Raw genomic sequence first — 56,523 nt, forward strand, 5'->3', positions numbered from 1 at the left:
ACCCCGCCCGACGACCCGGAGACGATCGTGACCGTGGAGACCGGACCCGTGCCCGTCACCAGTCTGCTGGCCGACCTCGACGCGTTCCTCGGGAGCCTCGCATGATGACGACCGCCGACGGGGCGGTCGGCTCCGGCCCGGCACCGCAGCCGGCCGGGAAGGTCAAGGCGTTCCTGCGGCTGGTGATGATCGAGCACTCGGTCTTCGCGCTGCCCTTCGCCTACATCGCCTCGCTCACCGCGATGTTCGAGGCCGACGGTTCCGTCCACTGGCTGGAGCTGTTGCTGGTCACCGTCGCGATGGTGGGCCTGCGCACCTTCGCCATGGCCTGCAACCGAATCATCGACCGCGAGATCGACGCCCGCAACCCCCGCACCGCGGGCCGCGAGCTGGTCACGGGCGCCGTGTCCGTCCGCTCCGCGTGGACCGGGGCGCTGGTCGCGCTCGTGGTCTTCCTGGGCGCGGCCGCCCTGCTGAACCCGCTGTGCCTGGCGCTGGCGCCGGTGGCGGTCGTGCCGATGGTGGTCTACCCGTACGGCAAGCGGTTCACCAACTTCCCGCACGCCATCCTGGGCCTGGCCCAGGCGATGGGGCCGGTCGGGGCGTGGATCGCGGTGACCGGGGCGTGGTCGTGGGAGGCGGTGATCCTGGGCCTGGCCGTGGGCGTGTGGATCGGCGGCTTCGACCTGATCTTCGCCTGCCAGGACGTCCAGGCCGACCGCGCCCACGGGGTGAAGTCCGTCCCCGCCCGCTTCGGCATCCCGGCGGCCCTGTACGGCGCCCGCGCCTCGCACGTGGTCACCACCGGGCTGCTGGTCTGGTACGCGCTGGCCACCGGCGCGGGCGCGTTCTTCTGGGCCGGGCTGGTGATCGTGGCCGCCGCCTTCGTCTACGAGCACACGATCGTGCGCCCGCACGACCTGTCGCGGCTGAACCGGGCCTTCTTCACCACCAACGGCTTCATCGGGATCAGCCTCTTCGTGTGCGCCCTGGCCGACCTGCTGGCGCGCGGCCTCACGGTGTGAGCCCGGGCGCCCCGCGCGGGCGCCGGCGGCGGAAGACGAAGGCCGCCGCCACACCCGCCAGCAGGCCGAACAGGTGGCCCTGCCAGCTCACGCCCGACTGGGTGGGCGATATGCCGAGCAGGATCGTGCTGCCCCAGATGGCGCCGATCAGCAGGCCCACCACGATGTCCATCGGCTTGCGGTCCACGAAGCCGCGCACCAGCAGGTAGCCGAAGAGGCCGAAGATCAGGCCCGACGCGCCCGCCGTGACGCTGTACGGGGGCGCCACCAGCCACACGCCCAGCCCGTCGGCCACCACGATCAGCGCGGCCACGCCCAGGAAGCGCCGGATGCCGCCGAGCGCCGCGAGGAAGCCGAACACCAGCAGCGGCACCGTGTTCGCCGCCACGTGCCCGAAGCCGAAGTGCAGGAACGCCGCCGGGACCACGTCCCGCAGCTCGACCACCTCGCGCGGCGAGACGCCGTACGCGTCCAGGGCGTGGCCGCTCGCCAGGTCGACGGCCTCCAGCAGCCACAGCAGGGCCACCCAGGCGAGCATCAGCGCGGCGGCGGCCTTCACCCGGTCGGCGCCGGTCCGGCCGGCGGTCCCGGCCCGTGTCGTCCCTGCCATGGCGGCCCCCTGTGGTGGTGTGCGTCTCCCCCCGGAAACGTCCGGGGCGCCGCCTCCGGTTCCGTACCGGCCGGTCCGTCGCCTGTCCGGCCGGATAGGCTCAGCGGCGTGGAGCCGGTACAAGCGCAGCGTCGCCCGTGGGTCGTCGGGGTGTCCGGGGCGTCAGGGACCCCGTACGCCGCCGCCGTGCTGCGCGGGCTGCTCGCCGCGGGGGAGAGCGTCGACCTGGTGGTGTCCCGGGCGTCCCGGCTGACGCTGCTCGACGAGACGGGGATCGCGTTCCGGGACGCGCACTGGCGCGAGGACCTCGCCGAGTGGCTGTCGCGGGGCGCGGACGGGAAGCCGGGCACGTTTCCGGTGGACGTGTCGGACGTACGGCACTGGGCGGCGGGCGACCTCGCGGCCGGGCCGTCGTCGGGGTCGTACCCCGTCAAGGGGATGCTGATCGTGCCCGCGTCCACGGCCTGCGTGGCAGGGGTGGCGCTGGGCCTGTCGAAGGACCTGTTGCAGCGGGTGGCGAGCGTGACGCTGAAGGAGCGGCGGCCGCTGGTGGTGGCGGTGCGGGAGACCCCGCTGAACGGCCAGACGCTCAAGCACCTGGTGGCACTGGACGAGGCGGGCGCCGTGGTGCTGCCTGCCTCCCCGGCGTTCTACGCGGGCGCGACGCACATCCAGGACCTGGTGGACTTCGTCGCCGGGCGGGTGCTGGACGCGGCGGGCGTGCCGCACCGGCTGTACCGCCGGTGGAAGGGCGAGCTGGGTGGCGGGTCCCGTGCGGACTAGCGCGTCCCGGCGCCCTGAGCCGCCCCGGTCGTGTACAGGATGAGGGTCGTCTCCTGACGGACCACTATGTGCCTTTGTTTTTACAATCAAACGTGCTGTGTTGCTGAACAATGGAAGGCTTCAGGTATATGGACGCCGTGGATAGGCAGCTCATCCAGGCCCTTCGTGAGAACGGCCGGGCCTCGTACGCCGAGCTGGGCCGGCTCGTCGGCCTCTCCGGGCCCTCCGTCACCGACCGCATCAACCGCCTGGAGGCGGCGGGCGTCATCACCGGCTACCGCGCGACCGTCGACTCCGCGTCCCTCGGCCTCGGCGTCACGGCGCTGATCGGCATCTCGCTCTCCGACGCCGCCGACCACGAGGACGTGGCGCGCCGCCTGCGGGACCTGGCCGAGATCGAGGACTGCTGGTTCATCGCGGGCGACGACTCCTTCATGCTCAAGGTCCGCGCCAGCGACGTCGACGGCCTGGAGAAGACCATCCGCCGGCTGTCGGGGACCAAGGGCGTCTCGCGTACGCGCACGACCATCGTCCTGTCCACGAAGTGGGAGAACCGGGTCGGCGACCTGCCCGAGGAGTGATGGGGGTCCCCCCGCCCGCGAAGTGCGGGGGAGTACGGTGGTGGAGCCCGATTGACACACGTATGGGAGGCGGCCTGCCATGGACGCGGGGCTCAAGCGCGAGCTGGAAGAGAAGGTCCGGTCCGGGGAGCGGCTGACCCGCGAGGACGGCATCGCCCTCTACGAGTCGGACGACCTGGCCTGGCTCGGCGGCCTCGCCCACGAAGTGCGCACGCGCAAGAACGGCGACGTCGTGCACTTCAACGTCAACCGGCACCTCAACATGACGAACGTGTGCACCGCGTCGTGCGCGTACTGCTCCTTCCAGCGCAAGCCGGGCGAGAAGGACGCGTACACCATGCGCATCGAGGAGGCCGTCCGCCTGGCCAAGGCGATGGAGAACGAGAACCTCACCGAGCTGCACATCGTCAACGGGCTCCACCCCAACCTGCCGTGGCGCTATTACCCGCGGTCGCTGAGCGAGCTGAAGAAGGCCCTGCCGAACGTCTCGCTCAAGGCCTTCACGGCCACCGAGATCCACCACTTCGAGACGATCTCCGGGCTGTCCGCCTCCGAGATCCTCGACGAGCTGATCGAGGCGGGCCTGGAGTCGCTGACCGGCGGCGGCGCGGAGATCTTCGACTGGGAGGTCCGCCAGCACATCGTGGACCACCGCACCCACTGGGAGGACTGGTCCCGCATCCACCGCCTCGCGCACGAGAAGGGTCTGAAGACCCCGTGCACGATGCTGTACGGGCACATCGAGGAGCCCCGGCACCGCGTGGACCACGTGCTGCGGCTGCGGGAGCTCCAGGACGAGACCGGCGGCTTCCAGGTCTTCATCCCGCTGCGCTACCAGCACGACTTCGTGGACATGCAGGACGGCAAGGTCCGCAACCGCCTCCAGGCGCGGACGACCATGGCGACCGGCGCGGAGGCGCTGAAGACCTTCGCGGTCTCGCGGCTGCTGTTCGACAACGTGCCGCACGTCAAGGTCTTCTGGGTGATGCACGGCGTGCAGACGGCCCAGCTCGCGCTCCAGCACGGCGCGGACGACATGGACGGCTCGGTCGTCGAGTACAAGATCACGCACGACGCCGACAACTACGGCACGCCGAACAAGCTCACCCGCGACGACCTGCTGGAACTGATCCGGGACGCCGGTTTCCGCCCGGTGGAGCGCAACACCCGCTACGAGATCATCCGCGAGTACCCCGGCCCCGACGCCGGCCGCCGCGAGTCCCCCCAGCCGATGCGCGTCTGACCGGGGCGCCCCCGGGTACTCGGGGGCCATGGCTGGGACCCGGGCTCCCGAGGACGCGTACACGGCCGAGCCCTTCGTGCCGCAGGGCGCCGGCCTCGACGCCCTGCGCGAGGCAGCCGCCGGGTGCCGGGGCTGCCCGCTGCACCGGGAGGCGACGCAGACCGTGTTCGGCGCGGGCAACGCGCACGGGCGCGTCCTGCTGGTGGGCGAGCAGCCCGGCGACCAGGAGGACCGGCAGGGGGCGCCGTTCGTCGGGCCGGCCGGCAAGGTGCTCACCCGGGCGCTGGACGAGGCCGGGATCGAGCCGGCCGACGCGTACGTCACCAACGCCGTCAAGCACTTCAAGTTCGAGGTCGTGCCCGAGCGGGGCAAGCGCCGCATCCACAAGTCGCCGAGCCTGCGCGAGATGACCGCCTGCCGGCCGTGGCTGGAGGCCGAGCTGCGGCTCGTCGGCCCCGAGGTGATCGTCGCCCTGGGCGCCACCGCCGGGAAGGCGCTGCTCGGCCCGTCGTTCCGGGTGACCCGGCAGCGGGGGACGCTCCTGCCCTTCCCGGGGCACGAGGAGCTCGGCGAGTGCCTGATCGCGACCGTCCACCCCTCCGCCGTGCTGCGCGCCGACGACCGCGAGGCGGTCTTCGAGGGCCTGGTGTCCGACCTGCGGATAGCCGCGGAGGCCCTGCGCTGATCCGTTTATCGTCGACCGTATGCCGTTGAACTTCGTACTGGATCCGCGGATCGACTCCGCCCTCCGCGACGGCGTCCTGGCCCTGTGGACCGACGTCTCCAACGCGGGCGGCTCCGTCGGCTTCGTCCCGCCCGTCACCCCCGGCGACATCCGCCCGGAGTGGGTCAAGCACCTCACCGCCATGGCCGAGGGCCGCACCCGGCTCCTGGTCGGCCTGGACGAGGACGGCGCCGTCGCCGCCACCGCCTTCATCACGCACAACACGCACCGCCTGATGAAGCACTGGGTGTGGCTCTACACCGTGATGGTCCACCCGCGCCACCAGGGCAAGGGGTACGGGCGCGACCTGATGGCCGCCACGGAGGCGGCGGTGCGCGGCTTCGACGGCATCGAGGCGATCCGGCTCACCTGCCGGGGCGGCACGGGCGTCGACCGGTTCTACGCCTCGTGCGGCTACAAGGAGGTCGGCCGGGTCCCGGACGCGATACGCGTGGCCGACGGCGACGACCGCGACGACATCATCATGTACCTGCCGCTCACTCCCATCACCCCCTGAAGTGATCCAATCGTCACGTGCTTCACTAGACGGGCAGGAACGCCGTACGAAGGAACGAAGGAAGAAGGCCCCGCCGTGTCCGCTGCTGCCAGCACGAGCGCCACGATCCGGTACACCCTCATGCGTCTCGGCGTCTTCGCCGGCTGCTTCGTCGTCCTGTGGGCACTGGTGTACGTCGGTGCCCTGCCGCGCGGCCTCGGGAACTCCAACCTGCTGTGGGTGCTGCTCCTGTCCATCGTGATCTCGGCGCCGCTCAGCTTCGTCCTGCTGCGCAAGCAGCGCGACGCGATGTCCGCGCAGATCGTGGAGAAGGTGGACACCGCCAAGGCCCGCCTGGAGGCCAACCGGGCCCGCGAGGACCGCGCCGTCCAGTGACGTAGGTCACGCACTTCCCGCACCCCCGTGCCGAAGCAGCGCTTCGCACGGGGGTGTTGGCGTTCCGGGGGTGCCCCTCTCAAAGAAGTGCTTTGAGGGTCTCAAAGTTCAAGTGTTAACGTGTTCGGGTGAAGACAGCAGTGCGCCCCCGCGACGACGCCATGAGCACCCCGCTCGTGGCGCGCCTGCATGTCGATCTCTGCCGCTGTATGTCCGCGGTCTGTTGCCGCGAAATCTGACCCGGCATCATGCAGCGGCGCCGCCCGTAGTGCGCGTGCGCCGCACCCCCCGTCCCGTATTGCCTCGATACGTACCACTGGAGTGTGTCCGTGTCCGCGTCCGCGAGCACCGAAACCCCCGCCCAGCGCACGTCCCGCATACCCCAGGTGCCCTTCTGGGCCCAGATCGTCGCCGGCCTCGTGCTCGGTGTCGTCCTCGGCTGGATCACCCGCACCTATGACGTGCAGTGGCTGTACACCACCCTCGACAAGGTGGGCCACATCTTCGTCCAGCTCCTCAAGCTGGCCGTCGCCCCGCTCGTCTTCTTCGCGATCCTGGTGTCCATCACCAATCTGCGGAAGGTCAACAACGCCGCCCGGCTGGCCTCCCGCACCCTGCTCTGGTTCATGATCACGTCGCTGATCGCGGTCGCCATCGGCCTCGCGATCGGCCTGCTCACCAACCCGGGCTCCGGCACCGGCCTCACCCCGAAGGACGGCGAGAAGCCCGAGAACGCCGGCTCCTGGCTGGACTTCCTCACCGGGATCATCCCGACGGACGTCATCACGCCCTTCACCGAGCTGAACGTCCTCCAGATCGTCTTCATGGCCGCCGTCGCCGGCATCGCCGCCCTCAAGCTCGGCGAGAAGGCCCAGCCGATCCTCACCCTCAGCGAGTCGGTGCTGGAGCTGCTCCAGAAGGCCCTGTGGTGGGTCATCCGCCTCGCCCCGATCGGCACCGTCGGCCTCATCGGCTACGCCATCGCCGACTACGGCTGGGACCTCATCGGCAAGTACGCCACCTTCACCGCCGACGTCTACATCGGCTGCGCGCTCGTCCTGTTCGGCGTCTACCCGCTGCTGCTCGCCACGGTCGCCAAGGTCAATCCCGTCCAGTTCTTCAAGGGCGCCTGGCCCGCCATCCAGCTCGCCTTCGTCTCCCGCTCCTCCGTCGGCACCATGCCGGTCACGGTCAAGGTCACCGAGCGCCTCGGCGTGCCGAAGGAGTACACCGCCTTCGCCGTCCCGTTCGGCGCCACCACCAAGATGGACGGCTGCGCCGCGATCTACCCGGCACTCGCCGCGATCTTCATCGCGCAGATCTTCGGCGTCGAGCTCGGCGTCCAGGACTACCTGATGATCGCCTTCGTGTCGGTCGTCGGCTCCGCCGCCACCGCCGGTCTGACGGGCGCCACGGTCATGCTGACCCTGACGCTGTCCGCGCTGGGCCTGCCGCTGGAGGGCGTGGGTCTGCTGATGGCGATCGACCCGATCCTCGACATGATGCGCACGGCCACGAACGTCGCCGGCCAGGCGCTCGTCCCGGTCGTCGTCGCCGCCCGCGAGAAGATCCTGGACCACGACGCGTACAACGCCGCCTCGTCGTCCCCGGTGGACGAGGAGTACGGCGTGCGCGAGGCCGAGCAGAAGGTGACCGTGCCGGCCACCGTCTGACGCCCCCTCACGCGTGTGTGCCCCCGGTCCCCAGGGACCGGGGGCACACGCGTTCCTCAGAGCCCGCCGGTCTGGAGCAGCCGGTTGGGGGAGGACTTGGTCACGGTCAGGACGTCCTTGACCGACGCGTCGACGAGCCAGGTGTAGACCTGGGCCGGGGTCGCCGACGGGTGGCGGGCCTTGAGCAGGACCGCCACGCCCGCGACATGGGGGCTGGCCATGGACGTGCCGTTCAGGCTGACGCTGCCGCCGCCGAGCCGCGCCGAGACGATGGCGGCGCCGGGGGCGTACATGTCCAGGCAGGCCCCGTAGTTGGAGAAGTCGGTCTCCTGGTCCAGGTGATTGGTCGCCCCCACGGTGAGGACCCGCTGCGCGCTCGCGGGGGAGACGTTGCAGGCGTCGATCGCGTCGTTGCCGGCGGCGATCACGGGCAGGACGCCGCTGTCCGACAGCGCGGTGGCCGCCTGGTTGACGGCGTCGCTGCGCGGGCCGCCCAGGGAGCCGTTGAGCACCGCGGGCTGCCGGGCGTTCTTCACGACCCAGTCCATCCCGGCGATGATGCCGCCCCAGGAGCCCCTGCTGTCGCAGCCCAGGACGCGCACGCTGACCAGGCGCGACTGCCGGGCCACCCCGTAGGTCGCCCCGCCCACCGTGCCCGCGACGTGCGTGCCGTGGCCGTTGCAGTCCTGGCCGTTGCGCCCGTCGCCCATGGCGTCGAAGCCGGGCACGGCACGGCCGCCGAACTCCGGGTGCGCGTAGTCGATGCCGGTGTCGAGGACGTACGCCGTGGCGCCGGCACCCGTGCTGTTGACGTTGAACTGGCCGTTGAGCGGCAGGTACGGCTGGTCGACGCGGTCCAGGCCCCAGCTCGCGGCCACCGCCCGGGGCGCCGTCACGGGGCCGGCGGTGACGACCGCGTCCTGCTCGACGGCCGCCACGTCCGGCAGGCCGCGCACGGTGGTGAGCTGGGAGGCGTCCAGCCTGGCGGTGAAGCCGCGCAGCACGCTCGTGTACTCGTGGAGCGGGGTGATGCCGAGCCGCTGGGTGACCGCGGCCGAGGCGGCGCCGGACTTCAGGGTGACGATGTACTGGTCCGGCACGGCCGTTCCCGCGGTGGTGCGCAGGGGGGCCGGTTCGGCGACGGGTTCGGCCGCGGTGGCGGTGACCGGGGTGGCGGCGAGGGGGAGCAGGAGGAGCAGCGCGGCGCACGCGCGGCGGGCGGACAGCCTCATGCAGTTACTCCGTTCGGGAGTTGCTGACGAAGTGCGACGCATGTAGCGAAGCAGTCCGCGGCAGTTCCGGAATATCACCTACTGGAGTGACATGAACACTATCGGTAGCGAAGGGCGCATGTGCCCCTGCCCAATGCGCGGTCCGCGCTCTTCCGCGGGCCGTAGGCTTACCGACTACCGAGGAGTAGGAGGGCGGGTGCCGGTGAAGAGCACGGGTGCGAAGGCCAAGCGCATGCCGCGGGCCGTGCGCGAGCAGCAGATGCTGGACGCGGCCGTGCAGACGTTCGGGCAGCGGGGGTACCGGGCGGCGTCGATGGACGAGATCGCCGAACTGGCCGGTGTCTCCAAGCCGTTGGTGTACCTCTACCTGAACTCCAAGGAGGAGCTCTTCACCGCCTGCATCCGCCGCGAGGCCGCCGCGCTCGTCGCCGCCGTCCGCGAGGGGGTGGAGGGGGCCGCCGCCGGGCCGCGGCGGCCGGCCGACCAGCAACTGTGGGCGGGGCTCACCGCGTTCTTCACGCACACCGCCGAACACCCCGACGGCTGGGCGGTGCTGCACCAGCAGGCACGCACGCACGGCGAGCCGTTCGCCGCGGAGGTGGCGGCCATGCGGGACGAGATCGCGGCGTTCGTGACCGGCCTGATCGGCGAGGCGGCCCGGGACGCGCACCAGGACCCCGCGCTCGCCGGCCGGGACGTGTCGGGGCTCGCCCAGGCGCTGGTGGGCGCGGCCGAGTCGCTGGCGCAGTGGGCCAACGAGACGCCCGGGGTGTCCGCCAAGGAGGCCGCCGCCACGCTGATGAACTTCGCCTGGACGGGCCTGGGCGGCCTCATGGACGGACGGCGCTGGTCGCCGCCCCGGTGAGGTACGGCCGCCCGGCGCCGTCGCCGCGCAGCGCGAAACGCCCGCCGTCCGCCGCGTACGTCACCGTGGCGGGCAGCGGGACCGGCGCCATGAACTCCGCCTCCACGTGCGTGGCCTGCGGGGGGCTCAGCTCCGCCAGGCAGCGGGCGAACGTCCACATGCCGTGGGCGATGGGCCGGGGGAAGCCGAAGGGGCGGGCGGTCAGCGGGTGGAGATGGATCGGATTGCGGTCCCCGGACACGCCCGCGTAACGGCGGCCCAGGTCCGGGGCGAGGTGCCAGGTGGCGCGGGCGGGGAGCGGGGCGGGCGGCGGCGCCGGTTCCCGTGACGGCGCGCCGGCCGTGCGGTGGCGGGCCAGGTATGTGCTGCGGGACTCCCAGACCGGCTCGCCCGCCACGTGTGCCTCGGTGCTGACGGTCACCTCGGTGCCGCGCCGGTGCGGGGTCAGCGCGTCGACCCGGACGGTCAGCCGGAACCGTTCGTCGGGGAGCAGGGCGCGGTGCCGGGTGACCGCGATCCGGGTGTGGACCAGCCCGAGGAGCGGCAGCGGGAAGTCCCGGGCGGCCAACAGCCGCATGGCGAGGGGGAATCCGAGGACGTGCGGGTACGGGAGCGGAACCGGCCCCGGCACGGGGAACCCGCACACCCGGGCGTACGCCGCCAGCCGGCCGGGGTTGATGCCCGCGTCCCGCTCGACGAGCCGCCACCGTCCGGGCGTGACCGGCACGTTGCGCCCGGGGCGCCGCAGCGGTGAGCGAAGGGCGCCCAGGGCGAGGGTGAGCGGCAGGTTCACGGCCGCCCACCCGTCCGCGGCGTGCCGGGCGCTGTGACGGTGAGGTGCAGATCGGCGTCGGCCATTGTCCTGACTCCCTGCTCGGCCCTAGATTTACTCCCGAGTAAGGTTACTCATAGGTCAGGAGGAGCCGCACGTGACCGTCGCCCCGACCCAGCCGCCGCACGAAGTCTCCGTACCGCCCCTGGTCCCGCCCGTCACGAGCGGTTCCCTGGCCGACATCCCCTTCGACAACGCCCGTGAGGCGCCCGCCGATCCGGTGCTGAGCAGGAAGTCCCCGGACGGGACGTGGTCCGACGTACCGGCCGCCGACTTCGCCGCCGAGGTGCTCGCCGTGGCCAAGGGACTGGTCGCCGAGGGCCTGCGGCCCGGTGACCGGCTCGCCATCATGGCCCGGACGACCTACGAGTGGACGCTGCTCGACTTCGCCGCGTGGGCCGCGGGCCTGGTCACCGTGCCCGTCTACCCGACGTCCTCCGCCTTCCAGGCCCGCTGGATACTCCAGGATTCGGGCGCGGTCGCCTGTGCCGTCGAGAGCATGGACCAGGCCCGGCTGATCAGCGCCGAGCGCACGCGGATGCCCGGCCTGCGGCACCTGTGGGTCTTCGACAACGGCGCGGTCGGCACGCTGCGGCAGGCGGGCGCCCGGATACCCGACGAGGTGATCACCGCGCGCCGGGCCGGCCTCTCCCCGGACGCGATCGCCACCCTGATCTACACCTCCGGCACCACCGGCCGCCCCAAGGGCTGCGCCCTCACGCACGCCAACTTCTTCGCGGAGGTGGACAACGCGGTCGGACTGCTCCACCCGGTCTTCAAGAGCGTCAGCAAGGACCCCGCCTCCACCCTGCTCTTCCTGCCCCTCTCCCACGTCTTCGGCCGGATGGTCGCCATCGGCTGCCTCAGGGCCCGGGTGCGGCTCGGCCACGCGCCGTCGATCCGGACGGAGGACCTGCTCGCGGACCTGGCCGGTTTCCGGCCGACCTTCCTGCTGGCGATCCCGTACGTCCTGGAGAAGGTCTTCAACACCGGCCGCGCCACCGCCGAGAGGATGGGCCGCGCCGCCTCCTTCGACCGGGCGGCGACCGTCGCGCGCCGGTACGGCGAGGCCGTCGAGGCCGCTCAGCACGGCACCGGCCCCGGACCGTCGCTCGGGCTGCGGGCCGCCCGCGCCCTGTACGACCCGCTGGTCTACCGCCGCATCCGGGCGGCCCTGGGCGGCCGCGTCCGGTACGTCATCTGTGGCGGCTCGCCGCTGGGGCGGCGCCTGGCGGCGTTCTACGCGGGCGCGGGCATCGAGGTGTTCGAGGGGTACGGCCTGACGGAGACCACCGCCGCGTCCACCGTGACCCCGCCGCTCAGGCCCAAGCTCGGCACGGTGGGCCGGCCGCTGCCGGGCACGGCGGTACGGATCGCCGGGGACGGGGAGGTCCTGCTCCGGGGCGGCCACGTCTTCGGCGGCTACTGGGACGCGCAGGCCGGCGCCGCGGTGCCGGCGGTCGCCGGCGACGGCTGGCTCGCCACCGGTGACCTGGGCGCGCTGGACGAGGACGGCTACCTGACGATCACGGGCCGCAAGAAGGACCTCATCATCACCTCGGGCGGCAAGAACGTCACGCCCGCACCGCTGGAGGACTGGTTGCGCGCCCACCCCCTGGTCTCCCAGTGCATGGTGGTCGGGGACGACCGCCCGTACGTCACGGCCCTGATCACCCTGGAGCCGGAAGGCCTGGCCCACTGGCGCCGCATGCGGAAGAAGGAGGACGTGCCGCTGCGGGACCTCGTGACGGACGAGGAGCTCACGGCCGCCCTCCAACGCGCCGTGGACGAGGCCAACCGCCTGGTCTCGCGCGCCGAGTCCATCCGCCGCTTCCGCGTCCTGACGACCGACTTCACGGAGGAGAGCGGCCATCTGACGCCGTCCCTGAAGCTCAAGAGGGCGGCGGTCACGCGGGACTTCGCGGCGGAGATAGAGGCGCTGTACGCCGGCCCCCGGCGCTGACCTCAGTGCGAGCCCGCCCCCGCCCCGGCGGCGCCGACCGACCCGGTGACCCGCGCCGCCGTCACCCGGACGCGTGGGCCGCCTTGCCGCTCCCCCGGCCGGGCCGTCGCATGGAAGGGACAGGAGGCACCGAGTCCGGCGCGAAAGGCTGCCATGTTCGTTCGTACGACCTATGCGACAGGTGATCCGGCGAAACTCGACCCGGCCGTGCGGGCTCTGGCCACGGACGGCAAGCAGCAGCTCTTCCAGGAGCCCGGCTTCCGGGGCGCGGGGCTGTTCGTCGACCGCGAGGTCGGCAAGCTCATGACCGGCACGTGGTGGGAGGACGAGGAGGCGCTGAGGGCGAGCGCCGACCGCATGGGCGAGCTGCGCGCCCGGATGCTCACGGACTTCGCGTCGACCGTGACGGTCGACACCTGGGAGGCGGCGGTCGCCTCGCGGCCCGCGTCGGTCGGCGAGGGCGCCCGCTTCCGGCTCGTGCGGCTGTCGTTCGCCCCGGCGGAGGCCGACACCCTGGCCGGAACCTTCGAGAACGACGTCCTGCCCCGGCTCCGCGACATGGGGGGCTTCCTGGGCGGATCGCTGCTCGTCGACCGGGCCGGCGGGCGGGGCGTCGTGGGAGCCCTCTACGCCGACCGGGACAGCCTGGCGGCTTCCCGGGGCCCCGTCGCCGCCCTGCGCGGCCAGGCCACGGCCAAGGCGCGGGCGACCGTGCAGTCGGTGGAGGAGTTCGAGGTGGTCATGGTGGAGGCCGTAGCCCCGTCGTGAGGGCCGGCGAGCGCACCCCGCTCCTCCGGTTCGCCGCGTGCTGCCTGCTCGCCGGCGGCAACGCCGTCGGCGTCCGGTTCAGCAACCGCGAGCTCGACCCCCTGTGGGGCGCCGCGCTGCGCTTCGGCACGGCGGCGGTGGTGCTGCTCGCGATCGGGGCGGTGCGCCGGGCCGCCTGGCCCAGGGGCCGGGCGCTGGCCGGCGCGGCACTGTTCGGGGTGCTCAACTTCGGTGTCGCGTTCGCCCTGGCGTACTACGCGCTCGACCACATCCACGCCGGGGCGGGCCAGACGCTGCTGTCCCTGGTGCCCCTGGTGACGCTGCTGCTCGCGGTGGCACAGGGGCAGGAACGGTTCCACACCGCCGCCGTGGCGGGCACCCTCCTCGCCGTCGCGGGCGTGGCACTGGTGTCCAGGGCGCCGTTGCAGGGCTCGGTACCGGTGACGGCGCTGCTCGCGGCGCTCGGCAGCGTGGTGGCGTTCGCCCAGGCCGCCGTCCTGGTGCGGCGGCTGCCCAGGGTCGACCCGGTCGCCATGAACGCGGTCGGCATGGCGGCCGCCGCCGTCCTGCTGGCCGCCGGTTCCCGTCTCGCCGGCGACCGCTGGACGCCGCCCGACCGAGCCGCCACGTGGTGGGCGCTGGCCTACCTGGTCGTGGCGGGCTCGGTGCTGACCTTCGTCCTCTACCTGCTGGTGATCCAGAGCTGGGGCGCGTCCAGGGCGTCGTACGTCTTCGTCGTGATCCCCGCCGTCACCATCGCGCTCTCCGCCTGGCTCGACGACGAGCCGCTCACCGCGTCGCTGCTCCTCGGTACGCCGCTGATCGTCGCCGGCGTCCACCTCGGCGCCCTGCGCCGCCGGACGGCCGGGCAGGACCCGGGACGACCCGGCTCCGGCACCTGACCCTCCAATCACCCACGCGAGTGAATAAGCCTCCTCGGTGGAATTCCGGCCCTGGGCTTCGGCATATGCTCGCGGCAAGACCTGACCCGTCCAGGAAAGAGCCTTCTCCCGTGCGTCCCGCGGACAAGACGTCAAAACCACCGGGCATTCCCCCGCTCGGCGAGGGAAAGGTGTTCCGGTACGGAAAGGCGCCGGGCGGTGACGTGCTGCTTTCCGGCGGGGCGCCTCGCCGTACGGGGTCAGTCCGCGGCCGACAGGCTGTTGGCGAGCGTGCCCGGTGGAAAGTTGATCTCGCTGGCCTTCAGCAGTCTCCTGACCGAGGGGAACTCGTAGCTGCGGTAGCCGGTGACGACGATGTTGCTGCGGCGCAGCGAGGCGATGCCGGCTTCGACCGAGCCGAGACTGAGGGACAGTGCGTCGGCCAGGTCGTTCTGCGAGGGGCCCTCGACCATGAAGTCGTACTCCCTGCCGGGGACGGCGCAGTGCATCAGCAGGTGCGCCAGCAGACCGCACAGCCGCTGCTCCGGCTTGAGCGCATGACGGTTGTAGATGCGTTCGGTGGCCTCCATGCGGTCGGTGACGGACCTCCCGATCGCCTTGAGCAGCCCGGTGTGGCCGTCCGCGAGCGCCCGCATGCGGTCGAGGGGGATGCCCAGGGTCCAGGTGGTGTTGAGGCACGTGGCCGTCGAGGCCGGCGCCCGCTCGTCGAAGATCTCGGTGTCACCGAGAACCGCGCCGGCTCCGAGGAGGCGCACGGTCGAGGAACTGCCGAAGGGGGTGCGCTCGGCCACGCAGCCCTGGAGCACGATGTGGATCGTCGAACTGGTGCCGACGCCCCGGAGGACGTGCCGGCGGCCGTAGGAGCGAGAGCTCGCCATCGACTCGTGGAAGCTGCTGCGGATGTCCTTCGGTAACCGCCGCAGGAAGGGGTTGCGGTCGATGACGTGGGACGGGCGGCTGAAGGCCTCCCGGTCCAGCCGCCCCGTGACGGGGTCGATCGTGTAGAAGGCGGAGCCGATCTGTATGGGCTCGTCCGGCTTCCAGAACCCCATCACCAGACCTCCGGTCCGACCGCCCCGGGCTGCTGCCGTGCCGCGGGACCCTGCTCCTGGCCGGCCGGGAACGCGGGCGGCGGAGTCTGCGGCTGGAGGGAGTCGAAGACCCGCGGGAGGACGGCGACCAGGGCCGTGATGGCCACGAGCACCGCGACGATGCGCGCCGGGGTCGAGGCGAGGGCTTTGATGGCGAAGGCAACGGTGGCCGCCATGATCGCGACAATCAGGACGGCAGCCGTCAGAAAAGCTGACATTTCTTTATCACTCCGTACGGTACGTACGACTCGGCCGGTCTGGCTGTTCGGGAAGACGCCCTGCCGGATTGGTGGGCCGGAGGGAAAAGCTTTGCCTTCCTGTTGAGCAGAGACGATAACCCACTTGGCCGACAGGCCCGGAGAGTGAATGTCGACTTAGCGCCACCGGTGCGCTTCACCCGATTAATTCCTCAGGATTCAGGGGTTTAGGAGTTACTCTCAGGTAATGCCCAAAAATTGGGGAGTGCTCCACAAGGGGGCGCCGTTACATTCGTGGAGCTGACGTTGCACCTTGGCCGGTCTGGCGGCAGCGGTCGGGCGGGCGAAGCCCCGGGGGTGGTGCCCCGGGGGCCTGCCCGGCGCGTGCGGGCGGCCGGTGGGGGTCACGCGGAATGCCGGTGTCGTCACGCCAAGTCGCGGTGTCCCTGACAGCCTGGAGCGGTCTCGGCCGGACCCCTTATTTATGGGGCTAGTTCATGGTCGGCGCCTCACGTAAGTGGCCGTCAAGTCAAGCGGGCGTTACCGCTTCCGCTGCCCCGGGCATCCAGGGGCACATGGGGAGAGATGTGTCACACAGCGCAACTCCTCTGCCCTGAGGCGACCCTGACGAGGCATTACCGCTCAGGAGTGGCACCCGGGCGAACATTTCCCGCACCAGGTGGACCGCAAGGGATCACGGCACCGACCTGCTGCGGACCCGCCACCCCCTAGAACATCACCCGCGCCCCGGTCACCGCCGCGATGTCCGCGGGGTCGCCGTCACAGGAGATGTCGCCGACCGGCGGCCGGCCCGACAGGTGCCGCATCCACGTGACGGCGTCCGCCTGCACCACCACGGCGGGCGCGCCACGGCCAAGGCTCCAGCGGCCGCCGGCCGGTCCGGTCAGGTCCAGGAACGCCGGCGGGCCGCTCCAGTCCAGCGCCAGGTCCAGCAGCACCTGACCGACGACCTCCTTGTCGTGCTCCCGCAGCACCAGTTCCAGGCCGGTCGCGTCGCAGAGGTCGACCCGGTGCATCCAGGTGTCCCGGGTGATCAGGACGCGGGCCATGTAGTCCATGGAGTCCTCGGCCAGCCCCTTCGCCTCGGGGATCAGCGGGCTCAGCCGTATCCGCCGCCGCGCCGCGAGCGGCACCCGCTCCACCGCGTGCACCCCCAGGGGGCCGAACCGGGTCAGCGCGTCCACCAGGGCGTGCGGCGCGGCGGAGCGCCGGGCGTCGACCTGGTACTGGTTGTGCGCGGCCAGGGGCAGCAGCCCCGGGTACCGCCGCCGGCCGCGCACGGTCCGGCCCACCATCAGCCAGGGCCGCGCGAGTTCCTCGTACTGCCCCACCACGTGGGAGACCATGTCCCGCACGGTCCAGCCCGCGCAGGCCGTGCCGAGCGACCAGTCGCCCGGTGCCAGCCGGCCCAGCGCGGCGAGCATGGCGCGCACCTCGGCGGCGTTCACCGCACGCGCCCGCAGCGGGTGCGTACGCGGGATGTCGAGGGCGGAGGCCGCTGCGGTGGTCACCATGGTGTGCCTCCCCTGGGCGAGGGCGCGGGCGTCATCCCGGGACACCTTTCACGCTACGCCGGTCGTGGGAAGTTTTCGCGCCGCCCCGGGACCACCGCCGTCGGCCGCGCCGGCGGGTGCGTCCGCGTAAAACGTTTGTGCGACGGCACGGCCTCCGCGATCGTGGGGCGGTGCTGAAAGAGGAACGGGCGACGCTGAGCCGCCCGATGGTGCTGCTGCTGGCCGTGGCCTGCGGCGTGGCCGTCGGCAACATCTACTTCCCGCAGGCGGTCAGCCCGCTCGTCGCCGCCGGCCTGCACGTGGCGCCCGGCACGGCCGCCCTGATCGTGACGGCGGCACAGTTCGGGTACGCGGCCGGGATCTTCCTCCTCGTCCCCCTCGGCGACCGCATCCCCCACCGCCCGCTGCTCACCACCCTGCTGTCCGTCACCGGCCTGAGCCTCCTCGCCGCGAGCGCCGCGCCCGGGTTCCTCCCCCTCGTCGCGGCGAGCGCGCTGGCCGGTGTGACCACCGTCGTCGCGCCGCTCGTGGCCCCCATGGCCGCCGGACTGGTGCCGGACGGCCGGCGCGGGGCCGTCACCGGCACCCTGCTCGCCGGCTCCATCGGCGGCATGCTGCTGTCCCGGGCCGTCGGCGGGGCACTGGGCGAATGGCTCGGCTGGCGGGCGCCGTACGTGCTGGCCGGAGCCGTCTCGCTGGTCATGGCGGCGGTCCTCGCGCGGACGCTGCCGACGACCGTGCCGTCGTCCGCCCAGCCGTACCCGGCGCTGGTCGCCGCCTCCCTGCGCCTCCTGCGCGACGAGCCCGAACTGCGCCGCTCCTGCGCCTACCAGGCGGCGGCCTTCGGCGCGTTCACCGCCGTGTGGACGGGCGCCGCGCTGCTGCTGACCGGACCGGCGTACGGGCTCGGCTCCCAGGCGGTCGGCCTGCTCGCCCTGGTGAACGTCGCCACCATGCTCGCCACCACGGCGGCCGGCCGGGCGACCGACCGGCGCGGCCCCGACGCGGTCAACCTGGTCTGCTTCCTCGCGATCCTCGTCGCGGCCGGCGTCCTCGCGCTCGGCGGCACCGGCGGCGCGTCCGGCCTGGCCGCCCTGGCCCTCGGCACGCTGCTGCTCGACGTCGCGATGCAGTCCGGCATGGTCGCCAACCAGGTACGCATCTGGGCCCTGCGCGCCGACGTGCGCAGCCGCCTCAACACCGCCTACATGATGTGCGCCTTCCTCGGCGGCGGCCTCGGCTCCTGGGCCGCCACCCGCGCGTACGCCCACCTCGGCTGGCCGGGCGTGTGCGCCCTGGTCGCCGCCCTCGCCTCGCTGGGCCTGCTGCGCCACCTGCTGCGGCGCCAGGACACCCCGACCCGTACCTAACGGCCGGCGCGCCACTGGCGGACGAGTTCCTCCGCGTCGAGCGGCGCGAGCCGCAGCGGCGGCCCGGCCGGCGGCCGGCGGAGGGCGGCCGTGATCCGCTCGTTGACGTCCGCCACGATCCGGCGCACCTCCGCCTCGCTCGCCGCCCGCTCCACCGCCGCCCGCGCGTCCTCCGCCTCCTTGCGCAGGGCGAGCGCGGGCGGCAGGACGGGGGCGATGCCCTCGCGGTGCATCGTGCGCCTGACCCACCACAGGTCGTCGTACGGGACGGAGTCGTCCGGCAGCGGCTTGCCGAACCCCTCCAGGCTGTCGAACTCACCGCGTTCCATCGCCTCGCGGATCTGCTTGTCGACCCATGACTCGAAGGTGACGCCGGGCGGCTTGCGTTCGGTCATACGATCCAGCGTAGAACGCCGCGGCGCCCCCCTGGCAGGTGCCGGAGGGCGCCGCGGGGGCTTGGTCACGGGTTCAGCAGTCGCCGGACACCGGCTTCCCCGCGAACCGGTCCGCGAGCCAGTCGGCCGCCCTCGGGGACTCGGTGATCACGCCCGAGACGTGCTCGCCGACCACGATCGTGCGCCAGTCCACGGCGGCGCCCCCGGCGCACCAGTCGGCGCGCAGGCCGGTGCCCTGGGAGTACGGGATCAGCTCGTCGGCGAGCGCGTGGTACAGGTACACCGGGTGGCCGGGCGCCGTGCGGCCGAGGTCCGACTCCGCGAGACGGGCCCGCCATTGGGGGGTCTCCAGCGGGTTCCTGACCGTCAGGTCGGAGATCCGCTTGAACGAGCCGACCGTCGTGTCGACCGCCACGCAGTTGTTCCGGAAGAGGCCGATCAGCGCCTTGCCCGCGGCGTTCAGGTACGAGTCCAGCTCCAGTTCCGGGTACGCCGCGTCCTGCCCCGCCGCCGCCATGAACAGCAGGCCCGAGCCGTACGAACCGTCGTGCACCGGCACGAGCCCGGCCAGTCGTGCCGGTACGCCGCCGGCGGCCGTGCCCTTCACCCTCAGCTCCGGGGCGTACGAGGAGTGCAGCTCGGCCGCCCACCCGGCGGCCTGGCCGCCCTGCGAGTAGCCCATGATGCCGACCGGGGTGTCCGCGCCGAGCCCGGCCTCCGGCAGTTGGATCGCCGCCCGGGCCGCGTCGAGCATGGCGTGCCCGGCCGAGGACCCGGCCGTGTAGGTGTGCTCGCCCGGGGTGCCGAGCCCCTCGTAGTCGGTGACCACCACGGCCCAGCCGCGCCAGGTGAGCTGCTGGATCAGGCTGGCCTCCATGGTGGTGCCGCGGGGGAATCCGGCGCTCGGCGCGCACGAGTCGCCGAGGCCGACCGTGCCGACGGCGTACGTGATCAGCGGACGCGGCCCGGTGCGGCCGTCCTGCGGGACGATCACCGTGCCCGAGACGACGTTCGGGGCGCCGGTCGCCGAGGTCGAGCGGTAGTGGATCCTCCATGCCCGGGTCGCCGTCGGCTGGCCGGGCAGCGGGTGGAAGGCGGAGCGCTCGGCGCTCACCAGGTCGCCGGGGCGGCCCGCCTGGGCCGACGCGCCGGCCGCCGGTACGGCGGAGGACAGGACGAGTGCGGCCACGCAGGCCAGCACCCTCGTACGTACACGCATGTGCGGCTCTCCCTACGTCCGGTGTGGGGGTGGGGAGACCGTAGTGACCCGCGAGTAAGGACGGGGCTGACCGGAACGCTCAGCTTCACCGGCCGCGGTACGCACCCGGGGTGGTGCCCGTCCACCGCCGGAACGCCCGGTGGAACGAGGTGTCCTCCGAGAAGCCCAGCCGTACCGCCAGCTCCGTGATCGGCTCACGGCCCTCGGCCAGGCCCGCGATCGCCGCGTCCCGCCGGACGGTGTCCTTCAGCCGCTGGTACGAGGTGCCCTCCTGCTGGAGCCGGCGCCGCAGCGTCGCGGGGCTCACCGCCAGCCGCGCCGCCACCTCGCCCAGCGTCGGCAGTCGGGGCGAGGCCCGCAGGGCGCGGGCGAGCGCGCTGTGCACCTGCTCGGCCACGGTCGTGCCGTACGCCCGGCGGCTGAGCAGCTCGAAGGGGGACCGGCGCAGCATCACCCCCAGGTCGTCCTCGTCCCGCACGAGCGGCGCGGCCAGCCAGCGGACGTCGAAGGCGGCCCGGGTCGCCCCGGTCCCGAAGCTCACCGGGCAACCGAAGAGGTCGGCGTACTCGTCCCCGTGCGAAGGCGCGGGATACGCGAAACCGGCCCGCAGCAGCGGTATCCGGCGGCCCACCAGCCAACTGCACAGCCGGTGCCAGATGATCACCAGGCACTCGGCCGTGAACGAGTCCGGCGGCTCGCCGCGCACGGTCAGCACGGCCTCGCCCTCCGCCCGCACCAGCCCCAGGTCCGGCCCGCCGGGGAACAGCCGGTAGAACGCCGTCCCGCGCTCGATCGCCGCGCCCAGGTCATGGCAGCCGAGCGAGGCGTGGCACATCATCGCGAACGTCCCCGGACGGCTCGGCACCGGCCCGAGGCCCAGGAACTCGTCCCCCGTCGCCCGGTACAGCGCCCGGAACAGCAGCGCGAACTGCGCCGAGGTGACCCGCGCCCGGTCGTCCCCGAGGAGCAGCGGCGGGATGCCGGCGGCCTGGAGGAGCGGCACGGTGTCGAGACCGTGCCGCCGCGCCCCGCGCAGCAGCGCCCGCACATGGTGCACGGTGATGGTCCGCTTGGCCATGACCGGACCGTACCGGGGTTGAGCGCCGGGGTCAGCGGCCCTGACGTTTCCCGTCATGCCCCCCGCCGCGGGCCCTTCCTACCGTCGGCTCATGACACGACGTCCACCGACGCTGGCGGTGTTCACCGAATGGGCGGCCGAGCGGCACGGGGGGCTCCCCGCGCTGCGCCACAAACGGGCCGACGGGACCTGGACCTCGGTCCCGTACGACGGGCTCCGAGCCACCGTGCGCGCCACCGGACAGGCGCTGATCGCCCTGGGCGTGGCGCCCGGTGACCGGGTGGCGATCCTGTCCGAGACGCGGGTGGAGTGGACGTACGCCCACTTCGCCGCGCTCGCGGCGGGCGCGGTCGTCGTGCCGGTGTACCCGACGGCCGGGCAGGAGGAGCTGGCGTGGGTGCTCGGCGACTCGGGGGCCTCCGTGGCGCTCGTCGAGGACGCGGCACAGGCGGCGCGGGTGGCGGCCGTGCGGGGGCGGCTGCCGGGGCTGCGCGAGGTGGCCGGGCTCACCGGCCTGCACGGCGGCGGGGCCCCCGACGCGCTGCTCGCCCGCGCGGCCGCCGTCCGCCCCGGCGACGGCGCGGCCATCGTGTACACCTCCGGCACCACCGGCCCGCCCAAGGGCGTCCGCCTCACCCACGGCAACCTCGGCGCCGTCCAGGACGCCACGCTGCCGTTCATCGAGGGCGGCCCCGGCGACCGCACGTACCTCTACCTGCCGCTCGCTCACCTGCTCGCCCAGTTGATCCAGTTCAGCACCCTGCTGTACGGCGGGGAGCTGTGCTACTTCGGCGGCCGTGTCGAGGACGTGGTCACCGAGCTGGCCGAGGCCCGGCCCACCCACCTGCCCTCGGTGCCGCGCCTCTTCGAGAAGGTGCACGGCATGGCACGGGCGTTCGGGGCGACGCCGGAGCAGGTGCGCGAGGCGCTCGGGGGCCGGCTGCGGTGGGCGCTGACCGGTGCGGCGCCCATCGCGCCCGAGACGCTGGACTTCCTCGCCGGGTGCGGCATCCAGGTCTACGAGGGGTACGGCATGACCGAGTCGGGCGGAGTGATCTCGCTCAACCGTCCCGGCGCCGTGCGCCACGGGACGGTCGGGCGGCCGGTGCCGGGGTGCGAGGTGCGGATCGCCGGTGACGGGGAGGTGCTGGCGCGGGGGCCGATGGTGGCGGCGGGGGAGGTCGCGGGCGACGGGTGGCTGCACACGGGGGACCTGGGGGCGCTGGACGGGGACGGGTTCCTGACGATCACGGGGCGCAAGAAGGACCTGATCATCACGTCGTCCGGCAAGAACCTGAGCCCGGCGGAGGTGGAGCTGCTCATCGAGCGGGCGCCGGTCGTCTCGCACGCCGTCATGGCCGGTGACCGCCGCCCGTACCCGGTCGCCCTGATCACCGTGGACGCCGACGCCGTGCGGGGCCTGGACGCCGCCGCCGTACGGAACCTGGTCCAGGAGGCGGTCGACGCGGCCAACGCCCAGGTGTCGCGACCGGCGCGGATTCGGGCGTTCACCGTCCTGGACGAGGACTTCAGCGTCGCCGCCGGGGTGCTCACCCCGACGCTGAAGGTGCGGCGGAAGGCGGTGCTGGAGCGGTACGCGGCGCACATCGACGCGCTGTACGACCGGTGAGGGGGGAGTGAGGGGAAAAGGCAGGAGCCCTTTCCGTGCGGCCGTGCGACCGGACGGAAAAGGCTCCTTGGGTACTGCTAAATCGGGTACTGAAAGTCGTGCGCGATCGCCGACCCGGGCACCTTAGGCCGGGGTGACGTTCTCCGCCTGCGGGCCCTTCGGGCCCTGCGTGACGTCGAAGTTCACGAGCTGGTTCTCCTCGAGGGAGCGGAAGCCAGTCGCGTTGATCGCGGAGTAGTGGACGAAGACATCCGGGCCGCCGCCGTCCTGGGCGATGAAGCCGAAGCCCTTTTCAGCGTTGAACCACTTGACGGTTCCGGTAGCCATAAGCCCTCCTATGGGCCAAAGGGTTGCCCTGCTCCAGAACCTGCCAAACAAGTCTGAAAACTACAAAAGCCCGCGGGTCACATGCTCCGCAGGCTCTGTACTGCAAGGGAAACCAAACTGCAACTTGCGGCGAGCCTAGCACGCGGTCTGTGTGCATGGGTAGAGGGAAAGATCACGTCACCCGGATGTTTGACGGAGTTCATCCGCGCTGACGGCCCACCCGGCCGGGCCGGGCGTACCGGACGGGTCTAGCCTCGCGTTGTGGACAATTCAACCGACGACCACCACCCGCTGCGGAGCCGGCCCCGCGTCGGACACATCCAGTTCCTGAACTGCCTGCCCCTGTACTGGGGCCTGGCCCGCACCGGAACCCTCCTCGATCTCGAGCTCACGAAGGACACCCCGGAGAAGCTCAGCGATCAGCTCGTCCGCGGCGACCTCGACATCGCGCCGATCACGCTCGTCGAGTTCCTGCGCGCCGCCGACCGGCTCGTCGCCTTCCCCGACCTGGCGGTCGGCTGCGACGGGCCCGTGATGTCCTGCGTGATCGTCTCCCAGCGGCCGCTGGAGGAGCTGGACGGGGCGCGCGTCGCGCTCGGCTCCACCTCGCGCACCTCCGTGCGCCTGGCGCAGCTCCTGCTCGCCGAGCGGTACGGGGTGGCCCCCGCCTACTACACCTGCCCGCCCGACCTCGGCGTGATGATGCAGGAGGCGGAGGCGGCGGTGCTGATCGGTGACGCCGCGCTGCGCGCCTCCCTGCACGACGCCCCGCGACTGGGGCTCCAGGTCCACGACCTGGGGCAGATGTGGAAGGAGTGGACGGGCCTGCCGTTCGTCTTCGCGGTGTGGGCGGTCCGCAAGGAGTACCTGGCGCGCGAGCCGCGCGTGGTGCGCCAGGTCCACGAGGCGTTCCTGGCCTCCCGTGACGTGTCGCTGGAGGAGGTCGCGAAGGTCGCCGAGCAGGCCGCGCGCTGGGAGGCGTTCGACGCGGTGGTCCTGGAGAAGTACTTCACGACGCTGGACTTCCGCTTCGCCGCCGAGCAGCTCGCCGGGGTGCGGGAATTCGCCCGCCGGACCGGTCCCACGACCGGCTTCCCGGCGGACGTGGAGGTCGAACTGCTGTCCGTGGACGCCCGGGCCTAGGAGCGGGGGACGGGGGCCTGCATGTGCTCACTGATCCACTGGATCGAGCCGTCCCCCATGCCCTTCACATAGGTCCTGGCGTTGTGCCCGCCGTCCTGGATCACCTGGAGGCGGGTCCTGACCGGTCCCTTGGTGTACGTGTCGACGAAGGACTTCACGTTGGCGAGGCCGGATTCCCGGCTGCCGACCTGGAACGCCAGATACACCCGGCGGTCCTCGGAGTCCGGCCCGGCGCCGAGCAGTCGTGCGAGCCGCTCGGGGTCGTTCTCCCGCCTTTCCTTCTCGTGCCCGGCCCACAGCGGCGAATCCGGAACGGTGTCCGGGCCGGAGGCGATGACGGCCTTGAACGCCTCCGGGTGCTTCAGCACGGACTTCAGGCCGACGAATCCGCCGGACGACGAGCCCATGAACGCCCAGCCGTCCCGCGAGGCGAACGTACGGAAATTCGCGCGGACGAAATCCGGAACGTCCTGTGTCATCCAGGTGCCCATTCTCGGCTGCCCCGGGATGTCGCTGCCGTCGTAGTAGTGCTCGCCGTCGGGATTGAGGACCGGCATCACCACGATGAAGGGCAGGCTCTTGCCCTCTTTCGACCACTCGCTGATGCTGCTCTGCAACTTGAGGTCGGTGCCCATCCAGTAATTCTTCGGATAACCGTTGCCGCCGGGCAGGGCGATCAGCACCGGGAAGCCGCTGCCGGCGTACGCGGGGTCGAAGTACTGCGGGGGCGCCCAGACCCAGACCTTGCCCGTGAACCCGGACTTGGCGCCGTGCAGGGTCGTCACGCCGATGCTGGTGCCGTCGGGCAGCGTGTTGGCGGTGGTGAACCGCGCCTTGGGGCCGGTCGGCAGCACGGTCTTCGGGACGGCCTTGCCCTTCGCGTCCGCCCGGGGCGCGGGCGCCGGCGCGCTCGGGCCGTCGAAGGAGACCGGAGCGCCCTCACCGGAGCAGCCGGTGAGCAGGGCGAGGCAGCCGAGGGCGACGACGGCCGCGAGCGCCTGGGCGGGACGGGACATGGAGCACTCCGGGTCGTTCGGGGCAGATACGGCCAGGTAGATGTCCGCGCGCGCCGACGGGTTCCGTACGGGCCCGTCTAACCTGCTGTACGCGACGACTACAGGGGGAAGGCGCATGCAGCCGCTGGAAGTTGGCGACCCGGCAGCCATCGGTCCCTACCGGCTGCTCGGCAGGCTCGGGGCGGGCGGCATGGGCCGGGTCTACCTCGCCCGCAGCGAGGGCGGGCGGACCGTGGCGGTGAAGGTCGTGCACCCGCACTTCGCGCTGGACGACGAGTTCCGGGCGCGGTTCCGGCGGGAGGTGGAGCTGGCGCGGCGGGTCGGCGGCCACTGGACCGCGCCGGTGCTCGACGCGGACCCTCGGGCGCCGGTCCCGTGGGTCGCCACCGGGTACGTCGCCGGACCCCCGCTGTCCCGGGCGGTCGCCGAGCACGGGCCGCTGCCGGAGCACGCCGTACGGGCGCTGGGCGCCGGGCTCGCCGAGGCCCTGGCGGAGGTCCACGCGCTCGGGCTGGTCCACCGGGACGTCAAGCCCTCGAACGTCCTGCTGGCGCTGGACGGGCCGTGCCTCATCGACTTCGGGATCGCCCGTGCCACGGACGGCACCGCCTCGCTGACGTCCACCGGCGTCTCGGTCGGCTCGCCCGGTTACATGGCGCCCGAGCAGATCCTCGGCAAGGGCGTGACCGGTGCCGCGGACGTCTTCTCGCTGGGCGCCGTCCTCGCGTACGCGGCGACCGGCGCGGCCCCCTTCCCGGGCGACTCGTCGGCCGCCCTGCTGTACAAGGTGGTCCACGAGGAGCCGGAACTGGGCGGTGCCCTCGCCGGGGAGCAGCGGGACCTGGTGGCCGCGTGCCTGGCCAAGGACCCGGCCGCCCGCCCCGCGCCCGGTGAGCTGGCCGCGCGGCTGGCCCCGGGCGGGGCGGCCGCCCTGGTGGCGGGCGGCTGGTTGCCGGCCCCGCTGGTGGAGCGCGTCAGCCGCGACGCGGTACGGCTGCTGCACCTGGAGCCGGCGGCGGGCCCGGCGGGTTCCGGACCGGTGCCGTTCAGCAGCCCGGCGGTGGGCGTCTTCGGCCCGCCGGTCGAGCCCGTACCGACCGTGGACGCGGTGCGCCCGGCGCGCACGCCCGTGTCGCTGTCGGTCAGCACCACCTCCGAACCGGCGGGGGGCCGCGGTCGTCGCCTGAGCTGCACGGTCGCCCTGGCCGTGGCCGGCGCCCTGGCGGCGGTTCCCTCCTCGGGCTGTTCGACCGGGGCGACGACCACCGGGACGCGGCCCGGCCCCCGGCGTCGGACGCCCCGGGCGCCGGCACCGCGCGGCCGTCGGTGCCCAAGGCGTTCCTCGGTACCTGGAAGGGGCCGACCCAGGAGGCGAACGGGCTGCCGCACGGTGAGCTGACCGCCGTCTTCAGCGCGGGTGCCACAAGTCAGGACGTGGTGCGGATGACCACGACCCTCACCGTTCTCGGGGCGAGCGTCGAATGCCACAGCATCGGCAGGCTGACCTCGGCCGAGCCGGGCCGGCTGCGCGTCACCGACCGCACCGACCCCGCGAAGCCCGGGTCCCCTGGCATGTGCACGGGCACCTCCGCCGCCCTGACGTTCACGCTCGAGCCGGACGGCACTCTGGCCTACCGGTCCGACGAGGCCGCGGCGGGCCGCCCGCACGGAACGCTGCGCAAGTCCGGCTGACCGGCCGGCGAAGGAGTACCGCACCCCGGTCAGCCGCTCCGACACCTCCCACAGCCGGCGCCCGGTGGCGGCGTCGGCCGCCGCGGTGGCGAGCGGGACGCGCGTGGGCCGGCCGCGCAGCTCGCCGGGGCCGCCCGGGCCGATGAACCCGCCGCCCTCCACGCCGTCCGCCCGGGGCCCGCACGGGGCGCGGAGGGTGCGCCGGAGGGCGGCTGACGTGCTGGCGTAGGCTGGTTCGGTCCGCGCAGAACCCCTGCAAACCGCCGAAAGGTGTCGCCCGGTGACCGAGAAGGCCGACCTTCAGTCCGTCCTCGACCGTGCCGCGGAGGGCGGGCGGATCACCCCCGAGGAGGCGCTCGACCTCTACCGGTCGGCCCCGCTGCACGCCCTCGGCGCGGCCGCGGACGCCGTGCGGCGGCGGCGCTACGCCGGTACGGAGCACATCGCGACGTACATCATCGAGCGCAACATCAACTACACCAACGTGTGCGTCACGGCCTGCAAGTTCTGCGCCTTCTACGCCCCGCCCAAGGACACCGCCAAGGGCTGGACCCGCGACCTCGACGACATCCTGCGGCGCTGCGCGGAGACCGTGGAACTCGGCGGCACGCAGATCATGTTCCAGGGCGGGCACCACCCCGACTACGGCGTCGAGTACTACGAGAAGCACTTCGCCGCCATCAAGCGGGAGTTCCCCCAGCTCGTCATCCACTCCCTCGGTGCCTCCGAGGTCGAGCACATGGCGCGCATCTCCGGTGTCTCCGTCGAGGAGGCCATCTCCCGCATCCACGCCGCCGGTCTCGACTCCTTCGCCGGTGCCGGCGCGGAGCTGCTGCCCGAGCGGCCCCGCAAGGCGATCGCGCCGCTCAAGGAGTCCGGCGAGCGGTGGCTGGAGATCATGGAGACCGCGCACCGGATGGGCGTCGAGTCGACGTCCACCATGCTCATGGGCACGGGCGAGACGAACGCCGAGCGGATCGAGCACATGCGCATGATCCGTGACGTCCAGGACCGCACCGGAGGCTTCCGCGCCTTCATCCCGTACACGTACCAGCCCGAGAACAACCACCTGAAGGGCCGCACGCAGGCGACCCTCTTCGAGTACCTGCGCATGATCGCCATCGCACGGCTCTTCTTCGACAACGTCGCCCACATCCAGGGCTCCTGGCTCACCACGGGCAAGGAGATCGGGCAGCTCACCCTCCACTACGGCGCGGACGACCTCGGGTCGATCATGCTGGAGGAGAACGTCGTCTCGTCGGCGGGCGCCAGGCACCGCTCCAACCTGCGCGAGATGATCGACATGATCCGCACCGCCGACCGCGTACCGGCGCAGCGCACGACGACGTACGAGCACATCGTCGTCCACGACGACCCGGCCAACGACCCGGTCGACGACCGCGTCGCCTCCCACATCTCCTCCACGGCGATCGCGGGCGGCACGGCGCACCCCGAGCTCAAGCTGCTCCCCGCCACCTGAGCCGGCCGTGCTGACCCTCCACGTCGCCGCGGCATCGCCCGGGAGCGCCGTCCTGGTCGACGGGGCGACCATCGCCGCCGTCGGCCCGTACGAGGAACTGGCCGCCGCCCGCCCGGAGGCCCGGGTGCGGCGCTGGCCCGGCATCCTCACCCCCGGGCTGCTCAACCCCTACGGGCCCGAACTGCTCGAGGGCGCCTACCACCCCGACCCGCGCGAGGCGGACGAACTCGGCACCGACCCGATCACCGGTGAGCGGGCCCGCGCCCTCTTCCGCGCCGACCCCGCCCGCCAGGGCGCCAGCGCCCGGCGCGGCGTGCAGCGGATGCTGGCGCACGGCACGGTCGCCGTCGCCGGTGAACTGCGCGGCCGGGCCGCCCTGGACGCGGTGCGCCGCGCCGGGCTGGCCGTGGGCCACCGCCCGCCCACCCTGCCCGGCCCCGCCTCGTTCTCGCCGCGCCCGCTGGTGCTGCTGCCGGGGCTGACCGCCGGCGCACCGGCCAGGTTCGCGGTGTTCGACGTGCCGGACCGTGCCGCCCTGGTCCGCCTCGGCGCCGGCACCTGCGTGGCCACCGTGCTGGGCGGGCGGCTGGTGCACCGGCGCGCGTAGCCGCTCCGGGGCCGCCTGCCACAATGGGCCCGTGACCCGAGCAACCCTGGACAAGCAGCCGCACGAAGTCGCCTCCATGTTCGACGACGTCGCCGCGAACTACGACCTCACCAATGACGTCCTCTCGCTCGGCCAGGACCGGCGGTGGCGCAAGGAGGTCGCCAAGGCGGTCGGCGCCCGCCCCGGGGAGAAGGTCCTCGACCTGGCGGCCGGCACGGGCACCTCGTCGCTGCCGTTCGCGCGGGCCGGGGCGTTCGTCGTGCCGTGCGACTTCTCGCTCGGCATGCTGCGCGAGGGCAAGAAGCGCCACCCGTGGCTGCCGCTGACGGCCGGCGACGCGACGAGGCTGCCGTTCCGCGACGGCGTGTTCGACGCGGTGACCATCTCCTTCGGGCTGCGCAACGTCCAGGACACGGACGCCGCGCTGCGCGAGCTGCACCGGGTGACCAAGCCCGGCGGGCGCGTGGTGATCTGCGAGTTCTCGCACCCGACGTGGGCGCCGTTCCGGACGGTGTACGAGGAGTACCTGATGCGCGCGCTGCCGCCGGTCGCCCGCGCCGTGTCGTCCAACCCCGACGCGTACGTCTACCTCGCCGAGTCCATCCAGAGCTGGCCCGACCAGCCCGCGCTGGCCGGGCTGCTCGGCAGGGCCGGCTGGTCGAAGGTGGCGTGGCGGAACCTGACCGGCGGGATCGTGGCCCTGCACCGGGGCACGAAGGCCCCCTAGGACAGCTCCAGGCACCGGGGCACGAAGGCCCCCTAGGACAGCTCCAGGCGGAAGCAGTACCCCTCCTGCCCCCGGCTGCCGGGGATGGCGTACGTCTCCGCCCGCGTCATCCCGAGCCGCCCCGCCACCGCGACCGACCGCGCGTTGCGGGTGTTCACCATGGCGACCACCCGCTCCACCCCCGCCGCCCGCAGCCGCTCCAGCGTGGTGCGGGCGGCGGCCGTCGCGTACCCCTTGCCCCACGCGGCCCGCGCCAGCCGCCAGCCGATCTCCACCTCGCCCACCGGCCCCCAGGCGTGCGGCCACGGCTGTGCGCCCGTGAAGCCGATGACCTCGCCGTCCTCGTCCAGCAGCGTCCACAGGCAGAAGCCCAGCTCGGCGTCGTGCCGGCGCTGGCGGGCGGTGAACTCGTGGTAGACGGACAGCTCCGCCGGACCGCCCTGGAAGAACTCCATCACCTCCGGGTCGTCGAAGACCCGGTGCCAGGCGTACGCGTCCTCGTCCGTCGGCACACGCAGGTGGACGACGGGCTGGACGGCGCCGGGAAGCAGCTCGGTCATCGGGGTGGCCCTTCGGGTCGGTGATCGGTACGTCCCCATAGACTGCACACGTCCTGTGCCGTCCGGTACGCAGTTTCGAGTATTCGGGAGACCCCGCCGTGACCGAGCAGCAGCCCCTCTCCGAACACACCGCGGATGTGATCGTCGTCGGGGCCGGTCCGGCCGGTTCGACGACCGCGTACTACCTCGCCAAGGCCGGTCTGGACGTCCTGCTCCTGGAGAAGACCGCGTTCCCGCGCGAGAAGGTCTGCGGCGACGGCCTCACTCCCCGCGCCACCAAGCAGCTCGTGGCGATGGGCATCGACATCTCCGAGGAGGCGGGCTGGCTGCGCAACAAGGGGCTGCGCATCATCGGCGGCGGCGTCCGCCTCCAGCTCGACTGGCCGGAGCTGGCCAGCTACCCGGACTACGGCCTGGTCCGCAAGCGCGACGACTTCGACGAGCAGCTCGCCCGCCAGGCCCAGAAGGCCGGTGCGCGGCTGTACGAGCGGTGCAACGTCGGCACCCCGATCGTGGACGACCGCACCGGCCGCATCACCGGCGTGCACGCCAAGCTCGGCGAGGACAAGACGCCGGTCACCTTCCACGCGCCGCTCGTGGTCGCCGCCGACGGCAACTCCACGCGGCTCTCCCTCGCCATGGGCCTGCACCGGCGCGAGGACCGGCCGATGGGCGTGGCCGTCCGCACGTACTTCACCTCCCCGCGCCACGACGACGACTACCTGGAGTCCTGGCTGGAGCTGTGGGACCGGCGCGGCCCCGGCGAGGACCGGCTGCTGCCCGGCTACGGCTGGATCTTCGGCATGGGCGACGGCACGTCCAATGTCGGGCTCGGCGTCCTCAACACCTCCGACTCCTTCAAGGACCTGGACTGGCGCGAGGTACTGAAGGCGTGGTGCGCCTCCATGCCGGAGGACTGGGGGTACGTCCCCGAGAACATGACCGGCCCGATCCGCGGCGCCGCCCTGCCCATGGCCTTCAACCGCCAGCCGCACTACACGCGCGGCCTGTTGCTCGTCGGCGACGCGGGCGGCCTGGTCAACCCGTTCAACGGCGAGGGCATCGCGTACGCCATGGAGTCGGGGCAGCTCGCCGCCGACGTCATCGTGCAGGCCCACGCCCGCGCGACCCCGGCGCAGCGGGAACTGGCCCTGCACAACTACCCGAAGATCCTCAAGGACACCTACGGCGGCTACTACACGCTGGGCCGCGCCTTCGTGAAGCTGATCGGCAACCCGAAGGTCATGAAGATCGCCACCCAGCGCGGCCTGACCCACCCGCTGCTGATGAGGTTCACGCTGAAGATGCTCGCCAACCTGACCGACCCGACGGGCGGCGACGCGATGGACCGCATCATCAACGGCCTGTCGAAGGTCGCCCCGAAGGCGTGACGGCCCGGAACGCCCTGCGGTAGTCGGTGGGGGAGACCCCGACCGTCCGCGTGAAGTGGCGGCGCAGGTTGGCCGCCGTGCCCAGGCCGCTGCCGGCGCCGATCCGCTCGACGGGCCAGTCGGTGGACTCCAGCAGCGTCTGGGCGCGGGCGATGCGCTGCTGGAGCAGCCACTGCAACGGCGTGGTGCCCGTGCTCTCGTGCAGCCGGCGGTGGAAGGTACGCGGGCTCATCCGGGCGCGGCGGGCCAGGTCCTCGACGGTCAGCGGCTCGGCGAGGTGCTCCGTGGCCCACTGGAGCACGGGCCCCAGGCCGTCGTCGTCGCCGGGCGGCAGCGGCGCCTCGATGAACTGGGCCTGTCCGCCGGCGCGGTGGGGCGGCACGACGAGGCGCCGGGCGACCTGGCCCGCGATCCGGGCGCCCAGGTCCCGGCGCACCAGGTGCAGGCACAGGTCGAGCGCGGCGGTGGCGCCCGCGCTGGTGAGGACCGTTCCCTCGTCCGTGTAGAGGACGGAGTCGTCGACGATCACGGCCGGGTGGCGGGCGGCCAGTTCGGCCGTGTGCTGCCAGTGCGCGGTGGCACGGCGGCCGTCCAGGAGCCCGGCGGCGGCGAGCGCGAAGGCGCCGGTGCACAGGGACACCATCCGCGCCCCGGAGGCGGCGGCCGCGCGCAGCGCCCCGACCAGCTCGGCCGGCACCTCCTCGCCCTCCTCCACGACCGCGTCGGGCACCGACGGCACGATCACGGTGCCGGCGCCCACCAGCGCGTCCAGGCCGTGCTCGGTGCGCAGCGAGAAGCCCGGGCCGGTCGCGGGGGTGCCGGTGCCGCACAGGCGCAGCTCGTACCAGGGGTCGGTGAGGTCGGGCTGCGGGATGCCGAACACCGTGCAGGCGATGGTGAGTTCGTACATCTCCCAGGGGGAGATGCCGTCGTTCTGGAGGACGGCGACGGCGACCGTTCCGGGGCCACGGCTCATGGACCCGACCCTACGACGGGCGGCGGCAGGAATTTTGCGGAGGTGGGCAGTCCTGCCACTGTCGGCGTCCGCGCCCCGCTGCGAGGCTGTCGATCATGAACAGTGAACACGGCAAAGCACATGTGACCGTCCTGGGGCTGGGCCGGATGGGCTCCGCGCTCGCCGCCGCCTTCCTCGCGGCCGGCCACCCCACCACCGTCTGGAACCGCACCCCCGGCAAGGCCGGTGCCCTGACCTCCGCCGGCGCGGTCCAGGCGGACACGGTCGCCGCGGCCGTCGCCGCGAGCGACCTCGTCGTGGTCTGCGTGCTGGACTACACCACCGTCCGCGACCTGCTCGACCCGGTCGGCGAGGCGCTCGCCGGCCGCACCCTGGTCAACCTGACGTCCGGATCGCCGGAGCAGGCCCGGGAGATGGCGGCCTGGGCCGCCGGACGCTCCGCCGGCTACCTGGACGGCGGGATCATGACCACGCCGGACGGCGTGGGCAGCCCGGCCAGCATGTTCCTCTACGCCGGGGCCCCGGAGGTGCTCGCCGCACACCGCGAGACGCTGGCCGTCCTGGGCGACCCGGTGGACCTCGGCCCGGACACCGGGCTCGCCTCGCTGTACGACGCGGGTCTGCTGGGGCTGATGTGGTCGGTGTTCGGCGGGTGGCTGCACGCCACGGCGCTGGTGGGCGCGGACGGGGTGGCCGCGCGCACCTTCACCCCCGTCGCCCTCCGCTGGCTGGGGACGGTGGGCGGTTTCGTGGAGCGGTACGCCGGTCAGATCGACGCGGGCCACTACCCGGGCGACGACGCCACCATCGACGTCCAACTGGCGGCGGTCGAGCACCTGCTGCACGCCGGCCGGGAGCGCGGGGTCGACGGGCGGCTGCCGGAACTGCACCGGGACCTGATGGCCAAGGCCGTCGCGGAGGGGAACGGCGGGGACAGCTACGCCCGCCTGGTGGACGCGTTCCGCACCCGCTGACCGGGGTACGGCACGATGACCGCATGACCAGTGGACCGCGTGGACGGATACGTGCCGGTGGGGCGGTGCCCCTGACGGCGGTCACCGCCGGGACGGTGGCCATGGTGGTCTCGTACGCCGGGCCGCTCGCCCTGGTCCTGGCGGCCGCGTCGGCGGCCGGGCTCACCGAGGCGCAGGCGTCGTCGTGGGTGTGGGCGGTGTCCATCGGCGCGGGCGTCACGTGTGTGGGCCTGAGCTGGTGGAGCCGCGCGCCGGTCATCACCGCGTTCTCCACGCCCGGCGCGGCGATCCTGGTCACCGCCCTGCCCCAGCACGGTTACGCCGAGGCCGTCGGCGCCTTCCTCGTGGCGGGCGTGGCCGCCACGGCGCTCACCGTCACGGGGGTGTTCGCGCGGGTGATGGCCCGCATCCCGGCGGGCGTGGTGGCGGCGATGCTCGCGGGGACGCTGTTCTCCTTCGGCACGGCCGTGTTCACCTCGGTGCGCGACGCCCCGCTCCTGGCCGGCGCGATGCTCGTGGCCTACCTGCTCGCCCGGCGCCTGGTGCCGACGTACGCGGTGGTGTGCGCGCTGGCGGCCGGGCTGGTGGTGGCGGGGGTGACGGGGGGCCTACGGGTGGATCTGCCCGGATTGGGTCTTGCCGTCCCTCATGTCACGGTGCCTCAGTTCTCGCTCGGGGCACTCGTGGGCATCGGCGTGCCGCTGCTGGTGGCGACGCTGGCGGGGCAGTACGCGCCGGGCATCGCGGTGCTGAACGCGGCCGGGTACCGGCCGGACAGCCGGGTGGTGTGCGGGACGACGGGCCTGGTGTCGGTGCTGCTGGCGCCGTTCGGGTCGCACGCGGTCAACCCGGCGGCCATCACGGCGGCGATCTGCACCGGGCCGGACGCGCACCGGGACCCGGCCAAGCGGTGGATCGCCGGGGTGACGTGCGGCGTCGGGTACCTGGTGGTCGGCTGCTTCGGTTCCACGCTGGTCGCCCTGTTCACCGGGCTGCCGAAGGCGCTGGTCGCCACGCTCGCGGGGGTGGCACTGCTCGGCTCGATCGCGGGCAGCCTGGCGCGCACGGTCGCCGACGAACGGGACCGGGAGGCGTCCGTCATCACGTTCCTGGCCACCGCGTCGGGCGTGACGGTCGCCGGGATCGGCTCACCGTTCTGGGGTCTGCTCGCGGGTGTCGCCGCGCACCTGCTGCTGGGCACGGCGAAGGGCCGTCGCTCCCTCCCCGAGCGGGGGAGCGACGGCCCTGCGAGCCGGGTGCCTACGCCTCAGAGGATGCGGACGGCGCCGGACGGCGGGTCGTAGTCGAGCGAGCGCTCGACGACACCGGTGCCGGGGTTCTGCGCGCCGACGAACATGCCGCCGCCCACGTAGATCGCCACGTGGTACGAGTTGCTGCGGCTGCCCCAGTACAGGATGTCGCCCGGCTGGAGGTTGTCCAGCGAGACGGACGTGCCACGGCTCGACTGGTCGCCGGAGACGCGCGGGAGCTCGATGCCGGCCTGGCGGTACGCGGCCTGCACGAGGCCGGAGCAGTCCCACGAGTTGGGGCCGGTGCTGCCCATGACGTAGGCGTCGCCGACCTGGGCGCGGGCGAAGGCCACGATCGCCGCGGCGGAGCCGGTCGCCTGGCCGGAGTCGTAGGAGGAGCCGCCGTCGTCCTCGGAGCCGGTGGACGCGGACAGCGTGGTGCGCTCGGAGGAGCGGGAGGCGCGCTCGGCGGCCTCGGCCTCGGCCTTGGCCTTCGCCTCGGCCTTGCGCTGGGCCTCCTCGGCCTCCGCCTTGCGCTCGGCCTCGGCCTTGGCCTTCTTGGCCTCCTTGGCGGCCTTGGCGGCGGCGGCGTCTTCCTGGGCCTGGAGCTCCTGGTCGAGCGCGATCTGCTGGGTCGCCTCGGCGGAGGCGGCGACGGCGCTCGAGAGGTCCGCGGAAAGGTCCCCGTTGAGGGTGGGCATCTCGATGGTCTCGGTCACCGGCTCGGCGTTCGCCGGCCCGGCAGCACCGGCCACCGCGATGGTGCTGAGGACGCCACCGGCAACTCCGGCTCGCAGCGCGAGCTTGGAAGCGCTGCGGCGGGGCTTCCGGTGGCTGGGTATGTGAGCGGTGTGGGACATGAGTACAACCGCTATCAGGGCTTCACGGTTCCCTTCAAGAAACGTGGGTTGCGCCACAGTTGCGCGCGGATTGGTTGAATCCGCTTCCCTCTGGCCCTTATTGACGCCGTAACGGACAATGCGGACTCTCGTGATCACGGCCGTGATCATGGGTTTTCCGCGAAACGTCCGAATTGCCGCGCGCTTACCACTCCTTCACGCCGGTGGCCAAGCCCGCTTTTCGGCGGCCCTCTAGGGAGTGACGCAGGTCACGTTCGAGTCACGGTCCCGGATGCCCGGAAGATCGTGAAAGCGCGCACGTGTCCACTTCGGTACGCGCGGGCCCCTCGCGGGAGTGAGGTGAGGCCCTTTATCACCCGTGCGAGTCCAGAGCGAATTTGCTTGTAGTGGCCATCCCTTGATAGGGGGCGCCCCCTCCGACCTGCCCCGAACCCCTGAAATGTCACGTGTTGTGAACGTCTGGACACACCCGGTATGAAGATCGCCCTCTCGGTGAATTCATGATCCTTCGACGGGTGGTGGAGATCACAAAGACGTTGTCGTACCCCGTGTCGCAGATCACAGATCGACGGGCATAGGATGCGAAGCAGTCGGGCTTGTGAACTGCCTCACATGTGCACGATCTTCGCGAGGCGGCGAGACGGTGCCCGGTGCGGTCCATCGGTCAAGGACGACTGGAAGGAGCGAGGAGCGTGAATGCCTACACGCCCATCCTCGTGCTCGGCGCCCTCGGGGCAGGGTTTGCGATCTTCTCCGTGGTCATGGCCACGCTTATCGGCCCAAAGAGGTACAACCGGGCGAAGCTTGAGGCCTACGAGTGCGGCATCGAGCCGACGCCCACTCCGGCCGGAGGGGGCCGCTTCCCCATCAAGTACTACCTGACGGCGATGCTCTTCATCGTCTTCGACATCGAGATCGTCTTCCTCTACCCCTGGGCCGTCAGCTTCGACGCCCTGGGGCTTTTCGGGCTCGTGGAGATGCTGCTCTTCGTGCTCACCGTCTTCGTCGCCTACGCGTACGTATGGCGGCGCGGCGGCCTGGAATGGGACTGAGGGGCTGAGGGGCACCAATGGGACTCGAAGAGAAGCTGCCGAGCGGTTTTCTGCTGACGACCGTCGAACAGGCCGCGGGCTGGGTGCGCAAGGCGTCCGTCTTCCCCGCGACCTTCGGCCTCGCCTGCTGCGCCATCGAGATGATGACGACCGGCGCCGGGCGGTACGACCTGGCGCGCTTCGGCATGGAGGTCTTCCGCGGCTCGCCGCGCCAGGCCGACCTGATGATCGTGGCGGGCCGGGTGAGCCAGAAGATGGCGCCCGTCCTGCGCCAGGTCTACGACCAGATGCCGAACCCCAAGTGGGTCATTTCCATGGGGGTTTGTGCCTCATCGGGCGGCATGTTCAACAATTATGCGATTGTCCAGGGTGTCGACCACATCGTCCCCGTCGACATCTATTTGCCGGGCTGCCCGCCGCGTCCGGAGATGCTGATGGACGCCATCCTCAAGCTCCACCAGAAGATCCAGAGCTCCAAGCTCGGCGTCAACGCCCGGGAAGCGGCCCGCGAGGCGGAGGAAGCGGCGCTCAAGGCGCTGCCCACGATCGAGATGAAGGGGCTGCTGAGGTGAGCGACGCACGCGCGGCCGCCGGGCCGCGGACGACGACGAAGGGCGAGCCTCCGCGCCGCGCGGGCGGAGAAGCGAAAAGGGGTGCGCGGTGAGCGATCAGCCGAATCCCGACAAGGACCTCAGCGCGCAGAACCTGCCGGGGCAGCGCGGCGAGCACGGGGAGGAGGTCCGGCTCCAGCGCGGCATGTTCGGCGCCAACAACGGCGGCGACACCTCCGGCTACGGCGGGCTCGTCCGCTCCGTACGCCTGCCCGGCCCGGCCACCCGCCCCTACGGGGGCTGGTTCGACGAGGTCGCCGACGAGCTGGAGGGCGCCCTCGAGGAGCAGGGCCTCGTCCCCGGCAACGCCATCGAGAAGACGGTCGTCGACCGCGGCGAGCTGACCTTCCACATCGCCCGCGAGCACCTCGTGCGCGTCGCCCGAACCCTGCGCGACGACCCCGCCCTGCGCTTCGAGCTGTGCACGGGAGTCAGCGGCGTCCACTACCCCGCCGACAAGGGCCGCGAGCTGCACGCGGTGTACCACCTGCGCTCGCTCACCCACGGCCGGCTGATCCGGCTGGAGGTCACCGCCCCGGACAGTGACCCCCACGTCCCCTCGCTCGTCGCGGTCTACCCGACCAACGACTGGCACGAGCGCGAGACGTACGACTTCTTCGGCCTGATCTTCGACGGCCACCCCGCCCTGACCCGGATCATGATGCCGGACGACTGGCAGGGCTTCCCGCAGCGCAAGGACTACCCCCTCGGCGGCATCGCCGTCGAGTACAAGGGCGCCCAGATCCCGGCTCCGGACCAGCGGAGGTCGTACTCGTGACCACTCCATCTGCCAGCGCCCGCGAGACCACCGAGGGCACCGTCTACACGGTCACCGGCGGGGACTGGGACGAGGTCGTCCAGTCCGCGGCCAAGGCCGACGACGAGCGCATCGTCGTCAACATGGGCCCCCAGCACCCGTCCACGCACGGCGTGCTCCGGCTCATCCTGGAGATCGACGGCGAGACCGTCACCGAGGCGCGCTGCGGCATCGGCTACCTCCACACCGGCATCGAGAAGAACCTCGAGTACCGGACGTGGACGCAGGGCACCACCTTCGTCACGCGCATGGACTACCTGACGCCGTTCTTCAACGAGGCGGCGTACTGCCTGGGCGTGGAGAAGCTGCTCGGCATCGAGGACCAGATCCCCGACCGGGCGACGATCATCCGTGTCCTGCTGATGGAGCTCAACCGGCTCTCCTCGCACCTGGTGTGCATCGCCACCGGCGGCATGGAGCTGGGCGCCACCACGATCATGATCTACGGCTTCCGGGACCGCGAGATGATCCTGGACCTGTACGAGCTGATCACCGGCCTGCGGATGAACCACGCGTTCATCCGCCCCGGCGGACTCGCCCAGGACCTGCCCCCCGGCGCCATGGACCAGCTCCGCGAGTTCGTGAAGACGATGAAGAAGAACATGCCGGAGTACGACAAGCTCGCCACCGGCAACCCCATCTTCAAGGCCCGCATGCAGGACATCGGCTATCTGGACCTGGCCGGCTGCATGGCCCTCGGCGCCACCGGCCCGATCCTCCGCTCCGCCGGCCTCCCGCACGACCTGCGCAAGACCGACCCGTACTGCGGCTACGAGACGTACGACTTCGACGTCCCCACCGCCGACACCTGCGACGCCTACGGCCGCTTCCTCGTCCGGCTGGAGGAGATGCGCCAGTCGCTGCGGATCATCGAGCAGTGCCTGGAGCGGCTGGAGCCCGGCCCGGTGATGGTCGCCGACAAGAAGATCGCCTGGCCCGCCCAGCTCGCCCTCGGCCCGGACGGCCTCGGCAACTCCCTCGACCACATCAAGAAGATCATGGGCACCTCCATGGAGGCCCTGATCCACCACTTCAAGCTGGTCACGGAGGGCTTCCGGGTCCCGCCCGGCCAGAGCTACACGGCGGTCGAGTCGCCCAAGGGCGAGCTGGGCGTCCATGTCGTCAGCGACGGCGGCACCCGCCCCTACCGGGTCCACTTCCGCGACCCCTCGTTCACCAACCTGCAAGCCATGGCGGCGATGTGCGAGGGCGGCCAGGTGGCCGACGTCATCGTCGCCGTCGCGTCCATCGACCCCGTGATGGGAGGCGTCGACCGGTGACGGACGTCAGCTTGGGGATGCCGCAGCTCCCCGCCCCCGACTACCCCGCCGATGTGCGGGCCCGGCTGGAAGCGGACGCCAGGGAGGTCATCGCCCGCTACCCCGACAGCCGGTCCGCGCTGCTGCCGCTGCTGCACCTGGTGCAGTCGGAGGAGGGGTACGTGACCCGGACCGGCATGCGGTTCTGCGCGGAGATGCTGGACCTGACCACCGCCGAGGTCACCGCCGTCGCGACCTTCTACACCATGTACCGGCGCAAGCCCAGCGGCGACTACCAGGTCGGGGTCTGCACCAACACCCTGTGCGCGGTCATGGGCGGCGACGCCATCTTCGCGGAGCTCCAGGAGCACCTCGGCGTCGGCAACGACGAGACGACCCCGGACGGCAAGGTCACCCTCGAGCACATCGAGTGCAACGCGGCCTGCGACTTCGCGCCCGTGGTGATGGTCAACTGGGAGTTCTTCGACAACCAGACGCCCGAGTCCGCCAAGCGGCTCGTGGACGACCTTCGCGCGGGCCGCCCCGTCGCACCGACGCGCGGCGCGCCCCTGTGCACCTACAAGGAGACCGCCCGCATCCTCGCGGGCTTCCCGGACGAGCGCCCCGGCGCGGTCGAGGCCACCGGCGGCGCGGGACCCGCCTCGCTGGTCGGCCTGAAGCTCGCCAAGGGCGAGGCCGTGCCCGGCGCACGCGTGGTCCACCCGCGCGGTGAGCCCGCCGAGGACCGGTCCATGCCCGGCTCGGAGCACCTCAGCTCGCACGACGCACCGCAAGCGACCTCGGCCTCCGACCCGCAGCACCCGTCCGGCCCGGTCACCGAGGAGGGGGAGTGATGACGTTGGCACCCGAGATGACCAGCCCCGAGAAGCTGCTCGCACCGGTCCTGTCGGCGTTCTGGGACCAGCCGAACTCCTGGACACTGGAGACCTACAAGCGGCACGAGGGGTACGAGGGGCTGAAGAAGGCCCTCGCCATGACGCCCGACGACCTCATCGCGTACGTCAAGGACTCCGGCCTGCGCGGCCGCGGCGGCGCGGGCTTCCCCACCGGGATGAAGTGGCAGTTCATCCCCCAGGGAGACGGCAAGCCCCACTATCTTGTTGTCAACGCCGACGAGTCGGAGCCCGGGACCTGCAAGGACATCCCGCTCCTCTTCGCCAACCCGCATTCCCTCATCGAGGGGATCGTGATCGCGTGCTACGCGATCCGGTCCAGCCATGCCTTCATCTACCTGCGCGGTGAGGTCGTGCCCGTCCTGCGCCGGCTGCACGAGGCCGTGCGCGAGGCGTACGCGGCGGGCTACCTCGGCACGAACATCCTCGGCAGCGGACTCGACCTCGAACTCACCGTGCACGCGGGCGCGGGCGCGTACATCTGCGGTGAGGAGACCGCGCTGCTCGACTCGCTCGAAGGCCGTCGTGGCCAGCCCCGGCTGCGTCCCCCCTTCCCCGCGGTCGCCGGTCTGTACGCGTGCCCCACTGTGGTGAACAACGTCGAGTCGATCGCCTCGGTTCCCGCGATCCTCAACCGGGGCAAGGACTGGTTCAGGTCGATGGGCAGCGAGAAGTCCCCCGGCTTCACGCTCTACTCGCTCAGCGGCCACGTCGCCTCGCCCGGCCAGTACGAGGCACCGCTCGGCATCACGCTGCGCCAGCTCCTCGACATGAGCGGCGGCATGCGCCCCGGCCACCGGCTGAAGTTCTGGACGCCCGGCGGCTCGTCCACACCGATGTTCACCGACGAGCACCTCGACGTCCCCCTCGACTACGAGGGCGTCGGCGCGGCCGGCTCGATGCTCGGCACCAAGGCGCTCCAGTGCTTCGACGAGACGACGTGCGTGGTGCGGGCGGTCACCCGGTGGACCGAGTTCTACGCCCACGAGTCCTGCGGCAAGTGCACGCCCTGCCGCGAGGGCACCTACTGGCTGGTGCAGTTGCTCCGCGACATCGAGGCCGGCAAGGGCGTCATGAGCGACCTCGACAAGCTGAACGACATCGCCGACAACATCAACGGCAAGTCGTTCTGCGCCCTCGGTGACGGCGCCGCCTCGCCGATCTTCTCGTCGCTGAAGTACTTCCGCGGGGAGTACGAGCAGCACATCACGGGCAAGGGCTGCCCCTTCGACCCGGCCAAGTCGACCGCCTGGGCGGACAACCACGTGGAGGTGACGGCGTGACCGTCATGGCATCCGGCCCCGCCGGGGGCGGCAGCGCGGCCGTCCCACCCGAGGACCTGGTCACCCTGACCATCGACGGGATCGAGATCTCCGTCCCCAAGGGGACCCTGGTCATCCGCGCCGCCGAACAGCTCGGCATCGAGATCCCCCGGTTCTGCGACCACCCCCTCCTCGACCCGGCCGGCGCCTGCCGGCAGTGCATCGTCGAGGTGGAGGGCCAGCGCAAGCCGATGGCGTCGTGCACCATCACCTGCACCGACGGCATGGTCGTCAAGTCCCAGCTCACCTCGCCCGTCGCGGAGAAGGCCCAGGTGGGGGTGATGGAGCTGCTGCTCATCAACCACCCGCTGGACTGCCCGGTCTGCGACAAGGGCGGCGAGTGCCCGCTGCAGAACCAGGCCATGTCGCACGGACAGGCCGAGTCCCGCTTCGAGGGCAGGAAGCGGACCTACGAGAAGCCCGTGCCGATCTCCACGCAGGTGCTGCTCGACCGCGAGCGGTGCGTGCTGTGCGCCCGCTGCACCCGGTTCTCCAACCAGGTCGCCGGCGACCCGATGATCGAGCTGATCGAGCGCGGCGCGCTCCAGCAGGTCGGCACCGGCGAGGGCGACCCCTTCGAGTCGTACTTCTCCGGCAACACCATCCAGATCTGCCCCGTCGGCGCGCTGACCTCGGCGGCGTACCGGTTCCGCTCCCGCCCCTTCGACCTGGTCTCCTCGCCGAGCGTCTGCGAGCACTGCGCCGGCGGCTGTGCCACCCGCACCGACCACCGGCGCGGCAAGGTCATGCGGCGGCTCGCCGCCAACGACCCGGAGGTCAACGAGGAGTGGATCTGCGACAAGGGGCGGTTCGCGTTCCGGTACGCGCAACAGCGGGACCGGCTCACGACACCGCTGGTGCGCAGCGCGGAGACGGGTGAGCTGGAGCCGGCGTCCTGGCCGGAGGCCCTGGAGGCGGCGGCGCGCGGCCTGGTCCGGGGGCGCACCGGCGTCCTGACCGGCGGGCGGCTGACCGTGGAGGACGCGTACGCGTACGCCAAGTTCGCCCGGGTCGCGCTCGACACCAACGACATCGACTTCCGCGCGCGCGTGCACAGCAGCGAGGAGGCCGACTTCCTCGCCGCCCGGGTCGCCGGACGCGGCAGGGATCTGGACGGGCGAGGGGTCACGTACACCTCCCTGGAGAAGGCCCCGGCGGTGCTGCTCGTCGGTCTGGAGGCGGAGGAGGAGGCGCCGGGCGTCTTCCTGCGGCTGCGCAAGGCGTGGCGCAAGAAGGGGCAGCGGACGTACGCGCTGGCGTCGTTCGCGACCCGGGGCCTTGCGAAGGCGGGCGGCACGCTGCTTCCGGCCGCGCCCGGCACCGAGCCCGAGTGGCTGGACGCGCTGGCCTCCGGCACGGGGCTGGACGCGGACGGCACCGCCGCCTCCCGGGCGCTGCGGGAGCCCGGCGCGGTCATCGTGGCCGGTGAGCGGCTGGCGGGAGTGCCGGGCGCGCTGACCGCGGCCGTGCGCGCCGCGGCGGCGACGGGGGCGGAACTGGTGTGGATCCCGCGCCGGGCCGGAGAGCGCGGCGCGGTGTGGGCGGGCGCGATCCCGTCGCTGCTGCCGGGCGGGCGGCCCGCGACCGATCCCCGCGCGCGTGACGAGGTCGCCGCCGCCTGGGGCGTACGCGAGCTGCCGCACCGGTACGGGCGCGACACGGGCCAGATCGTGGAGGCCGCGGCCACCGGCGAGCTGGGCGCCCTGCTCGTGGCGGGCGTGGAGGTCGCCGACCTGCCGGACCCGGCACGCGCGCGTGAGGCGCTGGACGCGGCGTTCGTCGTCTCCCTGGAGCTGCGGCCCGGAGAGGTGACCGACCGGGCGGACGTCGTCCTGCCCGTCGCCGCGGTGGCCGAGAAGCCCGGCACCTTCCTCAACTGGGAGGGCAGGGCGCGGATGTTCGAGGCCGCGCTGAAGCCGGAGCACATGACCCGCACCCTCGCCCCGGCGGACGCCCGGGTGCTGCACATGCTCGCCGACACGATGGACGTGCACTTCGCACTGCCGGACGTGCACGCCGTACGCCGCGAGCTGGACCGGCTCGGGGCGTGGGACGGGACGCGGGCGGGCGACCCGGTGGAGTCCGCGGTTCCGCTGCCCCGCGCGGGCGAGGGCGAGGCCGTCCTGGCCGGCCACCGGATGCTGCTGGACCTGGGCGTCCTCCAGGAGGGCGACGAGGCCCTGGCGGGCACCCGCCACGCGTCGGTGGCCCGCCTGTCGGCGGCCACGGCGGCGGAGACCGGCGTCAAGGACGGCGACGTCCTGGCGGTGACCGGCCCGGCGGGCTCCGTCGAACTGCCCCTGAAGGTCACCGACATGCCGGACCGGGTGGTCTGGCTTCCGCTCAACTCGACCCCGGGCGGCGCCCTGTCCGCCACGGGCGCCGTCCCCGGCCGGCTGGTCCGCCTCGCTGCGGCGGCCCCTGACTCCGCGGCCGCCACGGAGGTGGAGGCATGATCCCGTACACCCTGGCAGCGGAAGACCTGTCCATGTTCGGCCGCGACCCCTGGTGGCTCGTGGTGATCAAGGCGGTCTTCTGCTTCGCCTTCCTGATGGTCACCGTGCTCTTCTCCATCGTGTGGGAGCGCAAGGTCGTCGCCTGGATGCAGCTCCGCATCGGCCCCAACCGGCACGGCCCCTGGGGCCTCCTCCAATCCCTCGCGGACGGCGTCAAGCTGATGCTGAAGGAGGACGTGGTCGTCAAACGGGCCGACAAGGTCGTCTACATCCTCGCTCCGATCGTCGCCGCCATCCCGGCCTTCATGGCCATCGCGGTGATCCCCTTCGGCCCGGCCGGCAACGAGGTGTCGATCTTCGGGCAGCGCACCACGATGCAGCTCACCGACCTGCCCATCGCGATGCTCTACATCCTCGCCGTCGCCTCCGTCGGCATCTACGGCATCGTGCTGGCCGGCTGGTCGTCCGGCTCGACGTACCCGCTCCTCGGCGGCCTGCGCTCGTGCGCGCAGATGATCAGCTACGAGATCGCGATGGGCGCCGCCTTCGCGTCCGTCTTCCTCTACTCCGGGTCGATGTCGACCTCGGCGATCGTCGAGGCGCAGGCGGACCGCTGGTACATCATCCTGCTGCCCGTCTCGTTCATCATCTACGTCGTCACGATGGTCGGGGAGACCAACCGCGCCCCGTTCGACATGCCCGAGTCCGAGGGCGACCTGGTCGGCGGCTTCAACACCGAGTACAGCTCCATCAAGTTCGCGATGTTCATGCTCGCCGAGTACGTGAACATGGTGACCGTCTCGGCGGTGTCGGTCACGCTCTTCCTGGGCGGCTGGCGCGCCCCGTACCCGGTCTCCACCTTCTGGGAGGGCGCGAACCACGGCTGGTGGCCGATGCTCTGGTTCGTCCTCAAGGTGCAGCTCCTGCTGTTCTTCTTCATCTGGCTGCGTGGCACGCTGCCCCGCGTCCGCTACGACCAGCTCATGAAGCTCGGCTGGAAGGTCCTCATCCCCGTCTCGGTCGTGTGGCTGATGCTGGTGGCGACCGTCCGGGCGCTGCGCAACGAGAACTACGACTTCCAGCAGATCGTGCTGTACGTCGCCGGCGCGGTCATCGCGGTCCTGCTGCTGTCCTTCGTCATCGACGTCTTCCGCGACAAGAAGGCCAAGCAGGAGGCGCGGGCGGAGCCGCCGCCCGCCGGATTCGACCCCATGGCCGGCGGATTCCCCGTACCGCCGCTGCCCGGCCAGACCCTGCCGCCGGTGCCCCGCCGACGGTCGCGCTCGGAGCGCGAGCTGATTGTCAGTGGTGGGTCCGACACTGTGAGTGAGGGAAAGGAGGCTGACGGTGTCTGAGAGCAACTTCCAGAATCCGGTCGCCGGCTTCGGCGTGACCTTCAAGGCCATGTTCAAGAAGCGGCTGACCGAGCAGTACCCGGAGCAGCAGAAGACGACGGCGCCGCGCTTCCACGGGCGGCACCAGCTCAACCGCCACCCGGACGGTCTGGAGAAGTGCGTCGGCTGCGAGCTGTGCGCCTGGGCCTGCCCGGCCGACGCCATCTACGTGGAGGGCGCGGACAACACGGACGAGGAGCGCTACTCGCCCGGCGAGCGGTACGGCCGCGTCTACCAGATCAACTACGCCCGCTGCATCCTGTGCGGCCTGTGCATCGAGGCGTGCCCCACCCGGGCGCTGACGATGACGAACGAGTTCGAACTGGCCGACAGCTCCCGCGAGAACCTCATCTACACCAAGGAGCAGCTCCTCGCGGGCCTGGAGGAGGGCATGGTCGACAGTCCGCACGCCATCTTCCCCGGCATGACCGAGCAGGACTACTACCGGGGGCTGGTCACCGAGGCCGCGCCGGGCACGGTCCGCCAGGCGGCGGCCGGCGAGGGCGACGAGAAGCCCCAGGAGGGCGCGTCCGACGTCGGCGAGGACGAGCCCGCCTCGAGGAAGGTGATCGGCGCATGAGCGCACTCGCCGCCGCGGCCTCCACCGGTGAGGCCGTGCAGTTCTGGGTGCTCGGCACCATCGCCGTCGTCGGCGCGCTGGGCACGATCCTGATGAAGAAGGCCGTGCACAGCGCGCTCAGCCTCGCCGGGACCATGATCATCCTGGCGGTCTTCTACCTCGCCAACGGGGCGTACTTCCTGGGCGTCGTGCAGATCATCGTCTACACCGGCGCCATCATGATGCTCTTCCTCTTCGTGGTGATGCTCGTCGGCGTGACCGCCGCCGACTCGCTGAAGGAGACCCTCAAGGGCCAGCGCTGGATGGCCGCCGCCTGCGGCCTGGGCTTCGGCATCCTCCTCGTCGCCGGGATCGGCAGGGCCTCGCTGAGCACCTTCGAGGGCCTCGGCACGGCGAACGCCGGGGGCAATGTGGAGGGCCTCGCGGCGCTGATCTTCACCACCTACGTCTTCGCCTTCGAGATCACCGGCGCGCTGCTGATCACCGCCGCCGTCGGGGCGATGGTGCTGACGCACCGGGAGCGCACCGAGCGGGCCCGTACCCAGCGGGAGCTGTCCGAGCAGCGCGTGCGGGAGGGCAAGCACCTGCCGCCGCTGCCCGCCCCCGGCGTCTACGCCCGGCACAACGCGGTGGACATCGCCGGCCTGCTGCCCGACGGCACCCCGTCCGAGCTGACCGTCAGCCGGACGCTGCGGGCGCGCGGCCAGATCCGTGACGTGTCCCGGCAGGCGCTGGAGGACCTCAAGGCGCTGGAGCAGCGCGCGGAGGAGCGCCTCGGGCGCGGCCCCTCGAAGCCGCAGGCGTCCCGGCCCCAGGACCGCGAGGAGGAGAACGCGCAGTGAATCCGGTCAATTACCTGTACCTGGCCGCCCTGTTGTTCACCATCGGCGCGGCCGGGGTGCTGATCCGGCGGAACGCGATCGTCGTGTTCATGTGCGTCGAGCTGATGCTCAACGCCTGCAACCTCGCGTTCGTCGCCTTCTCCCGTCTGCACGGCAATCTCGACGGCCAGATCATCGCCTTCTTCACGATGGTCGTCGCCGCCGCGGAGGTCGTGGTCGGGCTCGCGATCATCGTGTCGCTGTTCCGTTCCCGCCACTCGGCCTCGGTCGACGACGCCAGCCTGATGAAGCTGTGAGGGGCTGAATCGTGGAGAATCTGATCGCGCTGCTCGTCGCGGCGCCTCTGCTGGGAGCGGCCGTCCTGCTGTGCGGCGGCCGGCGGCTGGACCGGGCCGGGCACTGGCTCGGCACCCTGCTCGCCGCCGCCTCCTTCGTCATCGGGGCGGTGCTCTTCTTCGACATGCTGGGCCGCGGCGCCGAGGACCGGGCGCTGCACCAGCACCTGTTCGCCTGGGTGCCGGTGGAGAGCTTCCGGGCGGACATCGCCTTCCAGCTCGACCAGTTGTCGATGACCTTCGTCCTGCTCATCACCGGTGTCGGCACGCTCATCCACGTGTACTCGATCGGGTACATGGAGCACGACGAGCGCAGGCGCCGCTTCTTCGGCTATCTGAACCTGTTCCTCGCGGCGATGCTGCTGCTGGTCCTCGCCGACAACTACCTGCTGCTGTACTTCGGCTGGGAGGGCGTCGGCCTCGCCTCGTACCTCCTGATCGGCTTCTGGCAGCACAAGCCCAGCGCGGCCACCGCCGCGAAGAAGGCCTTCCTGGTCAACAGGGTCGGCGACATGGGCCTGTCCATCGCCATCATGCTGATGTTCACGACCTTCGGGACGTTCACCTTCGGCCCGGTGCTCGCGGCCACGGGGGAGACCTCCGAGGGGATGCTGACGGCCATCGGCCTGATGCTGCTGCTCGCGGCGTGCGGCAAGTCCGCGCAGGTGCCGCTCCAGTCCTGGCTGGGTGACGCGATGGAGGGCCCGACCCCGGTCTCGGCCCTGATCCACGCGGCCACGATGGTGACCGCCGGCGTCTACCTGATCACCAGGTCGGGTGCCATCTTCAACGCCGCCCCGGACGCCCAGTTGGCGGTCGTGGTGGTCGGCGCGGTCACGCTCCTGTTCGGTGCGATCGTCGGTTGCGCCAAGGACGACATCAAGAAGGCGCTGGCCGGTTCGACGATGTCGCAGATCGGTTACATGATCCTGGCGGCCGGGCTCGGCCCGATCGGATACGCCTTCGCCATCATGCACCTGGTGACGCACGGCTTCTTCAAGGCCGGGCTGTTCCTCGGCGCGGGCTCGGTCATGCACGGCATGAACGACGAGGTCGACATGCGCAAGTACGGGGGACTCCGGAAGTACATGCCGGTCACCTTCGTCACCTTCGGCCTCGGCTACCTCGCCATCATCGGCTTCCCGGGCCTGTCCGGCTTCTGGTCCAAGGACAAGATCATCGAGGCGGCCTTCGCCAAGGGCGGCACCGAGGGCTGGATCCTCGGTGGCGTCGCCCTGCTGGGCGCCGGCATCACCGCGTACTACATGACCCGTGTGATGCTCCTGACGTTCTTCGGCGAGAAGCGCTGGCAGCCCGCCCCCGACCCGGACAAGGCACCGGGCGTGGAGCCCGGCGCCGACGTCCACCCCGGCGAGATGCCCCACCCGCACGAGTCGCCGAAGTCCATGACGATCCCGATGATCCTGCTGGCCTTCGGGTCGGTCTTCGCGGGTGCGCTGTTCTCGCTCAACAGCGCGTTCGTCAACTGGCTGAAGCCCGTCACCGAGTTCGAGCACGGGCACCCGCCCATCAGCGCCGGGGCGGTCACCGCCTCCACGGTCGTCGTCCTGCTGATCGGCGCCGGCATCGCGTACGCGCAGTACGGCCGCAAGCCCGTCCCGGTCGTCGCCCCGCGCGGCTCGCTGCTCACCCGCGCCGCCCGGCGCGACCTGCTCCAGGACGACTTCAACCACATCGTCCTGGTCCGTGGCGGCGAGCACCTCACCCGCTCGCTGGTGTACGTGGACCACACCCTGGTCGACGGGGTGGTCAACGGCACCGCCGCCTCGGTCGGCGGACTGTCCGGCCGGCTGCGCAAGCTGCAGAACGGCTTCGCCCGCTCCTACGCGGTCTCGATGTTCGGAGGTACGGCGGTGCTGATCGCCGCGACCCTGCTGATGAGGGGAGTGTGACCGCCATGTCGGACGTCGTGAACGCGGGCTTCCCCCTCCTGACCGCGACGGCGGCCGTGCCGGCCGTCGGCGCGATCCTCACCGCCGCCGTCCCGGCCGCGCGCCGCACGGCCGCCAAGTGGCTGGCGCTCGTCGTCTCGCTGGCCACGCTCGTCCTGGCCGCGCTCGTGGCCATCAGCTTCGAGCCGGGCGGCGACCGCTACCAGCACGTCGAGTCCCACGCCTGGATCGCGGACTTCGGCGTCCGGTACGAACTGGGCGTGGACGGGATCGGGGTGGCGCTCATCGCGCTCACCGCGCTGCTGATCCCCTTCATCATCCTGGCCGGCTGGCACGACGCGGACCCCCTGGAGACCCACTCCACGCGGTGGCGGCCGACCCAGGGCTTCTTCGCCCTGATCCTGATGGTCGAGGCGATGGTGATCCTCTCCTTCGAGGCCACCGACGTCTTCCTCTTCTACATCCTCTTCGAAGCCATGCTCATCCCGATGTACTTCCTCATCGGCGGCTTCGGGGACCGGGCCCACACGGGCACGGACGACAACGCGGCCGCCCAGCGGTCGTACGCCGCGGTCAAGTTCCTGCTCTACAACCTGGTCGGCGGGCTCATCATGCTGGCCGCCGTCATCGGGCTCTACGTCGTCGCCGGGAACTTCTCCCTGACGGAGATCGCCGAGGCGCGGGCGAGCGGCGAGCTGGAGATGGCGGCCACCACCGAGCGGCTGCTGTTCCTCGGGTTCTTCTTCGCCTTCGCGGTGAAGGCCCCGCTGTGGCCGCTGCACACCTGGCTGCCCAACGCCATGGGCGAGGCGACCGCGCCGGTCGCGGTACTCATCACGGCGGTCGTCGACAAGGTCGGCACCTTCGCGATGCTCCGCTTCTGCCTCCAGCTCTTCCCGGAGGCGTCGAAGTGGGCCACGCCCGTCATCATCGTGCTGGCGCTGGTCAGCATCGTGTACGGGGCGCTGCTCGCGGTCGGCCAGCGGGACATCAAGCGGCTGGTCGCCTACGCGTCCATCTCCCACTTCGGCTTCATCATCATGGGCATCTTCGCGATGACCAGCCAGGGCCAGTCCGGGGCCACCCTGTACATGGTCAACCACGGGATCTCGACGGCCGCGCTGATGCTGGTGGCCGGGTTCCTCATCTCGCGGCGCGGGTCGCGGCTCATCGCCGACTACGGCGGTGTGCAGAAGGTGGCCCCGGTGCTCGCCGGGACGTTCCTGGTGGGCGGTCTGGCCACGCTGTCGCTGCCCGGCCTGGCGCCGTTCGTCAGCGAGTTCCTCGTCCTGGTGGGCACGTTCGCGCGGTACCCGGTGGCCGGGATCATCGCGACCTTCGGCATCGTGCTCGCCGCGCTCTACACGCTGGTTCTCTACCAGCGGACCATGACCGGGCCGGTGAAGGAGGAGGTGCGGGCGATGCCCGACCTCAAGGCGCGTGAGCTGGTGGTGGTCGCCCCGCTGATCGCCCTGCTGCTCTTCCTGGGCGTCTACCCGAAGCCGGTCACCGAGATCGTCGACCCGGCGGTGCGGCACACCATGTCCGACGTACAGCAGAAGGACCCCCGGCCCGAGGTGGAGGCGGCCAAGTGAACGCGAGTGCTGTCCACAGCCTGTGGACGACAGCGGCCGAACCGGCCGCCGTCGACAAGATCGGGGCGCCGACCATCGAGTACGCCCAACTGGCACCCACGCTGATCGTGGTGGGCGCCGCCGTGGTGGGCATCCTGCTGGAGGCGTTCGTCCCGCGCCGGGCCCGCTACCACGCCCAGGTGTTCCTGACCGTCGTGGCCCTGGCCGCCGCCTTCGCGTCGGTCGTCGCCCTCGCGGCCGGCGGCCACGCCACCACCAAGGCGGGCATCGCCGCCATGGGCGCCATCGCGGTCGACGGGCCCGCGCTGTTCCTCCAGGGGACCATCCTGCTGACCTCCCTGGTCGCGGTGTTCACCTTCGCCGAGCGGCGTCTCGACCCCGCCCACCACGGGCACCGGGTCGACTCGTTCGCCGCCGAGGCCGCCGCCGTGCCGGGCAGCGACCAGGAGAAGGCCGCCGTGAAGGCCGGCTTCACCACCACCGAGGTCTTCCCGCTCGTGCTGTTCGCGGTCGGCGGGATGCTCGTCTTCCCCGCGGCCAACGACCTGCTGACCCTCTTCATCGCGCTGGAGGTCTTCTCCCTCCCGCTGTACCTGCTGTGCGCCGTCGCCCGCCGCAAGCGGCTGATGTCGCAGGAGGCCGCGGTGAAGTACTTCCTGCTGGGCGCCTTCTCCTCGGCGTTCCTGCTGTTCGGCATCGCCCTGCTGTACGGCTACGCGGGCTCCGTGTCGTACGCGCGCATCGCCGACGTGGTGGACGGGTCGATCACCGACGTCACCCCGGCGCTCGCCGAGACCACGGGCAACGACGTGCTGCTGCTCATCGGCTTCGCGATGGTGCTGATGGGCCTGCTGTTCAAGGTCGGCGCGGTGCCGTTCCACATGTGGACCCCGGACGTCTACCAGGGAGCCCCGACACCGGTCACCGGCTTCATGGCGGCCGCCACCAAGGTCGCGGCGTTCGGCGCGATGCTGCGGCTGCTGTACGTGGTGCTGCCGGGGCTGCGCTGGGACTGGCGTCCGGTCATGTGGGGCGTCGCCATCGTCACCATGCTGGCCGGCGCGATCGTCGCCATCACGCAGACCGACATCAAGCGGCTGCTCGCCTATTCGTCGATCGCGCACGCCGGGTTCATCCTCGCGGGTGTCATCGCCGCGACGCCGGACGGGGTGTCGTCGGTGCTGTTCTACCTGGGCGCCTACTCGTTCGTGACGGTCGGTGCCTTCGCCGTCGTCACGCTGGTGCGGGACGCCGGCGGGGAGGCCACGCACCTGTCCAAGTGGGCGGGGCTCGGGCGGCGTTCACCCCTGGTCGCGGCGGTCTTCGCGGTGTTCCTGCTGGCCTTCGCCGGTATCCCGCTGACCTCCGGGTTCGCGGGCAAGTTCGCCGTCTTCAAGGCGGCGGCGGAGGGCGGTGCCGGGGCGCTGGTGGTCATCGGCGTGATCTCGTCGGCGATCGCCGCGTTCTTCTACATCCGGGTGATCGTGCTGATGTTCTTCAGCGAGCCGAAGCCGGAGGGCCCGACGGTCGCCGTGCCGTCACCGCTGACGATGACGACGATCGGAGTGGGTGTCGCGGTCACGCTGGTCCTGGGCGTGGCGCCGCAGTACTTCCTCGATCTGGCCGGTCAGGCGGGGGTCTTCGTCCGCTGATCGGTGTCCGCTGATCAGCGTCCGCCGGTCCGCGTCGGCCGGTACGGGCCGGCCGTGTGTGCGGCGGGGTGCCTCGCGCCCCGCCGCACACCCGTGTCCGGGGTCAGCGCGCGGGGGTGATCCGGCCGGTGACCTCGCCGAGGCCCACCTTGGTGCCGTCCGGGCCCGGGGCCCAGGCGGTGAGGGTCACCTCGTCGCCGTCCTCCAGGAACGTCCGCTTGCCGGTGGACAGTTCGATCGGCTCCTGGCCGTTCCACGTCAGTTCCAGCAGCGAGCCGCGCTGGTGGACCTCCGGGCCGCTGACCGTGCCGGAGCCGTACAGGTCGCCCGTACGCAGGGAGGCGCCGTTGACGGTCATGTGGGCGAGCTGCTGGGCGGCCGTCCAGTACATGGCCGAGAAGGGCGGCTCGGCGACCGTCTCCCCGTTGATCCGGACGGTGATGTGGAGGTCGAACCCGCCGGGCTCCTCGTCGGCGCTGTCGTCCAGGTACGGCAGCAGCGGGAAGTCCCGGGCGGGCGGCGCCACCCGGGCCGCGTCCAGGGCCTCCAGCGGGGTCACCCACGCGGACACCGAGGTCGCGAAGGACTTGCCCAGGAACGGGCCGAGGGGCACGTACTCCCACGCCTGGATGTCGCGGGCCGACCAGTCGTTGAGCAGCGTGAGCCCGAAGACGTGGTCCTGGAAGGAGGCCAGGGGCACGGGGTGGCCGAGGTCGGAGGGGGTGCCGACGAGGAAGCCGACCTCCGCCTCGATGTCCAGCTTGACCGACGGGCCGAAGGTGGGCGTGGCATCGGCGGGCGCCTTGCGCTGGCCCGACGGGCGCGTGATGTCGGTGCCGGAGACGACGACCGTGCCGGAGCGGCCGTGGTAGCCGATGGGCAGGTGCTTCCAGTTGGGCGTGAGCGGCTCGCCGTCCGGGCGGAAGATCCGGCCCACGTTGGTGGCGTGGTGCTCGGACGCGTAGAAGTCGACGTAGTCCGCGACCTCGTACGGCAGGTGGAGCGTGACCGCGGCGAGGGGGTGCAGGAGCGGTTCTATGGCGGAGCGGTGGGCCGGGACCGTCACCCAGGCGGTGAGCGCCCGGCGGACGTCGCGCCAGGCGGTGCGGCCGGCGGCCAGCAGCGGGTTCAGGCTCGGCCGGGCCAGCAGCGCCGCGTACGGCGAGCCCAGCGCGTGCGCCGCCGCGCCCGCGTCCAGGACGTGGTCGCCGATGCGGACGCCGAGCCGGCGGCGGCCGGGCTCGTCCGCGGTGGTGAAGACGCCGTACGGGAGGTTGTGCGGGCCGAAGGGGTCGCCTTCGGTCAGGTCGAGCGGGCTCTGCTCGGGCATCGGTGCTTGCCTCGCTTTCCACGTGTGTGGGGGACACGTTAGATCAGCCTGCCGTGCGGGGGACGCGCCTCTCCCAGGTGTGATGGAACACGGGTTCCGTGCCGTCCTTGCAGATCACCTCGTCCGAGGTGAGGAAGTGGGTGGCGGTGCAGGTGATCTCGGAGCGGGTCTCGACGGTGACGTTCCAGGGCAGGTCGGGGCGGTGCAGGCGGACCGTCCACGTGGAGCGGGCGCCGGCGGACAGGGGGTCCCGCTCGGTGATCGTCCAGGACTCCAGCGCCTCCTCGGTGACCTCCAGGCCGTCCGGATGGACACGGGTGCCCTCGTGCCGGGGGTCCACCTCCAGGCGCCACGCGCCCCGGGCGACATCGCGGACGATCCTCCGCTCGGGGCGGCGGGTCTCGGTGTCGTCGAGCGTGGTGGGGACGGTGACGCCGAGGGGCTCGGCCTGCTCGGGCTCCTCGAAGGCGAGGGTGTCGGTGGTGGGGCGGCGCACCGGGAGCAGCAGGGCGGACGCGCCGGGGTCGAGGGTGAAACCGGCACCGTCCGGGCGGGGCCAGATCCAGGGCCAGTACGCGGAGGAGACGGCGAGCCGGACGCGGTGGCCGGGCGGGAAGGTGTGGCCGGTGGCGCTCAGTTCCACCACGCGGGCCCCGGCGCCGGCACCCGTCAGGTCGAGCGCGCCGCGTGTGACGAGGGTGGACGTGCCGTCCGGCGCGACGTCGCAGAGGCGGGCGACGACCTGACCGGTGGGCGCGCCGGGGGACAGGGCCAGGGTCGCGCGGGGGCGGCCCAGGATGTCGAGGGGCGCGGCGTCCGGCGGCACGGGGAAGTCGAAGCAGGCCGAGTGGGCGTCCTCGGCGCGCTGGTCGGACGGCAGGTCGGCGTCGCCGCCGGAGGGCAGGGGGTGGCCGGCGTCCAGCCCCGTGTGCTGCGGGGAACGCACCAGGACGGGCGGTCCCTGGAGGGCGTACGTGACGGGGGTGACGTTCGGGGACGGCCAGGCGTCGTCGCCCACCCAGCGGCCGGCGGGCTCCCGGTGCGCGGCGGCGCGGGGGGTCTCGGGGGCGGGTGCGGTCCCGCTTCCGGGGGCAGTCCTGGTTCCGGCGGCGGGGGAGGGGCGCGAGGGGCCGAGCCAGGAGCGGAGGAGGGGCTCGGCCATGATGCCGGTGGGCCTGTCCTTGAGGTGGTGGTCCCACCAGCGGAGCGTCTCCTGGAGGAAGCCGATCGCCGGGCCGGGCGGCGGCTCCCGGTCCGGGTACTGGTGCGACCAGGGGCCGAGGACGCCCCTGACCCGGTCGCCGGGCAGGTGCTCGACCAGCCGCAGCACGGTGTCGCGGTACGGGTCGTGCCAGCCGCCCACCGCGAGGACGGCCGCCCGGACGGAGCCGTACTCCTCGCGGAGGGCGCCCGTGCGCCAGTAGTCGTCGCGGGTCGGGTGGGCGAGCCAGGTGTGGACGAGCGGCTCCACCGCCTCCAGCCGCGTCACCCACATCCGGCGCCAGGCGTCACCGACGTACAGGGGGTCCGGCGGGCGTGCGGCGGAGGCGAGCATGGCGGCCGCCCGGGAGTGCGTCCCGGCGGCCAGGAGGGCACCGCCCCAGTAGTGGAGGTCGCCGTCGTACCGGTCGTCGGCGCAGCAGACGGCGACGACCGCCCGCAGCGGCCCGGGGGCGCGTGCGGCGACCCGCAGCGCCGTGGAGCCGCCCCGTCCGATGCCGAACATCCCGACCCGGCCGTCGCACCACGGCTGCCCGGCGAGCCAGCCGATCACCTCCACGCCGTCCGCGAGCTCGGCCTCGCGGTACGCGTCGCCCGGCAGCCCCTCACTGTTGCCGTACCCGCGCACGTCCACCCGTACCGAGGCGTAGCCGTGCCCGGCGTACCAGGGGTGGCGCTGCCGGTCGCGGGGCGCGGTGCCGTCGGTGAGCCGGTGCGGCAGGTACTCGAGCAGGGCCGGGACGGGCTCGTCGGCCAGGGGGCGCCAGACGCGGGCGTAGAGCCTCGTGCCGTCCGGGAGCGGAATGCGGACGTCCTCGTGGACCGTCTCGTACGGGAAGGAGGTGCGGATCTTCATGGGGGACCTCCGGGCCCGGACAAAAAGGCAGATCATGGACGTAAGAGCTGTTCTCGAACATACCGGGGGAGGGTGGAAGGCGCCCACGGTGATCGAAAGGCGACCGGATACGCTGACTTGAGTGAATCCAGCGACACATCGACAATCCGTGTGATCGTCAGCAGACAGGAGATCCCCTCGTGACCGCAGTCGGGCCGTTCGGGCTGAGCGTGCGGGACCAGGCTCTTGAGGCCGATGTCCAGACCGGATTGGCGGCCGTCGAGGCAGGGCTCCTCGATGCCACCAAGAGCGACGTGCCGTTCATCACGGAGGCGGCGCAGCACCTGGTACGGGCCGGGGGCAAGCGCTTCCGTCCGCTGCTGGTGATGCTCTCCGCGCAGTTCGGCGACCCGCACGCCCCGGGCGTGGTGCCCTCCGCCGTGGTCGTCGAGCTCACCCATCTGGCGACGCTCTACCACGACGACGTCATGGACGAGGCCGACGTACGCCGGGGGGTGGACAGCGCCAACGCCCGCTGGGGCAACTCGGTGGCCGTCCTGACGGGTGACTTTCTCTTCGCACGCGCCTCACACATCCTGGCGGACCTCGGGCCCGAGGCGGTGCGCATCCAGGCGGAGGCCTTCGAACGCCTGGTCACCGGCCAGATCCTCGAGACGGCCGGCCCGCGCGACGGGCGCGACCCGGTCGAGCACTACCTGGACGTCATCGCCGGCAAGACCGGCTCGCTGATCGCCGTCTCGGGGCGCTTCGGCGCCATGATGTC

53 protein-coding genes and 2 pseudogenes (2 of these 55 running past the window's edge) are annotated in these 56,523 nt (G+C 72.1%); 38 read left to right on the plus strand and 17 right to left on the minus strand.

Annotated elements, in window-relative coordinates; all coding sequences use genetic code 11:
* Nucleotides 1–105 carry the 3' end of a hypothetical protein gene (locus E2B92_RS24640; protein ID WP_126883942.1) on the plus strand. 363 nt of this gene lie to the left of the window's left edge, so only the last 105 of its 468 coding nucleotides appear in the window; the start codon falls outside the window, past its left edge; its stop codon occupies nt 103–105.
* On the plus strand, nt 102–1,025 hold the full coding sequence (gene mqnP / locus E2B92_RS24645) for a menaquinone biosynthesis prenyltransferase MqnP (RefSeq protein ID WP_185923525.1): 924 nt from the start codon (nt 102–104) through the stop codon (nt 1,023–1,025). Before E2B92_RS24640 ends, mqnP begins: the two co-directional genes overlap by 4 nt.
* Here the strand turns inward: mqnP and E2B92_RS24650 are convergent.
* Nucleotides 1,015–1,635 (minus strand): rhomboid family intramembrane serine protease, encoded by a 621-nt coding sequence (locus E2B92_RS24650; RefSeq protein ID WP_126883941.1) that lies wholly within the window; start codon nt 1,633–1,635, stop codon nt 1,015–1,017. The genes mqnP and E2B92_RS24650 overlap by 11 nt on opposite strands.
* Before the next feature lie 108 nt (nt 1,636–1,743).
* On the opposite strand from E2B92_RS24650, the gene E2B92_RS24655 reads away from it, so the two are divergent.
* The 7 genes from E2B92_RS24655 to E2B92_RS24685 all read left to right on the plus strand — a co-directional run bounded on the left by E2B92_RS24655 (nt 1,744) and on the right by E2B92_RS24685 (nt 7,531).
* Nucleotides 1,744–2,418: a UbiX family flavin prenyltransferase gene (locus tag E2B92_RS24655; RefSeq protein WP_126883940.1), complete on the plus strand. Its 675-nt coding sequence runs from the start codon at nt 1,744–1,746 to the stop codon at nt 2,416–2,418.
* Between the two features lie 128 nt (nt 2,419–2,546).
* Nucleotides 2,547–2,999 (plus strand): Lrp/AsnC family transcriptional regulator, encoded by a 453-nt coding sequence (locus tag E2B92_RS24660; protein ID WP_084897975.1) that lies wholly within the window; start codon nt 2,547–2,549, stop codon nt 2,997–2,999.
* Between the two features lie 79 nt (nt 3,000–3,078).
* The gene (gene mqnE, locus E2B92_RS24665) at nt 3,079–4,242 is read left to right on the plus strand and encodes an aminofutalosine synthase MqnE (RefSeq protein WP_126883939.1); all 1,164 of its coding nucleotides are present in this window, start codon (nt 3,079–3,081) and stop codon (nt 4,240–4,242) included.
* Nucleotides 4,243–4,270: 28 nt separating this feature from the next.
* Nucleotides 4,271–4,927 (plus strand): UdgX family uracil-DNA binding protein, encoded by a 657-nt coding sequence (locus E2B92_RS24670; RefSeq protein WP_126883938.1) that lies wholly within the window; start codon nt 4,271–4,273, stop codon nt 4,925–4,927.
* Nucleotides 4,928–4,946: 19 nt separating this feature from the next.
* Nucleotides 4,947–5,483, plus strand: coding sequence for a GNAT family N-acetyltransferase (locus E2B92_RS24675; RefSeq protein WP_126883937.1), 537 nt, complete (start codon nt 4,947–4,949; stop codon nt 5,481–5,483).
* 120 nt (nt 5,484–5,603) lie between these two features.
* Nucleotides 5,604–5,858, plus strand: a complete 255-nt coding sequence (locus tag E2B92_RS24680) for a DUF4229 domain-containing protein (RefSeq protein WP_126883969.1) — start codon at nt 5,604–5,606, stop codon at nt 5,856–5,858.
* 323 nt (nt 5,859–6,181) lie between these two features.
* Nucleotides 6,182–7,531, plus strand: coding sequence for a dicarboxylate/amino acid:cation symporter (locus tag E2B92_RS24685; protein ID WP_126883936.1), 1,350 nt, complete (start codon nt 6,182–6,184; stop codon nt 7,529–7,531).
* A 56-nt stretch (nt 7,532–7,587) separates the two neighbouring features.
* On the opposite strand, the gene E2B92_RS24690 is transcribed toward E2B92_RS24685, so the two are convergent.
* On the minus strand, nt 7,588–8,763 hold the full coding sequence (locus E2B92_RS24690; RefSeq protein ID WP_126883935.1) for a S8 family peptidase: 1,176 nt from the start codon (nt 8,761–8,763) through the stop codon (nt 7,588–7,590).
* A 232-nt stretch (nt 8,764–8,995) separates the two neighbouring features.
* Between E2B92_RS24690 and E2B92_RS24695 the strand changes: the two genes are divergently transcribed.
* A complete protein-coding gene (locus E2B92_RS24695) occupies nt 8,996–9,628 on the plus strand; it encodes a TetR/AcrR family transcriptional regulator (protein ID WP_126883968.1) in 633 nt (210 codons plus the stop codon).
* Here the strand turns inward: E2B92_RS24695 and E2B92_RS24700 are convergent.
* Nucleotides 9,594–10,421 carry a MaoC family dehydratase gene (locus E2B92_RS24700; RefSeq protein ID WP_126883934.1) on the minus strand — a complete coding sequence of 276 codons (828 nt, stop codon included), beginning with the start codon at nt 10,419–10,421 and terminating at the stop codon, nt 9,594–9,596. The two genes, E2B92_RS24695 and E2B92_RS24700, sit on opposite strands and share 35 nt — an antisense overlap.
* Before the next feature lie 136 nt (nt 10,422–10,557).
* Between E2B92_RS24700 and E2B92_RS24705 the strand changes: the two genes are divergently transcribed.
* The 3 genes from E2B92_RS24705 (at nt 10,558) to E2B92_RS24715 (ending at nt 14,093) form a co-directional block, all read left to right on the plus strand.
* Entirely contained in the window at nt 10,558–12,423 is a 1,866-nt protein-coding gene (locus E2B92_RS24705; protein ID WP_235023962.1) for an AMP-dependent synthetase/ligase, read from the plus strand.
* A 153-nt stretch (nt 12,424–12,576) separates the two neighbouring features.
* The gene (locus E2B92_RS24710) at nt 12,577–13,191 is read left to right on the plus strand and encodes a hypothetical protein (RefSeq protein ID WP_126883932.1); all 615 of its coding nucleotides are present in this window, start codon (nt 12,577–12,579) and stop codon (nt 13,189–13,191) included.
* Nucleotides 13,188–14,093 carry a DMT family transporter gene (locus tag E2B92_RS24715; RefSeq protein ID WP_126883931.1) on the plus strand — a complete coding sequence of 302 codons (906 nt, stop codon included), beginning with the start codon at nt 13,188–13,190 and terminating at the stop codon, nt 14,091–14,093. The genes E2B92_RS24710 and E2B92_RS24715 overlap by 4 nt, the downstream gene beginning before the upstream one ends.
* A 239-nt stretch (nt 14,094–14,332) precedes the next feature.
* On the opposite strand, the gene E2B92_RS24720 is transcribed toward E2B92_RS24715, so the two are convergent.
* From E2B92_RS24720 to E2B92_RS24730, 3 genes are all read right to left on the minus strand, one after another.
* Nucleotides 14,333–15,145, minus strand: coding sequence for a Crp/Fnr family transcriptional regulator (locus E2B92_RS24720; protein WP_126883930.1), 813 nt, complete (start codon nt 15,143–15,145; stop codon nt 14,333–14,335).
* Nucleotides 15,145–15,360 (minus strand): hypothetical protein, encoded by a 216-nt coding sequence (locus tag E2B92_RS24725; protein ID WP_126883929.1) that lies wholly within the window; start codon nt 15,358–15,360, stop codon nt 15,145–15,147. The genes E2B92_RS24720 and E2B92_RS24725 overlap by 1 nt, the downstream gene beginning before the upstream one ends.
* A 749-nt stretch (nt 15,361–16,109) precedes the next feature.
* A complete protein-coding gene (locus tag E2B92_RS24730; RefSeq protein WP_235023963.1) occupies nt 16,110–16,916 on the minus strand; it encodes a maleylpyruvate isomerase family mycothiol-dependent enzyme in 807 nt (268 codons plus the stop codon).
* 170 nt (nt 16,917–17,086) lie between these two features.
* Between E2B92_RS24730 and E2B92_RS24735 the strand changes: the two genes are divergently transcribed.
* Nucleotides 17,087–18,286 (plus strand): MFS transporter, encoded by a 1,200-nt coding sequence (locus tag E2B92_RS24735; protein WP_399431030.1) that lies wholly within the window; start codon nt 17,087–17,089, stop codon nt 18,284–18,286.
* Here the strand turns inward: E2B92_RS24735 and E2B92_RS24740 are convergent.
* The 3 genes from E2B92_RS24740 to E2B92_RS24750 form a co-directional block, all read right to left on the minus strand.
* Nucleotides 18,283–18,681, minus strand: coding sequence for a J-domain-containing protein (locus tag E2B92_RS24740; RefSeq protein WP_126883928.1), 399 nt, complete (start codon nt 18,679–18,681; stop codon nt 18,283–18,285). The two genes, E2B92_RS24735 and E2B92_RS24740, sit on opposite strands and share 4 nt — an antisense overlap.
* A 73-nt stretch (nt 18,682–18,754) precedes the next feature.
* Nucleotides 18,755–19,900: a lipase family protein gene (locus tag E2B92_RS24745; RefSeq protein WP_126883927.1), complete on the minus strand. Its 1,146-nt coding sequence runs from the start codon at nt 19,898–19,900 to the stop codon at nt 18,755–18,757.
* Between the two features lie 85 nt (nt 19,901–19,985).
* A complete protein-coding gene (locus E2B92_RS24750) occupies nt 19,986–20,978 on the minus strand; it encodes an AraC family transcriptional regulator (RefSeq protein WP_126883926.1) in 993 nt (330 codons plus the stop codon).
* Nucleotides 20,979–21,069: 91 nt separating this feature from the next.
* Between E2B92_RS24750 and E2B92_RS24755 the strand changes: the two genes are divergently transcribed.
* A complete protein-coding gene (locus tag E2B92_RS24755; protein ID WP_133087693.1) occupies nt 21,070–22,608 on the plus strand; it encodes an AMP-dependent synthetase/ligase in 1,539 nt (512 codons plus the stop codon).
* Nucleotides 22,609–22,731: 123 nt separating this feature from the next.
* Here the strand turns inward: E2B92_RS24755 and E2B92_RS24760 are convergent, their stop codons facing one another.
* Entirely contained in the window at nt 22,732–22,935 is a 204-nt protein-coding gene (locus tag E2B92_RS24760) for a cold-shock protein (RefSeq protein ID WP_126885573.1), read from the minus strand.
* A 261-nt stretch (nt 22,936–23,196) separates the two neighbouring features.
* On the opposite strand from E2B92_RS24760, the gene E2B92_RS24765 reads away from it, so the two are divergent.
* Nucleotides 23,197–24,078 (plus strand): menaquinone biosynthetic enzyme MqnA/MqnD family protein, encoded by an 882-nt coding sequence (locus E2B92_RS24765; RefSeq protein ID WP_126885574.1) that lies wholly within the window; start codon nt 23,197–23,199, stop codon nt 24,076–24,078.
* Here the strand turns inward: E2B92_RS24765 and E2B92_RS24770 are convergent.
* Nucleotides 24,075–25,094, minus strand: a complete 1,020-nt coding sequence (locus tag E2B92_RS24770) for an alpha/beta hydrolase (protein ID WP_126885575.1) — start codon at nt 25,092–25,094, stop codon at nt 24,075–24,077. The genes E2B92_RS24765 and E2B92_RS24770 overlap by 4 nt on opposite strands.
* 115 nt (nt 25,095–25,209) lie before the next feature.
* On the opposite strand from E2B92_RS24770, the pseudogene E2B92_RS24775 reads away from it, so the two are divergent.
* Nucleotides 25,210–26,786: pseudogene (locus E2B92_RS24775) on the plus strand (serine/threonine-protein kinase).
* 9 nt (nt 26,787–26,795) lie between these two features.
* Here E2B92_RS24775 and E2B92_RS33515 read toward each other — a convergent pair.
* Nucleotides 26,796–26,951 (minus strand): annotated as a pseudogene (locus tag E2B92_RS33515) (short-chain dehydrogenase); the annotation flags it as partial.
* A 115-nt stretch (nt 26,952–27,066) separates the two neighbouring features.
* On the opposite strand from E2B92_RS33515, the gene mqnC reads away from it, so the two are divergent.
* From mqnC to E2B92_RS24795, 3 genes are read left to right on the plus strand one after another with little or no spacing between them, the layout of a single operon-like run.
* Entirely contained in the window at nt 27,067–28,266 is a 1,200-nt protein-coding gene (gene mqnC / locus E2B92_RS24785) for a cyclic dehypoxanthinyl futalosine synthase (protein WP_126885576.1), read from the plus strand.
* A 7-nt stretch (nt 28,267–28,273) separates the two neighbouring features.
* Nucleotides 28,274–28,873 carry an imidazolonepropionase-like domain-containing protein gene (locus E2B92_RS24790; protein WP_126885577.1) on the plus strand — a complete coding sequence of 200 codons (600 nt, stop codon included), beginning with the start codon at nt 28,274–28,276 and terminating at the stop codon, nt 28,871–28,873.
* Between the two features lie 31 nt (nt 28,874–28,904).
* Nucleotides 28,905–29,600: a demethylmenaquinone methyltransferase gene (locus tag E2B92_RS24795; protein WP_126885578.1), complete on the plus strand. Its 696-nt coding sequence runs from the start codon at nt 28,905–28,907 to the stop codon at nt 29,598–29,600.
* Nucleotides 29,601–29,632: 32 nt separating this feature from the next.
* On the opposite strand, the gene E2B92_RS24800 is transcribed toward E2B92_RS24795, so the two are convergent.
* Nucleotides 29,633–30,160: a GNAT family N-acetyltransferase gene (locus E2B92_RS24800; protein ID WP_126885579.1), complete on the minus strand. Its 528-nt coding sequence runs from the start codon at nt 30,158–30,160 to the stop codon at nt 29,633–29,635.
* A 98-nt stretch (nt 30,161–30,258) separates the two neighbouring features.
* Here E2B92_RS24800 and E2B92_RS24805 point away from each other — a divergent pair, with 98 nt between their 5' ends.
* A complete protein-coding gene (locus E2B92_RS24805) occupies nt 30,259–31,551 on the plus strand; it encodes a geranylgeranyl reductase family protein (protein WP_126885580.1) in 1,293 nt (430 codons plus the stop codon).
* Here the strand turns inward: E2B92_RS24805 and E2B92_RS24810 are convergent.
* Entirely contained in the window at nt 31,517–32,527 is a 1,011-nt protein-coding gene (locus E2B92_RS24810) for a helix-turn-helix domain-containing protein (protein ID WP_126885581.1), read from the minus strand. The genes E2B92_RS24805 and E2B92_RS24810 overlap by 35 nt on opposite strands.
* A gap of 95 nt (nt 32,528–32,622) precedes the next feature.
* Between E2B92_RS24810 and E2B92_RS24815 the strand changes: the two genes are divergently transcribed.
* Both E2B92_RS24815 and E2B92_RS24820 read left to right on the plus strand, forming a co-directional pair.
* Entirely contained in the window at nt 32,623–33,501 is an 879-nt protein-coding gene (locus E2B92_RS24815; protein WP_126885582.1) for an NAD(P)-dependent oxidoreductase, read from the plus strand.
* Between the two features lie 23 nt (nt 33,502–33,524).
* The gene (locus tag E2B92_RS24820) at nt 33,525–34,805 is read left to right on the plus strand and encodes a benzoate/H(+) symporter BenE family transporter (RefSeq protein ID WP_126885583.1); all 1,281 of its coding nucleotides are present in this window, start codon (nt 33,525–33,527) and stop codon (nt 34,803–34,805) included.
* Here E2B92_RS24820 and E2B92_RS24825 read toward each other — a convergent pair.
* Nucleotides 34,769–35,611, minus strand: a complete 843-nt coding sequence (locus E2B92_RS24825; protein ID WP_126885584.1) for a C40 family peptidase — start codon at nt 35,609–35,611, stop codon at nt 34,769–34,771. The genes E2B92_RS24820 and E2B92_RS24825 overlap by 37 nt on opposite strands.
* A gap of 692 nt (nt 35,612–36,303) precedes the next feature.
* On the opposite strand from E2B92_RS24825, the gene E2B92_RS24830 reads away from it, so the two are divergent.
* The 14 genes from E2B92_RS24830 (at nt 36,304) to nuoN (ending at nt 52,353) form a co-directional block, all read left to right on the plus strand.
* On the plus strand, nt 36,304–36,663 hold the full coding sequence (locus E2B92_RS24830; RefSeq protein WP_126885585.1) for an NADH-quinone oxidoreductase subunit A: 360 nt from the start codon (nt 36,304–36,306) through the stop codon (nt 36,661–36,663).
* A gap of 17 nt (nt 36,664–36,680) precedes the next feature.
* Nucleotides 36,681–37,235: a NuoB/complex I 20 kDa subunit family protein gene (locus E2B92_RS24835; protein ID WP_126885586.1), complete on the plus strand. Its 555-nt coding sequence runs from the start codon at nt 36,681–36,683 to the stop codon at nt 37,233–37,235.
* 88 nt (nt 37,236–37,323) lie between these two features.
* On the plus strand, nt 37,324–38,052 hold the full coding sequence (locus E2B92_RS24840) for an NADH-quinone oxidoreductase subunit C (RefSeq protein ID WP_126885587.1): 729 nt from the start codon (nt 37,324–37,326) through the stop codon (nt 38,050–38,052).
* Nucleotides 38,049–39,371, plus strand: a complete 1,323-nt coding sequence (locus E2B92_RS24845) for an NADH-quinone oxidoreductase subunit D (RefSeq protein ID WP_126885588.1) — start codon at nt 38,049–38,051, stop codon at nt 39,369–39,371. Before E2B92_RS24840 ends, E2B92_RS24845 begins: the two co-directional genes overlap by 4 nt.
* Nucleotides 39,372–39,388: 17 nt before the next feature.
* The gene (nuoE, locus tag E2B92_RS24850) at nt 39,389–40,204 is read left to right on the plus strand and encodes an NADH-quinone oxidoreductase subunit NuoE (RefSeq protein ID WP_126885597.1); all 816 of its coding nucleotides are present in this window, start codon (nt 39,389–39,391) and stop codon (nt 40,202–40,204) included.
* On the plus strand, nt 40,204–41,547 hold the full coding sequence (gene nuoF / locus E2B92_RS24855; RefSeq protein WP_126885589.1) for an NADH-quinone oxidoreductase subunit NuoF: 1,344 nt from the start codon (nt 40,204–40,206) through the stop codon (nt 41,545–41,547). Before nuoE ends, nuoF begins: the two co-directional genes overlap by 1 nt.
* Entirely contained in the window at nt 41,544–44,042 is a 2,499-nt protein-coding gene (locus tag E2B92_RS24860; protein WP_126885590.1) for an NADH-quinone oxidoreductase subunit G, read from the plus strand. Before nuoF ends, E2B92_RS24860 begins: the two co-directional genes overlap by 4 nt.
* Nucleotides 44,039–45,397 carry an NADH-quinone oxidoreductase subunit NuoH gene (gene nuoH / locus E2B92_RS24865; RefSeq protein WP_126885591.1) on the plus strand — a complete coding sequence of 453 codons (1,359 nt, stop codon included), beginning with the start codon at nt 44,039–44,041 and terminating at the stop codon, nt 45,395–45,397. Before E2B92_RS24860 ends, nuoH begins: the two co-directional genes overlap by 4 nt.
* Complete coding sequence (nuoI, locus tag E2B92_RS24870; RefSeq protein WP_260604352.1) at nt 45,390–46,016, plus strand: NADH-quinone oxidoreductase subunit NuoI; 627 nt, start codon at nt 45,390–45,392, stop codon at nt 46,014–46,016. The genes nuoH and nuoI overlap by 8 nt, the downstream gene beginning before the upstream one ends.
* On the plus strand, nt 46,013–46,858 hold the full coding sequence (locus tag E2B92_RS24875) for an NADH-quinone oxidoreductase subunit J (protein WP_126885592.1): 846 nt from the start codon (nt 46,013–46,015) through the stop codon (nt 46,856–46,858). The genes nuoI and E2B92_RS24875 overlap by 4 nt, the downstream gene beginning before the upstream one ends.
* Nucleotides 46,855–47,154 (plus strand): NADH-quinone oxidoreductase subunit NuoK, encoded by a 300-nt coding sequence (gene nuoK, locus E2B92_RS24880; protein WP_031077103.1) that lies wholly within the window; start codon nt 46,855–46,857, stop codon nt 47,152–47,154. The genes E2B92_RS24875 and nuoK overlap by 4 nt, the downstream gene beginning before the upstream one ends.
* Before the next feature lie 11 nt (nt 47,155–47,165).
* Entirely contained in the window at nt 47,166–49,106 is a 1,941-nt protein-coding gene (gene nuoL / locus E2B92_RS24885; RefSeq protein ID WP_126885593.1) for an NADH-quinone oxidoreductase subunit L, read from the plus strand.
* Nucleotides 49,107–49,111: 5 nt separating this feature from the next.
* Entirely contained in the window at nt 49,112–50,701 is a 1,590-nt protein-coding gene (locus tag E2B92_RS24890) for an NADH-quinone oxidoreductase subunit M (protein WP_126885594.1), read from the plus strand.
* A complete protein-coding gene (gene nuoN, locus E2B92_RS24895; RefSeq protein ID WP_126885595.1) occupies nt 50,698–52,353 on the plus strand; it encodes an NADH-quinone oxidoreductase subunit NuoN in 1,656 nt (551 codons plus the stop codon). The genes E2B92_RS24890 and nuoN overlap by 4 nt, the downstream gene beginning before the upstream one ends.
* A gap of 103 nt (nt 52,354–52,456) precedes the next feature.
* On the opposite strand, the gene fahA is transcribed toward nuoN, so the two are convergent.
* Complete coding sequence (fahA, locus tag E2B92_RS24900) at nt 52,457–53,683, minus strand: fumarylacetoacetase (protein ID WP_126885596.1); 1,227 nt, start codon at nt 53,681–53,683, stop codon at nt 52,457–52,459.
* Between the two features lie 43 nt (nt 53,684–53,726).
* Nucleotides 53,727–55,760 (minus strand): CocE/NonD family hydrolase, encoded by a 2,034-nt coding sequence (locus E2B92_RS24905; RefSeq protein ID WP_133087694.1) that lies wholly within the window; start codon nt 55,758–55,760, stop codon nt 53,727–53,729.
* A gap of 179 nt (nt 55,761–55,939) precedes the next feature.
* Here E2B92_RS24905 and E2B92_RS24910 point away from each other — a divergent pair, with 179 nt between their 5' ends.
* Nucleotides 55,940–56,523 carry the 5' portion of a polyprenyl synthetase family protein gene (locus E2B92_RS24910; RefSeq protein ID WP_126887359.1) on the plus strand. Its footprint extends 427 nt past the window's final position, so only the first 584 of its 1,011 coding nucleotides appear in the window; it begins with the start codon at nt 55,940–55,942; its stop codon lies beyond the right edge, outside the window.

Origin of the sequence: Streptomyces sp. WAC05374, assembly GCF_004353505.1 — a bacterium.
Classification (GTDB): domain Bacteria; phylum Actinomycetota; class Actinomycetes; order Streptomycetales; family Streptomycetaceae; genus Streptomyces.

Bases quoted from the DNA above. Each gene is read 5' to 3' on its own strand.
- E2B92_RS24760 (WP_126885573.1), bottom strand. From the start codon at position 22,935: ATGGCTACCGGAACCGTCAAGTGGTTCAACGCTGAAAAGGGCTTCGGC.
- E2B92_RS24710 (WP_126883932.1), top strand. From the start codon at position 12,577: ATGTTCGTTCGTACGACCTATGCGACAGGTGATCCGGCGAAACTCGAC.
- E2B92_RS24690 (WP_126883935.1), bottom strand. From the start codon at position 8,763: ATGAGGCTGTCCGCCCGCCGCGCGTGCGCCGCGCTGCTCCTCCTGCTC.
- mqnE (WP_126883939.1), top strand. From the start codon at position 3,079: ATGGACGCGGGGCTCAAGCGCGAGCTGGAAGAGAAGGTCCGGTCCGGG.
- E2B92_RS24815 (WP_126885582.1), top strand. From the start codon at position 32,623: ATGAACAGTGAACACGGCAAAGCACATGTGACCGTCCTGGGGCTGGGC.
- nuoH (WP_126885591.1), top strand. From the start codon at position 44,039: ATGATCCCGTACACCCTGGCAGCGGAAGACCTGTCCATGTTCGGCCGC.
- E2B92_RS24695 (WP_126883968.1), top strand. From the start codon at position 8,996: ATGCCGCGGGCCGTGCGCGAGCAGCAGATGCTGGACGCGGCCGTGCAG.
- mqnP (WP_185923525.1), top strand. From the start codon at position 102: ATGATGACGACCGCCGACGGGGCGGTCGGCTCCGGCCCGGCACCGCAG.
- E2B92_RS24820 (WP_126885583.1), top strand. From the start codon at position 33,525: ATGACCAGTGGACCGCGTGGACGGATACGTGCCGGTGGGGCGGTGCCC.
- E2B92_RS24730 (WP_235023963.1), bottom strand. From the start codon at position 16,916: ATGGTGACCACCGCAGCGGCCTCCGCCCTCGACATCCCGCGTACGCAC.
- E2B92_RS24720 (WP_126883930.1), bottom strand. From the start codon at position 15,145: ATGGGGTTCTGGAAGCCGGACGAGCCCATACAGATCGGCTCCGCCTTC.
- E2B92_RS24660 (WP_084897975.1), top strand. From the start codon at position 2,547: ATGGACGCCGTGGATAGGCAGCTCATCCAGGCCCTTCGTGAGAACGGC.
- E2B92_RS24740 (WP_126883928.1), bottom strand. From the start codon at position 18,681: ATGACCGAACGCAAGCCGCCCGGCGTCACCTTCGAGTCATGGGTCGAC.
- E2B92_RS24875 (WP_126885592.1), top strand. From the start codon at position 46,013: ATGAGCGCACTCGCCGCCGCGGCCTCCACCGGTGAGGCCGTGCAGTTC.
- E2B92_RS24770 (WP_126885575.1), bottom strand. From the start codon at position 25,094: ATGTCCCGTCCCGCCCAGGCGCTCGCGGCCGTCGTCGCCCTCGGCTGC.
- E2B92_RS24825 (WP_126885584.1), bottom strand. From the start codon at position 35,611: ATGTCCCACACCGCTCACATACCCAGCCACCGGAAGCCCCGCCGCAGC.
- E2B92_RS24835 (WP_126885586.1), top strand. From the start codon at position 36,681: ATGGGACTCGAAGAGAAGCTGCCGAGCGGTTTTCTGCTGACGACCGTC.
- E2B92_RS24810 (WP_126885581.1), bottom strand. From the start codon at position 32,527: ATGAGCCGTGGCCCCGGAACGGTCGCCGTCGCCGTCCTCCAGAACGAC.
- E2B92_RS24890 (WP_126885594.1), top strand. From the start codon at position 49,112: ATGTCGGACGTCGTGAACGCGGGCTTCCCCCTCCTGACCGCGACGGCG.
- nuoE (WP_126885597.1), top strand. From the start codon at position 39,389: ATGCCGCAGCTCCCCGCCCCCGACTACCCCGCCGATGTGCGGGCCCGG.
- E2B92_RS24755 (WP_133087693.1), top strand. From the start codon at position 21,070: ATGACACGACGTCCACCGACGCTGGCGGTGTTCACCGAATGGGCGGCC.
- E2B92_RS24680 (WP_126883969.1), top strand. From the start codon at position 5,604: ATGCGTCTCGGCGTCTTCGCCGGCTGCTTCGTCGTCCTGTGGGCACTG.
- E2B92_RS24725 (WP_126883929.1), bottom strand. From the start codon at position 15,360: ATGGCGGCCACCGTTGCCTTCGCCATCAAAGCCCTCGCCTCGACCCCG.
- E2B92_RS24745 (WP_126883927.1), bottom strand. From the start codon at position 19,900: ATGCGTGTACGTACGAGGGTGCTGGCCTGCGTGGCCGCACTCGTCCTG.
- E2B92_RS24750 (WP_126883926.1), bottom strand. From the start codon at position 20,978: ATGGCCAAGCGGACCATCACCGTGCACCATGTGCGGGCGCTGCTGCGC.
- E2B92_RS24650 (WP_126883941.1), bottom strand. From the start codon at position 1,635: ATGGCAGGGACGACACGGGCCGGGACCGCCGGCCGGACCGGCGCCGAC.
- E2B92_RS24905 (WP_133087694.1), bottom strand. From the start codon at position 55,760: ATGAAGATCCGCACCTCCTTCCCGTACGAGACGGTCCACGAGGACGTC.
- E2B92_RS24800 (WP_126885579.1), bottom strand. From the start codon at position 30,160: ATGACCGAGCTGCTTCCCGGCGCCGTCCAGCCCGTCGTCCACCTGCGT.
- E2B92_RS24675 (WP_126883937.1), top strand. From the start codon at position 4,947: ATGCCGTTGAACTTCGTACTGGATCCGCGGATCGACTCCGCCCTCCGC.
- fahA (WP_126885596.1), bottom strand. From the start codon at position 53,683: ATGCCCGAGCAGAGCCCGCTCGACCTGACCGAAGGCGACCCCTTCGGC.
- nuoF (WP_126885589.1), top strand. From the start codon at position 40,204: ATGACGTTGGCACCCGAGATGACCAGCCCCGAGAAGCTGCTCGCACCG.
- E2B92_RS24670 (WP_126883938.1), top strand. From the start codon at position 4,271: ATGGCTGGGACCCGGGCTCCCGAGGACGCGTACACGGCCGAGCCCTTC.